Origin of the sequence: Archangium sp. Cb G35, assembly GCF_001896145.1 — a bacterium.
Lineage (GTDB): Bacteria > Myxococcota > Myxococcia > Myxococcales > Myxococcaceae > Archangium > Archangium violaceum.
In genome coordinates, this window is the sequence record NZ_MPOI01000003.1 from 403322 (window position 1) to 460992 (window position 57671).

13 protein-coding genes and 1 pseudogene (2 of these 14 running past the window's edge) are annotated in these 57671 nt (G+C 70.6%); 8 read left to right on the plus strand and 6 right to left on the minus strand.

The window, feature by feature from the left end:
- Both BO221_RS12170 and BO221_RS12175 read right to left on the minus strand, forming a co-directional pair.
- Window positions 1-689, minus strand: partial view of a WD40 repeat domain-containing protein gene (locus tag BO221_RS12170; protein WP_073560583.1) — the beginning only. It extends 910 nt beyond the left edge of the window; 689 of the gene's 1599 nt are visible here — the first part of the coding sequence; its start codon is at window positions 687-689; the stop codon falls past the left edge of the window.
- On the minus strand, window positions 686-2869 hold the full coding sequence (locus BO221_RS12175; protein ID WP_073560584.1) for a penicillin-binding protein activator: 2184 nt from the start codon (window positions 2867-2869) through the stop codon (window positions 686-688). Before BO221_RS12175 ends, BO221_RS12170 begins: the two co-directional genes overlap by 4 nt.
- Window positions 2870-3167: 298 nt before the next feature.
- Here BO221_RS12175 and BO221_RS12180 point away from each other — a divergent pair, with 298 nt between their 5' ends.
- The 5 genes from BO221_RS12180 to BO221_RS12200 all read left to right on the plus strand — a co-directional run bounded on the left by BO221_RS12180 (window position 3168) and on the right by BO221_RS12200 (window position 11922).
- A complete protein-coding gene (locus tag BO221_RS12180) occupies window positions 3168-3374 on the plus strand; it encodes a hypothetical protein (RefSeq protein ID WP_073560585.1) in 207 nt (68 codons plus the stop codon).
- A 13-nt stretch (window positions 3375-3387) separates the two neighbouring features.
- On the plus strand, window positions 3388-4014 hold the full coding sequence (locus tag BO221_RS12185; protein WP_143195406.1) for a hypothetical protein: 627 nt from the start codon (window positions 3388-3390) through the stop codon (window positions 4012-4014).
- A gap of 75 nt (window positions 4015-4089) precedes the next feature.
- A complete protein-coding gene (locus tag BO221_RS12190) occupies window positions 4090-7593 on the plus strand; it encodes a condensation domain-containing protein (RefSeq protein WP_073560587.1) in 3504 nt (1167 codons plus the stop codon).
- 40 nt (window positions 7594-7633) lie between these two features.
- Window positions 7634-8686 (plus strand): TauD/TfdA family dioxygenase, encoded by a 1053-nt coding sequence (locus BO221_RS12195; RefSeq protein ID WP_073560588.1) that lies wholly within the window; start codon window positions 7634-7636, stop codon window positions 8684-8686.
- 11 nt (window positions 8687-8697) lie between these two features.
- Window positions 8698-11922 carry a non-ribosomal peptide synthetase gene (locus BO221_RS12200; protein ID WP_073560589.1) on the plus strand — a complete coding sequence of 1075 codons (3225 nt, stop codon included), beginning with the start codon at window positions 8698-8700 and terminating at the stop codon, window positions 11920-11922.
- A gap of 168 nt (window positions 11923-12090) precedes the next feature.
- On the opposite strand, the gene BO221_RS12205 is transcribed toward BO221_RS12200, so the two are convergent.
- The 4 genes from BO221_RS12205 to BO221_RS12220 form a co-directional block, all read right to left on the minus strand.
- On the minus strand, window positions 12091-15249 hold the full coding sequence (locus tag BO221_RS12205) for a protein kinase (RefSeq protein ID WP_073560590.1): 3159 nt from the start codon (window positions 15247-15249) through the stop codon (window positions 12091-12093).
- A gap of 269 nt (window positions 15250-15518) precedes the next feature.
- A complete protein-coding gene (locus tag BO221_RS12210; RefSeq protein ID WP_073560591.1) occupies window positions 15519-16079 on the minus strand; it encodes a hypothetical protein in 561 nt (186 codons plus the stop codon).
- A complete protein-coding gene (locus tag BO221_RS12215) occupies window positions 16076-17095 on the minus strand; it encodes a M28 family peptidase (protein WP_143195407.1) in 1020 nt (339 codons plus the stop codon). The genes BO221_RS12210 and BO221_RS12215 overlap by 4 nt, the downstream gene beginning before the upstream one ends.
- Window positions 17092-17670, minus strand: coding sequence for a hypothetical protein (locus tag BO221_RS12220; RefSeq protein WP_073560593.1), 579 nt, complete (start codon window positions 17668-17670; stop codon window positions 17092-17094). Before BO221_RS12220 ends, BO221_RS12215 begins: the two co-directional genes overlap by 4 nt.
- Before the next feature lie 211 nt (window positions 17671-17881).
- Here BO221_RS12220 and BO221_RS12225 point away from each other — a divergent pair, with 211 nt between their 5' ends.
- The 3 genes and pseudogenes from BO221_RS12225 to BO221_RS12235 form a co-directional block, all read left to right on the plus strand.
- On the plus strand, window positions 17882-26434 hold the full coding sequence (locus BO221_RS12225; protein WP_143195408.1) for a non-ribosomal peptide synthetase: 8553 nt from the start codon (window positions 17882-17884) through the stop codon (window positions 26432-26434).
- On the plus strand, window positions 26427-39125 hold the full coding sequence (locus BO221_RS12230) for a hybrid non-ribosomal peptide synthetase/type I polyketide synthase (protein ID WP_073560595.1): 12699 nt from the start codon (window positions 26427-26429) through the stop codon (window positions 39123-39125). Before BO221_RS12225 ends, BO221_RS12230 begins: the two co-directional genes overlap by 8 nt.
- 1 nt (window position 39126) lies before the next feature.
- Window positions 39127-57671, plus strand: a pseudogene (locus tag BO221_RS12235) (non-ribosomal peptide synthase/polyketide synthase); its annotated part runs 7819 nt beyond the window's last position; the annotation flags it as partial.

Sequence of the window (57671 nt, forward strand, 5' to 3'; positions counted from 1 at the left end):
ACCCGCGCCTGCTCGCGCCGCAGTGCCTCCTCGCGCGCGTCGAACACCCGGATGCGCTTGTCCCAGCTCCCCGAGTACAGCGTCCCATCCTGCGCGAAGACGAGCGCGCTCACCCGGTCCGAGTGGGGCCGGGCCTCGAAGGAGAAGCCCAGGTCCGCCACGCGCAGCACCGTCATCAAACCCTGCGCGCTGCCCGCCACGAGGTAGCCACCGGCCGGGTGGAAGGCCACCGCGGTGAGCGGCTCCTCCGTCCGCAGGCTCGCCTTCAGCGCGCCCGTGGCCGCGTCATACAGACGCACCATGCCATCCCAGCCCGCGCTCGCCAGCAACGAGCCGTCCCGGGAGAAGGCCAGCGCCTCCACGTCGAACTCGGAGGGGTTGATGCCCTGGTCCACCACGCGCGCCAGCGAGGGCTTCACATTCCAGAGCGCGAGCAGGTACTCCCGAGCACCCAGGTGCGAGTAGGCCACGCGCGAGGAGTCCGGCGAGAAGGCCAGCGTCCAGACGAAGTCCCTGCGGTCGAGGACGGCGCCGTCCTCGAGACCCACCACCTCACCCGCGAGGTATCCCCCCGGCGTGGACTCCAGCCGGGAGGCGATATCCGGCGCGAGCACCGGCGCGGAGTGCCGGCACCCCGCGAGCGACAACAGACCCACGAGCCACAGCGCGCGAGGCGCCAGAACCCTCACGAGCCACCCAGCGACGCCGACTTCTCCGGAGGCACCTCCGTCACGCCCTTGTTGCTCACGGACAGCAGGAAGAGGGGCTTGCGCGCCTCGCGCTTCTCGTCGAAGGACGTCTTGCCCGTGGCACCGTCGAAGTCCTTCACGTTGGCCAGGGCCTCGCGGAACTCCCCACGGCTCTTGGGCGCCTGCTTCGAGTCCAGCAGCTGCCGCACCATGCGCGCCGAGTCATACCCGTAGGCCTCGAGCAGGCCCGGGTCTCCGCTGTTCGCCTGGCGGTAGGCCTTCACGAAGCGCTGCGTGGCCGGCTGCTGCGAGTCCACGAAGAAACCATCCACGTACACCGAGCAGGTAACGAACTTGCCACCGCGCTCGACGAGCTCCGGCATGCCGCTGGCGCCCTTGCTGCTGCTCCACGCGTTGGTGCCCAGCAACATCACCGTCTTGATCGTCTTCTTGCCCGTCGTCTTGCGGATGCGCTCCACGTCGCGCGAGTCACACGCGTTGGTGACGATGTCCTCCACCGCCAGCGCCGGGGCCACCAGGCTCACCCGCCGCCACTCGTCGGGGATGAAGATGGCCTCGAAGTCGATGATGGGCTCCACCTGGCCCTTCATCTTCTCCATGGCCTTGCGCCTGCGGAACGCGTCCTGGCCCGTCGTCTCCTTCTGCACCTCGCGCACGCCCTCGATGTAGTCGAGCCGGTCCTCCAGGTAGTAGCGGCCCACCAGCTTCTTGGCCTCGGAGGTGAACGTCGTCTGGTCGTGGGCGTACGTCTCGGCGCCGCGCACCTGGCCGCCGTTCTCCACCACGTGGTCCCAGAAGTCGTTGGCCAGCTCCACCCCGTACGGCAGGTTGGGGTAGAGCATCGCGAAGCTCTTGAAGCCCTTCTGCTTCATCGCGAAGTCGGCGATGGCCCGCGCCTGCGCCGAGTTCGTCAGCATGTTGCGGAAGATGAAGGGCCCGATGTTGGTGATGTCCTCCTGGCGCGTGAGCGTCAGCAGCGGCACCTGGAGCTCCTCGGCCACCAGCGCGGCGCGGCGGGACTCGTCCGTGGTGATGGGGCCCAGCACGGCGATGGCGCCCTCGTCGAAGGCCAGCTGCTCCATGCCCTGGGCGGCGAGGTTCACATCCCCCTGCGTGTCCTTCACCACGAGCTCGATGTCGCTGCCGGCCAGGGCCAGCTTCACCCCGCGCAGCACCGCCTCGCCCACGGCCTTGTACTTGCCCGTCATGGGCAGCAGCAGGCCCACCGTCTTCGTCTGCACGTCCACGCGGCGCGTGGCGCGCGCGAGCAGCTCGCGGGCCTGCGGGGCGAACGTGTGGTTGGGCGCCTCCGCCAGGAAGCGGTTGAGCGTCTCCTCCAGCCGCGTCCAGTCCCGCAGGTGGTAGTAGATGCGGGCCAGCTTGAAGGTCAGCACCGGCCAGGCGGGATTGGAGGGGGACAGCTCCTCCATGATCTGCGCCACGTCCATGAAGCCGGCGCGGCCCTCCACCAACTGCTGCACCCGGGCCACCGCGGCCTGCTGCGCCTCGGGCGTCTGGGCGTTGCCGGCCAGGTCCACGGAGATGCGCAGCGCCTGTCCGAAGAGGCCTGCCTTCTCCGCGGCCTTCACGGAGTCCTCGAGCAACTGGATGCGCTCGGCGCCCTCGGCGCGCTCGGCGAGGCTGTAGAGCGTCTGGTAGGCGTCACGGTAGGCACCCACCTCCAGCGCGGACCGGCCCAGCCGGCGCTTGGCCTCGGTGGCCTGCGGGTGGAGCGGGTTCTCGAAGAGCAGCTCGTTGAAGCTCTTGCGCGCGTTGACGTAGTCCTGCGAGTCGTAGAAGAGCACGCCCGCCCGGTAGAGGGCCTCCTGGCCCGCCGTCGTCTGCGGGTAGGCCTTGCGCACCGCGAGGAAGCTCTCGGCCGCCTGCTTGCGCGGGGCCGTCTCGGCCTGCTGGATGGCCTGGGCGAGCGCTTGGTCCGCCTGCGCGTCCTGGCGCGCCTCGACGGAGGGCTTCGACGGGAAGGGGTCTCCCTGGGGGACGTCTTCCCCGCGGCCCTGTGACGAGGAGCCGGACGAGGAGCCAGGGGAAGTGCCACCGCCCGTGGCGGAGGGCGTCTTGCAAGCGGACATCAGCAGCGCCAGCGCGAGCAGCAGCGCGCGGCGGGGGGAGGGGCGAACATCCATGGTGTGGGGGTGCATAGCAGTGGGGCGCGCCTCCGTCGACAGTCGAGCGGGGGGGACATTCCCCACGCCGTCCCCCAGGTTTTGCACCGGACGTGCCGCCCCCGTGCCCCCGGGTGGAGGCCTCGGGAGCCGGGCCCCTGTGGGCCCCGGGCCACGGGCATGTGGGCCCGGGTACTCGCCTGCCCCGCGAGCAATGGAGAGAGCGCCCCCCGGGATTGGACCTGGGCCGGGCTCTCCCAGGGAGAAAGGCGTTGCGGCCCCCGCTCCCCATCCCAAGCGTTAGGGCTTGGACGTTCCAACCCAGGAGGTGACCATGGCAGGCAAGCAACCGTTGCGGGAGGGCTACGGAAGCACGAGCGAGCAGCGGCAGCGCAACCTGGAAGGCGACGGCTTCGAGGAGCGGGCGCCCCACACTCCGGAAGAGGCCGCGGCCACCCGCGCGCCGCCACCGGAGGAGGGAGGCCACGTGGTGCACGTGAATGCCCTGCCCGAGCCACTCGACAAGGACGACCCGGACTAGAGGAGAGCCACTCATGTCTCAACGCAAGATTCGTGCGGGAATGGTGGTGCGCTGCCACGACGGCTCGCCGCTCGGGCGCGTCCTCTCCGTGGATGGCGAGGGCTTCGTGTTCGAGCGCCGGGTGGTCGTCACGCGCGAGCACCGGGTGCGCCATGACGAGGTGCGGTCCCTGGACGAGCACGGCATCGTGCTCACCCCGGAGCATGGCCACCCGCGCGCGCGCCTGGAGGCCACGGACCTCGTGGAGGTCTTCTGGTCCTCGCGGCGCGCACGGGACGAGCAGCGGCCCCTGGAGGAACGGGAAGCACCGGAGACGCTCTCCTCGCACCACATGGTGGCCGCGACGGAGCACGCCGAGGCCTACCCCGTCCAGGTGGAGCGCGGCACCGTCCCCCATCCCCGCTACGTGCCCATGTCCGAGGAGGAGCCCCGCAGGAGCGCCCCCGCCCAGGAAGACGCCGGCCCCGTCCGCGCTTCGCCGGCCGATCCACCCCGCTGGCGTTGGATGCGCGGGCCCTGGGGCCACGGGGTGAAGCTGCCCAGTGGACGGATGGTGCGGCACTACGCGACGCACCCGCTCGAGGCGGCGAGCTCGCTGCTGGAGCTGCTCCGCGGAGAGACCTCCGCCCTCCGCTACTGAGCGGACGGAGACACCGGATTCCCGGGAGTTGCGGGGTGGGCATTCTTGTGCCCGCGTGCTAGAAACCCCGGGGCTTTGGCACCGTCCTCTTCGTTCGACTCCTCCTCGCTCCTCGAGCTGTCGCGCCGCCGTGCCGAATCCCAGCCAGAGGAGCTCGCCTACACCTTCCTGGCCGATGGCGAGACGGAAGAAGCACGTCTCACCTACGCCGGGCTGGATGCACGGGCACGCGCCATCGGTGGACTCCTGCAGGAGCGGGGAGCCCGGGGCGAGCGGGTGCTGCTGCTCTACCCGCCCGGGCTCGACTACGTGACGGCCTTCGTGGGCTGCATCTACGCCGGAGCCATCGCCGTGCCGGCCTACCCGCCGGACCCGATGCGCCTGGGACGGACGCTCCCGCGGCTCGAGGCGCTCATCTCCGACGCGCGCGCCCGCTTCGCGCTCACCAACGGGTTCATCCGCTCCATGGCGGACGGGCTGGCCGAGCAGTTCCCCGGACTGGCCGGGCTGACGTGGGTGGCCACCGACGAGGTGCCCGCGGACGCGGCCAGCGCCTGGAAGGACCCGGGCCTCACGCGCGAGTCGCTCGCGTTCCTCCAGTACACCTCGGGCTCCACGGGCACACCGCGCGGGGTGATGCTCAGCCACGGCAACCTGCTGCACAACTCGACGGCCATCCAGCGCGGCTTCGAGCCCTCGCCCGGGAGCGTCGGCGTCATCTGGCTGCCGCCCTACCACGACATGGGCCTCATCGGCGGCGTGCTCCAGCCGCTGTTCGCCGGCATCCCCGTCGTGCTGATGTCACCGCTGGACTTCCTCAAGTGGCCCGTGCGCTGGCTCGAGGCCATCTCCCGCCACCGGGGTACGCACAGCGGTGGGCCGAACTTCGCCTACGACCTGTGCGTGCGGAAGACCACGCCCGAGCAGCGCGCCGCGTTGGATTTGAGCACCTGGCGGCTGGCCTTCAACGGCGCAGAGCCCGTGCGCGCCGCCACGATGGACCGCTTCGCCGAGGCCTTCGCCGTCTCCGGCTTCCGCCGCGAGGCATTCTTCCCGTGCTACGGCCTGGCCGAGGGCACGCTGCTCGTCACCGGTGGGCGCATGGGCACACAGCCCGTGGTGCGCGACTGGAAGCAGGAGGGCTCCGAGCGCGTGAGCCAGCTCGTGGGCTGTGGCACGAGCGTGCTGGACCAGGAGCTGCTCATCGCCCACCCCGAGACGCTCGTTCCCGTGCCCGAGGGGCAGGTGGGTGAAATCTGGGTGCGCGGAGGCAGTGTGGCCCAGGGCTACTGGGGCCGGCCCGAGCAGAGCGAGCAGACCTTCCGCGCCCGCCGGAGCGACACCGGCGACGGGCCCTGGCTGCGCACGGGAGACCTCGGGTTCCTCGTGGGTAACGAGCTGTTCGTCGCCGGCCGCATCAAGGACCTCATCATCCTGCGCGGGCGCAACCTGTACCCGCAGGACCTGGAGCAGACCGCCGAGGCCAGCCACCCCGCGCTGCGCCCGGGCTGCTCCGCCGCCTTCAGCCTGGACGTGGAGGGACAGGAGCAACTGGTGCTCGTGCACGAGGTGGACCGCGCGAAGCTGCCGGAGCCCGCCGAGGCCGTGGAGGCCATCCGCCGCGCCATCGCCGAGCAGCACGAGGTGGCACCGGGCCGCGTGGTGCTCGTCCCCGCGGGCCACATTCCCAAGACGTCCAGCGGCAAGATTCAGCGTGGCACCTGCCGCGCCATGTACCTCGCGGGCGAGCTGGAGCTCGTCACCGAGAGCGCCGTGCACCAGGCCGCGCCCACCGCGCCGGCCGAGCCTCCCGCGCTCACCCGCGAGGCCCTGTTGGGTGCCCCGGAAACGGAGCGGCCCCGGCTGCTCGTCGAGCACCTGCGGCACCGCCTCGCGCGTGCGCTGGCCGTGGCTCCCACCCTGCTGGATGAGGCGCGGCCCCTCACCGCGTTCGGCCTGGACTCCATCCACGCCATCGAGCTCAAGGGCGCGCTGGAGGAGGAGCTGGGCATCCACCTGCCCGTGGCACTGCTGCTGGATGGCGTCAGCCTGGGCACCCTCACCACCCGCGCACTGGAGGCCCTGCACCCCGCGCCCTCCGCGCCTCCACCGCTCGAGCCCGCCAACCACGGGCCCCACCCTCCCCTCTCCTACGGCCAGGAGCGGCTGCTCTTCCTGGAGCAACTCGCCACGGGCCACTCGGCGTACACCGTCGCCACGGCGGTGAAGCTGGAGGGACGGCTCGACGTGGAGGCCCTGGGGCGTAGCCTCGCGGCACTTCTGCGCCGGCAGGACTCGCTGCGTGCGTGCTTCCCCTTCGTGGACGGCAAGCGCGTGCAGGTGCTGCTCCCCACCGGGCAGGTGCCGGACCTGGGCCCGCTCGCCGGGGAGGGCGCGCTCGTGGACCTGTCCGGCCTGCCCGGCTCCGAGCGCGAGACCGAGGCCACCCGGCTCACCACCCTGGAGGCCCGCCAGCGCTTCGACCTGGAGCGCGGCCCGCTGCTGCGCGCGAAGCTGCTGAAGCTCGCCCCGGAGCGGCACCGGCTGGTGCTCTCGGTGCATCACATCGTCTCCGACGGTTGGACCATGGGCGTGCTCGTCCGCGAGCTGGGCGCCCTCTACCCCGCCTTCGCCGAGGGCCGCCCCTCGCCCCTGCCCGCGCCGCGCCTCCAGTACATGGACTACGCCGCGTGGCAGCGGCACTGGTTGGAAGGGGGCACGCTGGCCGCCGAGCAGTCCTGGTGGAAGGAGCGCCTCACCGGCATGCCTCCGCTGCTGGAGCTGCCCACGGACCGGCCGCGCCCCGAGACCCCGTCCTTCGAGGGCGCTCGCCACCCGCTCCAGCTCTCCGCGCCCCTCACGGTGGGCCTCGAGCAGCTCGGACAGACGGAGGGCGCCACGCCCTTCATGGTGCTGCTCGCCGGTTTCCTCGTGACGCTCCACCAGCGCACCGGCCGCACCGACCTCGTGGTGGGCACGGACATCGCCAACCGGGAGCATCCGCGCACGCAACAGCTGGTGGGCCTCTTCGTCAATCAGCTCGTCCTGCGCGTGGACCTCTCGGGCAACCCCACGTTCCGGCAGGTGCTCGCCCGCGTGCGGCAGGTGGCGCTCGGTGCGTACGCGCACCCGCACGTCCCCTTCGACAAGCTCGTCGAGACACTCCGCCCTCCGCGAGACCCCCGCTACAACCCGCTGTTCCAGGTGATGTTCGTCCTGGAGAACGCTCCGCTGCCCGCGCTGGAGCTGCCCGGCCTGCGCCTGGAGCTGCTCGAGCTCGATGACGGTGGCTCGCCCTTCGACCTGTCGGTGCTGCTGTCGAAGCACGGGGGCCAGATGGGCGGCGTGCTGCGCTACAGCACCGCGCTGTTCGACGGTGCCACCATCGCCCGGCTCGGCGAGGGCTACCAGACGGTGCTCTCGGCCGCCGTGCAGCGCCCGGACGCCACCGTGGAGGACTTGCGCGACGTCCTCACCGAACACGAGCGGCAGCGCGAGCGCGCCCGGGCCGAGGAGCTGAAGTCCAAGCGGCAGGAGCTGTTCCGCAATGTCCGGCGCAAGACCGACAGTCCCACGTGATGACCCTCACCCCCCGCCCGCTCCCAGCGGGAGAGGGAGCATGCACACCATGAAGAAGGCACTGCCCCAGGTGAAGCGCCGCGAAATCGCGGAGTCCGGCGAGGATTGGGTCCGCTTCGAGCCCCTCCTGCCCGGGCTCTCCCTGCCCGTGCTCGCCCGGCCCACGCTCCCGGGCGTGGACCTCGCCGACTGGGCCAGCAAGCACCGCGCTCGCGTGGACGAGCACCTGCACCGCCACGGCGCCGTGCTCTTCCGTGGCTTCGACATCGCCTCCGCCGAGGCCCTGGAGCGCTGCATCCGCGCCGTGGCCGGCGAGTCCCTTCCTTATGAGGAACGCTCCTCGCCACGCTCGCAGGTGAGCGGCAACGTCTACACCTCCACGGACCACCCGCCCGCCGAGCACATCTTCCCGCACAACGAGCAGTCCTATAACCAGGCCTTCCCCCTGCGCCTGTTCTTCTGCTGCGTGACGCCCGCCCAGGAGGGAGGCCGCACCCCGCTGGTGGACTCGCGCCGCGTGTTCCAGCGCCTCCCGCCCTCGCTGCGCGCCCGCTTCCTGGAGCAGGGCTACACGTACGTGCGCAACTTCGGCGGCCAGTTCGGCCTGAGCTGGCGGACGGCCTTCCAGGCGGAGTCTCCCGCCGAGGTCGAGGCGTACTGCCGCCGCAACCACATCCAGTTCGAGTGGCGCGAGGGCCAGCGGCTGAGGACGCGCCAGGTGCGCCGAGCCGCCGGGCTCCACCCCGTCACGGGCGAACCGGTGTGGTTCAACCACGCCACGTTCTTCCACGTCTCCACGCTGCCTCCCGCCGTGGCCTCGGCGCTGCTCGCGGAGTTCGGCGAGGAGGACCTGCCCAACAACACCTGGTACGGCGACGGCTCGCCCATCGAGCCCGAGGTGCTGGAAACGCTGCGTGCCGCCTACCACGCCGAAACGGTCTCCTTCCCCTGGGAGCGGGGAGACCTGCTCGTCGTCGACAACATGCTCGCCGCGCACGCGCGCACGCCCTTCTCCGGCCCGCGCGAGGTGCTCGTCGGCATGGCCCGCCTCTTCCCCTGGGACGACGTGCGCCCCGTCCCCGCCCCCTCCTAGGAGACTCCGCCTTGTCCTCCTCCAACGGCTTCCGTCTGTCTCCGCAGCAGGCCCACCTCTGGGCGCAGCTCGTCCCGAGCCCGGACACGCCCTACCGCGCGCAGTGCGTGGTGGAGCTCCGGGGCCCACTGGACAAGCCGCGCCTCGAGCGCGCCGTGCGGGAGGTCGTCTCCCGGAACGAAATCCTCCGCACCACCTACCGCCAGCTCCCGGGCACGGAGACCGCCGTCCAGGTGCCCGGGGACGTGCCCGCCACCGTGCTGCGGGAGCTCGACTGGACGGGCCACCGTGCGCAGTGGTGGATCAACCTGCTGGAGGATCTGTTGCTCGGCCCCTCCGAGGACCCGTGGAGCTACACCCCCGAGGAGCGCGCACCGGAGGAGCCGGGCGGCCTGTGGCTGGCCACCCTCGGTCCCGAGCGGCACCTGCTCGTAGTGGACCTCCCAGCGCTCTCGGCGGACCGGCAGGGACTGGCCTGTCTCGTGCGCGAGCTGGCCGGAGCGTGGGCCGCGCAGGGAGGCGGAGAGCCCCTGCCCGAGCCCGCCATGCAGTACGCGGACGTGTCGGAGGTGTTCCAGCAGCTCCTGGAGTCCGAGGACGCTCGCGAGGGCCAGCGCCACTGGGAAGGCCTCGCGATCCCCGACCCGGACACCCGCGCACCCGAGCGGACCTTCAGCCCCAGCTCATGGCGGCCGAGGGAACTCCCCCCCGGCTTCACCGCCTCCGTGAAGGCCGCGGCCAGCCGCATCGGCGTGCCGGTGACGGCCTTCGTACTAGCCTGCTGGCAGCTCCTGCTGGCCCGCCGCTCCGAGCGCCTCGAATGGTCCGTGGCGGTGCGCTTCAATGGCCGCACCTACGAGGGACTGGACGAGGCGATCGGCCTCTTCGAGCGCTACCTCCCGCTGCGGTGCGAGGTGCGTGCCCGCGCCCGCTTCGCGGATTTCGCCCTCGAGGTGGCCCGGGCCACGCAGGACACCGGGGCATGGCAGGAATACTTCGACGTGGCGAAGGCGCCCCCCTTCCCCTTCGCCTTCGAGGACGTCACCTGGCCCGAGGAGCGCCACCACGACGGCCTCACCTTCACGACCCTGCGGCTGAGTGCCTGCACCAGCCGCTTCGAGCTCAAGCTGAGCTGCGGGCAGCGCCAGGGGATGCTCGACCTCGAAATCCAGGCGGACACGGCACGCCACTCCGGTGAACTGATGGGGGAGCGGCTGCTGACGCTGCTGGAGACGGCGGCCGCGAATCCGGAGCGCACGCTGGAGTCGCTGCCGGTGATGCACCGGAACGAGCTGCAATGGCTGGAGTCCCTCAATCGCACCGAGCGCCCCCATGACACCGCGGGCAGCTTCCCCGAGCGTTTCGCCGCCGTGGTCCGGAGCACCCCGGACGCGCTCGCCGTGGCCTTCGAGGACGAGCGGCTCACATTCGCCGAGCTGGCCTCCCGCGCCCACCGGCTCGCGTGGCACCTGCGCTCGCTGGGCGTGGGGCCCGAGACGCGCGTGGGCCTCTTCCTGGAACGCTCGGTGGAGCAGCTCGTCGCCCTGCTCGCCATCCTCCAGGCCGGCGGCGCTTTCGTGCCGCTCGATCCGCTCTACCCCCGCGAGCGCCTCGGCGCCATGCTCCAGCAGGCCGAGGCCCGGCTCGTCGTCACCCGCTCCCACCTCCAGTCCCTGCTCCCCGAGGGCGTGGCCAGCCCCATCCTCCTGGACGCCGACGCCGAGCGCATCGCCAGCGCGCCGGACACCGCTCCAGAGGTCCCCGTCGCGCCCGAGCAGCTCGCCTACGTGCTCTTCACCTCGGGCTCCACGGGCAGGCCCAAGGGGGTGATGATCCAGCACCGCTCGCTGCTCAACCTCGCGGCCACCCTGCGCGACACCGTCTACGAGGGCCGTGCCCCAGGACTGCGCATCAGCGTCAACGGGCCGCTCGTCTTCGACACCTCGGTCAAACAGTGGGTGCAGTGGCTCAACGGCCACTCGCTGCACCTCGTCCCCGAGGAGGCCCGCCTGGATGCCTCGCGGATGCGTGGTTTCGTGCAGCGGCAGGCGCTCGATGTGCTGGACACCACACCCTCGCTGCTGGCGCCCCTGTTGGAGCAGGGCCTGGGCCGTGAGCCGGACTTCTCCCCCGCGCTCGTCCTGGTGGGCGGAGAAGCCATCACTCCAAGCACCTGGACGGAGCTGCGCGCACGCCCGCGCACGCGCTTCGTGAACATGTACGGCCCCACCGAGTGCACGGTGAACGCCACCACCTGTCCCGTGGCCGATTCTCCCAAGCCCACCATCGGCGGGCCGCTCGGCAACGTGCGCGTGCACCTGCTGGACTCGTACCTGCGCCCGGTGCCCCCCGGTCACCCGGGCGAGCTCTATATCGGTGGCGCGGGCGTGGGCCGGGGCTACATCGGCCGTCCCGAGCTCACCGCCGAGCGCTTCATCCCCGATCCATCCGGCGCGCCGGGCTCACGCCTCTACCGTACGGGGGACATGGGCCGCTGGCGCGAGGATGGCCGCATCGAGTTCCTCGGCCGCGCCGACCATCAGGTGAAGCTGCGGGGCCTGCGCATCGAGCTGGGCGAAATCGAAGCCGTGATGCGCACGCACCCCGAGGTGGGCGAGGTCATCGTGGTGCTGCGCGAGACGCAGCCGGGAGAGCAGCACCTCGTGGGCTACTTCGTCCCGCGCCGGGGCCTGCCTCCGGGAGCCGAGTCGGAAGGACGCGAGCTGGCCCACCAGCTCCGGAGCCTGATGCGGCAGACGCTGCCCGAGTTCATGGTGCCATGGGCCCTGATGCCGCTCGCGCGCCTGCCGCTCACGCGCAACGGCAAGGTGGACCGCGCCGCGCTGCCCGACCCGCGCACCGCCACGCGCGAATCCAACATCCCCTACGAGGCCCCCACCAATCAGCTCGAGCAGACCATCGCGGCCATCTGGCGGGAGGCGCTCAAGGTCGACAAGGTGGGCCTGCACAGCAACTTCTTCGACCTGGGCGGACACTCGCTCCTGATGGTCCAGGTGCACGAGAAGCTCGCCGCGGCCTTTGGCCGTCGCTTCTCCATGGTGGAGCTCTTCCAGCACCCCACTGTCGCCGCGCTCGCCCGGCACATCGGACAGGCCCAGGATGGAGCGGCGGCCCCCGCCCAGAGCCAGCAGCGGCTCGAGGACCGGGCCCAGAAACAGCGTCAGGCCCTGCAACAGCAGGCCCTTCTCATCAAGGCGGGCAGAGGGAAGAAGTGAGCCCCCATTGACGGAGCCGCCCCTCCGGACCCGATGACGAGCAACGGGTCCAACAATCGGACCAGTTGGCGGCGCTCGCGGCCGGAGGGTCCGCCGGGCGCGGTCTTCCGCAACTTGTCCAACTGTTGGACAAGTTCGTGAAGAGCGCGCCCGGGAGGCCGCCTGGGTTCAGGCACTCACCAAGGCGGAGGCCGGGGTCATCGGCGCCGTCACGGGAGCCGGAACCGGAGCCACCGATACCCGGCGAGGCTGCAACGCGCGCCGCAGCTTGGCCACCAGCACCTCCGGGTTGACGGGGTACGTGAGGACGTCGTCCGCACCGGCATCCAGGCCGGCCTCCACCAGTCCCGGGTCCTCCGGGGGTGCCAGCACGAAGATGGGCAGCGCGGACGTCTCCGACGTGGAGCGCAGCGAGCGCGTGAGCTCGGCACCATCCCCGTCCGGGAGCCGCGAGGCCACCACCAGGGCCTGGCTGCCCTCGGACAGCAGTACACGGGCCCGGGCGGCGGAGTCGGCGAGCACCACCCTCACCCCATCCGCGAGGAAACGGGCCTGGAGCGCCGAGGCCCGTGCCGCGTTGGGCTCGGCGAGCACCACCGTGTGCGTGGCCTTCTCGCCCAGCACCAACTCCATCACCTCCGCGGAGAGCGCCTCCAGGGCCGCCGCGGGCAGCTTCGCCTCGGCGCGCAGCTTGACGAGCGACTGCGACGCGGCCGAGGCCCCCAGCATGGCCGTGCCCGCCACCTCCAGCAGCGACACCGCCGCGGCCAGCGCCTGGGTGGCCTTGTCCGCCTTCTCCGTCAGCGGAGCCGCGTCCCGGGTGCATGCCCCGATGAGCCCGGCCAGCTCGCCCGCGTCCCGGCCGAGGATGGCGCGCATCGCCTCGCACGACGGCCGGGTGAACCGCTCGCCTCCGCCCATCTCCTGGAAGGCCGCGAGTGCCAGCGCATAGGCCACGGCGGAAGCCCGCTCGGCCTCCGCACGCCCCGCGCCGAGCCGCCGGGCCACGCGCCGGGCCAGCTTGGCCAATGCCGCGCCCTGCACGCCTACCCCACCGAGCGCCGCGAGCGCCGCGTCCACCACGCGCGCATGCAACCGCGCCGCGCGGCTCAACGGACCGGCCTCGCCTCCGAGCGCCTCGGCCAGCGAGGGCAGCACACGCACCTCCATGGAGGGCGCCACCGTCATCAATCGCGCCACCACCGAGGGCGCGTCCGGCACCGTGTCCGCGGCCACCAGCGCCACCTCGGTACCGCCCAGCGCCACGGCCTTCTCCACGTCCGCGGCGCTGCTACCCGAGGCCGCCACACCCTGGCGCGTCAGCAACCGCACCGCCGCGTCGCGCAGCTCCTGGTCGTCCGACACCACCAGCATGGTGCGCGCCAGCGAGGCGGGCGCCGCACGCAGCACCGGCGGCGGCGCGGGCGTGGGCTCGAGCACCGGCGGCGGGGCCGCGGGCGGCGGCGTGGGCGCCGAGGAGATCTCCTCGAAGGCGGACTCGTCCAGCAGACGCTCGCGCGTGCGGGTGTGCTTGTCGGAGTAGGGGGTGACGCCCTTGTCCGACTCCGAGCCCGCCAGCGGCATGATGTTGGACCAGTCGCCCATCTGTTCCGGGTCGTAACCCCGGTAGAAGCGTCCGATGGCGCTGCGGATGGCGCCCTCGGTGGCGTAGATGCCGCGCACGGAGCAGCCGGTGATGAACTTCAGCTCGTCCAGGCGGGCCAGGTCGCGCGGCTCGCGCATGGCGCACACCAGCTCCTTGGACTGCTGGGCCACCGGCACCGCCTCGAGCCGCTCGGCCTTCTCCACCGGCAGCAGCGACAACAGCGCCTTGGGCACCGGCATGGTGCGCAGCACCTTGTCCGAGACGAAGGAGATGCCGCCCTGCTCGCCGAGGGCGCGGACCACGTCCTCCTCGGTGACGAGCCCTTCGGCCACGAGCAGCTCGCCGATGCGGCCGCCGGTGCGCTTCTGCCGCTCCAGCGCGCCCTTGAGCTGCGTCTCCGACAGCCGGCCCGAGGCCACCAGCATCTCCCCCAGCTTGCGGCGCGCCGGCCGCATCACGCGCGTCTGCGTCGGCAGGGAGAGGGAGGTGTTGAGGCCGGGCTGAGCCCCCGTGCGCACACCGGCGGGAGGGCCCACCTGCATGGTGAGGGAGGTGTTCCGCGCGGCGGGCTGCGGAGGCACCTGCATGGTGACGGAGGGGCCCGCGCGCGCCTCGAGCGGCGGAGGTGGCGGCGTCAACCGGGCCGGGTCCGTCACCGCGCGCATCGAGGGAAGCGACGAGGTGCCCGGACGCGGCCCTCCCGGGAAGGGCGGGCGCGAGCGCACCGAGGTGAGCGTCTGCGGGCGCTGCAGCCCCGCGTCCGAGCCGAGGCGGATCTCCTCGCCCCGGACCTCGGTGGCCCCGTCCAGCGGCGAGCGGCGGCCGGGGAAGCAGCGCGAGAAGAGCGCCGCCACGTCCTGCGGCCCCACGCGCAGCCGGTGATCGAAGAGGAAGTTCTGCAGCGCGTCCGAGATGTCCCGTGCCCGCTGGAAGCGCGCGGACGGCTCCGGCGCCAGCGCCCGGGTGACGATGCTCCAGAGCGCCGGAGGCACTCCGGGCACCGGCGCCAGGCTCTTCACGTCGAACTGGGCGATGTTGCGCAGCGTCAGGAAGTAGTCCGGGCCGCTGAAGAGCTGCCTGCCCGCGAGCAGCTCGTACAGCATCAGGCCGATGAGGAAGAGGTCCGCGCGCTGATCCACCTCCGCGCCCTTCACCTGCTCCGGCGCGAGGTAGCCCGCCTTGCCCTTCACCACGCCCGCCTGGGTGCCGCTCTGCGCGTTGGCCGCCTTGGCGATGCCGAAGTCCGCCAGCTTCACCTCGCCGCTGCTGGCCACCATCACGTTGGACGGGTTGACGTCGCGGTGGATGATGTTGAGCGGCCGGCCCATCGCGTCCACGCGTCCGTGCGCGTACGCCAGACCCTCCGTCACCTGCTGGACGATGAAGCACACCTCGCGCAGACCCAGTGGCACCTGGTTGCCCGCGGCCCCGCGCTGCACCGCGCGCAGGTTCTCCCCGTCCACGAACTCCATCACCATGTAGTACTGGCCGGTGATGGAGCCCAGGTCGAACACCTGCACCACGTTGGCGTGCTGCAGGCACACCGTCAGCTTGGCCTCGCGCAGGAACAGCTCCACGAACTCCCGGTCCTGCGCCAGCGACGGAAGGATGCGCTTGACCGCTACCGGCTTCTCGAAGCCCTCGGCCCCGACCACCTTGGCCAGGAACACCTCCGCCATGCCGCCTGCCGCGAGCTTGCGGATGAGTCGGTATGTGGCCATGCCGGCACCTCCCCCATCTCCCTTGGTTCCGTGCTCGGTATGCGCACGGGAGAGGGGGTTGGTGAGTGCTCTTCGCCTCGGGACGTGATGAACGTCCACCCGGCGGCACTCGGTTGACGCACCGCGCACCCGGGGCGTTCACAGGTGGTCAACCCGATGGGCCCCCGGTCCCGGTGGGCCCCTCTACGGCACGGGGGCAGGTGGCGGCACATGTGCCTCCACTCCGCCAGGCCCGTATCCGGTTGGATCAGAAAATTCGGAGCGGACCGCTAGAACGAGACGCCCACGTCAATGAGATTGAGCTGGTAGGCCACGCCCAACCCGGGGAACTCCGGGCTGACGCCCACGCCGAACTCGAGGATGGACAACTGGGCGCCCTCCAAGGTGAAGCGCGCCGGTGCCAGCAGCACGCCCGCGGCAATGGGCGGGACGCGGTTGACGGAGGGGTGCTCGGCGTCGAGGAACGTCACCCGCTCGCCCAGGAAGCCGGTGAGCGTCACCAGGGCGGCCGGGGTGTAGAAGCCCAGGCGGTGCTGCATGCCGGCCGCCACCTGCACGGGCACCACGTTGCCGAAGTTCATCAGGTAGCCCACATCCGCCTGGAGGATGAAGCGATCCTGGATGATGTCACGCACCCCGAACGAGCCGCCGAACATCCCCGTGGAGCGGGTGGGCGAGAGGTACGCCTGGACGCCGCCGCGGCTGTAGACGGAGAACCGATGGACGGGCGCGGCATCGGCGGCGGGCTGCTCGTCGGCGGCGCGGGACGTGGCCGGGACCAGCCCCAGCGCCACGAGGGCCGGCAACACCGCGGTGAGGGCGCGCTTCATGGCCGGACTCCCGCCCAATAGGCGATGGCCGCGGCGGAGAGCTGCACCGCCTTGCGGAACATGGGGGGATTGAGCAGGTCCATGGTGTCCTTCTCGTTGTGGTAGCCGGGGTTGCGGAAATAGGCCGTGTCGCTGATGAAGACGGCCTGGTGGCCGCGCAGCCAGAAGGGGCCGTGATCGCTGCGCAGCAGCGGGGCGTTGCCGGGGTTGTTGCCCCAGCCACTGGCCACCACGCCAAACGTGCGGATCGTCTTGAACGACTCGTTGAGCGCCATGAACTCGTTGACGCGATCCAGGGAGTTGTCGTTGCCGATCACCGCCAGGAAGTTGGCCTCGGAGGGAGCGGGCAGCCCGAGGGAGGTGTTCTGCGTGCCCGGCTCATCCTTGTAGTAGCCCAGGCTGTCGAAGTTCACCGTCAGCACCACCTCCTTGCTGTTGCCGAGCGACTCCACGTAGCGGTGGCTGCCCAGATAGCCCAGCTCCTCGAGGTCGAAGCCGACGAAGCGCAGCGTGCGGTCGAACTTGTACTGCGACAGGACGCGCGCCAGCTCCACCATCGCGGCCACGCCCGTGCTGTTGTCATCCGCCGCCGCGTAGTAGACGTCGTAGTGGGCGGCGATGATGACGACCTCCTCCGGGTGCGTCACGCCCTTGTGCTCGGCGATGACGTTGGAGACGGTCAGCAGATCCTTGGCGAACACCTCGCGGCGCACCGGCAGATCCAACTGCTCGAGCCGCCTGTGCAGGTACTCCCCCGCCTTCACGTGGGTGAGGTTGCACAGCTCCGGGTAGACGGAGGCGTTGTCGCCCAGCAGATTGCAGTCCAGCGGCTCCTCGGACTTGTGCTCCGCCACCAGATCACCCACGGTGGCCATCATCCGGTCCTGATCGATCTGCCCGGAGATCTCCTCGAGAATGGGAAGCTTGGACGTGTCCAGCGGGGTGACGGGCGAGCAGGCGGCGGCACCCAGCAGGGCCGCCGCGAGCAACATCGGACGGGTGGAAGAGCGGTTCACAGCGAGACTCCCAGGCGAAGCAAGGTGACGCGGATGGCGGAAGCGGAGCCCAGGGGCAGTCCCGTCGCCGCGAAGTTGAATTCCAGGCCACTGAGCAGCACGGGGCCCAGGTGGAAGCGGAGCGGCGCCGCGCCGAAGCCGAAGTACATCGGGCCCACCAGCCTGTCCTCCAGGTGGCCTCCGTCGTTGTCCCCCAGCAGCGGGTAGAGGGTGGACATGCCGCCCACCCCCACCTCGGGCCCCGCCGCCCCCTCCCAGATGCCGAGGCGGGCCGTGAGCCGGGCCTGGACATAGACCTCCAAGGGCACGGTTACCAGCCTGTCGGGCAGGCCGCCGCGCACGCCGCCTCCGATCCGGACCCGGCTCCAGAAGCCCTCGGCCGCCAGGGCCCGGTTGTACGCCACCTCGGCCGCGTAGATGGTCGGGGAGAGGCTGTAGAAAGAGCCGTGGAACACGCTGGTCACGCCGGCCGACAGCTCCTGCGCCGGAGCCTTCTTCGCTGGGGACTCCGCCAGCGCGGGCGGGGCCAGCAGCGCCAGACCGGCGGCCATCCACTTCATCCAGTTCTGCTTCATGTCGGGGGCTTGCTCCTGAGCACGTTCCGGGCGCGGGGGGACCTGCCGCCACTGCCTCTCAGCCGCCTCGCCACCACACCCCTGGAAACTTGCGTCAGTATTCGACGGCAGAATACCTTCTGTCCAGTAGCGAAACAGGAACGTCACGACAGGTAGCACTACCTGTTGGGATGTTTTGCCCACGCCGGACGAGCCCGGCGGAGACATCGCGATGCGCCCCCCCCAGAGTGAGCCTGCGACCCTCGTGGATTTGGTGGAGGCGCGCGCCTCCGTAGCGCCGGATCAGCGGCTGTACACCTTCCTGGAGGACTCCGAGGGCGACGAGTCCACGATGACGTACGCGCAACTGGATTACCGTGCGCGGCTCATCGCGGCGGAGCTCCAGAAGGTGGCGAAGCCGGGGGACCGGGTGATGATGCTCTACCCGCCCGGGCTCGAGTACATCGCCGGGTTCTTCGGGTGCCTCTACGCGGGCATGGTGGCGGTGCCGGCCTACCCGCCGGATCCGATGCGGCTGGAGCGGACGCTGCCCCGGCTGCGCGCGATCATCCAGGACGCGCAGGCCTCGGTGGTGCTCACCGTGGCCTTCATCCACGGCATGGGCGAGTTCCTCTTCGAGCAGGCGCCGGATCTGCGCGCCCTGCACTGGATGGCCACGGACGACCTGCCCACGGAGGGACAGCCGGCGTGGAAGCGGCCGGACCCGCTGCTGCGCGAGTCGCTGGCCTTCCTCCAGTACACCTCGGGCTCCACGGGCACGCCCAAGGGGGTCATGCTCAGCCATGGCAACCTGTTGCATAACCTCGAGTGCATCAGCCGCGCCTTCGGGACGACCCAGGACTCGGTGGGCGTCATCTGGCTGCCGCCGTACCACGACATGGGGCTGATCGGCGGCATCCTCCAGCCGCTGTACCGGGGCTTCCCGGTGGCGCTGTTGTCGCCGTTGACGTTCCTCAAGCAGCCGCGCCGCTGGCTGCAGGCCGTCTCGCGCTTCGGCGCCACGGTGAGCGGTGGGCCCAACTTCGCCTACGACCTGGCCGTGCGGAAGATGACGCCGCAGGAGCGCGCGGAGCTGGACCTGAGCCGCTGGAAGGTGGCCTTCAGTGGCGCCGAGCCGGTGCGCACCGAGACGCTGGAGCGCTTCATGGAAGCCTTCGGGCCCCAGGGATTCAAGCGCGAGGCCATCTACCCCTGCTACGGCCTGGCCGAGGGCACGCTCATCGCCTCGGGTGGAGACGCCGCGAAGCCGCCGCTGGTGATGTCGCTGCGGGGCTCGGCGCTGGCGCGCAACGAGGTGGTGACGGCGGACTCGGCGGACTCGGACGCGCGGCTGATGGTGGGCTGCGGCCAGACGATGCCGGACCAGGAGCTGCTCATCGCTGACCTGGAGAACTCGCGGCGGTGCCCGCCGGGCCGGGTGGGTGAAATCTGGGTGCGCGGCCCGAGCGTCGCGCTGGGCTACTGGCAGCGGGACGAGGAGACGCGGCACACCTTCCACGGCCAGTTGAGCGACAGCGGCGAGGGCCCCTGGCTGCGCACGGGAGACCTGGGCTTCCTGCGCGAGGACGGGGAGCTGTTCGTCACCGGCCGGCTCAAGGACCTCATCATCATCCGCGGGCGCAACCACTACCCGCAGGACATCGAGATGACGGTGGAGCAGAGCCACCCGGCGCTGCGTCCGGGGTGCGGCGCGGCCTTCGCCCTGGACGTGGAGGGCGAGGAGCGGCTGGTGATGGTGCAGGAGGTGGACCCGCGCAAGCTGCCGGACCCGCCCGAGTCCCTGGTGGGCATCATCCGCCAGCGCGTGGCGGAGCTGCACGAGCTGCAACTGCACTCGGTGGTGCTCATCGAGCCGGGCTCCATTCCGAAGACGTCCAGCGGGAAGATCCAGCGCCGCGCCTGCCGCGCGAGCCTGCTCGGGGGCGAGCTGCGTCCGGTGCTGTCGTGGGAGGAGTCGGCGCAGGAGTCCGTGACGGCCCAGGCCGCGGCGGTGCCCGTGGTGGCGGACTCGGGCCCGGTGGCGGACGAGAACGTGGAGGCCTGGCTGCTGGAGCGGCTGCCCGCGCTGCTGCGGGTGCGCCGTGAGGAGGTGGACGCCTCGGTGCCCCTCACCCGCATGGGCCTGGACTCGATGGCCTCGGTGGAGATGACGGGGGAGATCGAGCGGGTGTTCGGCGTGAGCCTGCCCATGGAGGCCCTGCTCCAGGGCCCGAGCACGGCCGAGCTGGCGCGCCTCATCGTCGCCCGGCGCAAGGAGTCCTCCGCGCCGCGCATCACCATTGCCCGCCGGGCCTCGGGTGTGGAGCTGCCGCTGTCGTTCGCCCAGCAGCGGCTGTGGTTCCTGGACCAGCTCGAACCGGGCAACGCCTTCTACAACATCCCCACGGCGCTGCGGCTCGAGGGCACGCTGGACGTGGGGGCCCTGGAGCGGAGCTTCGCCACGCTCCTGAAGCGCCACGAGTCGCTGCGGACCACGGTGAGCACCGTTGATGGCCGGGCCTCCCAGGCCGTCGCCCCGGAGGCGAGCCTGCCCCTGCCGGTGGTGGACCTGTCCGGGCTGCCGGAGTCCGCTCGCCGAGAGGAGGCGCGCCGGCTCATCACCGAGGAGGCGCACAAGCCGTTCGACCTGGCGCGCGGGCCGCTGCTGCGCGTGACGCTGCTGAAGCTGGGCGAGCGCGAGCACCTGCTGCTGGCGACGATGCACCACATCCTCTCGGATGGCTGGTCCATGGGCGTGCTCGTGCGCGAGCTGGCCCAGGTGTACGAGGCCCTCCAGGCGGGCAGGGCCCCGGCGCTGCCGGAGCTGCCCATCCAGTACGCCGACTACGCGCTGTGGCTGCGCGGGTGGATGCAGGGTGAGGTGCTCGAGTCGCAGCTGTCCTGGTGGAGGAAGTACCTCGCGGGGGCGCCGCCGGTGCTGGAGCTGCCCACGGACAGGCCGCGCCCGGCGGTGCAGACGTACCGGGGCGCGAAGCTGCCGGTGCACCTGCCGCGCGAGCTGGCCGAGGGCCTCGAGGCACTGAGCCTGCACGAGGGCGTGACGCCCTTCATGGCCCTGCTGGCGGCCTTCAAGGTCCTGCTGCACCGCTGCTCGGGACAGAGCGACCTGACGGTGGGCACGCCCATCGCGGGCCGCGAGCGCCCGGAGACGCACGGGCTCATCGGCCTGTTCGTCAACACGCTGGTGCTGCGCACGAACCTGGAGGCCGAGCCCACCTTCCGCGAGCTGCTCCAGCGCGTGCGCGAGGGAGCGTTGGGGGCCTATGCCCACCAGGACGTCCCGTTCGAGAAGCTCGTGGACGAGCTCCAGCCGGTGCGCGACCTGAGCCGCACGCCGCTGTTCCAGGTGATGTTCGTGCTGCAGAACGCCCAGGGCGCGCTCCCGGCGATGCCCGGCTTGCGCCTGAGCACCGAGGACACGCACACGGGCACGGCGATGTTCGACCTGCACCTGTCCCTGTCCCGTGAGGAGCAGGGGCTGGCCGGCGCGTTCGAGTACAACACCGACCTCTTCGACGCCTCCACCATCACCCGGCTCGGGGTGTACCTGACGAACCTGGTGAAGGGCATCGTCGCCGACCCCGGCCAGCGCATCTCCCGGCTGCCGATGCTGCCCGAGGAAGAGCGCAAGCGCGTCCTGGTGGACTGGAACCAGACGGCGCTCCCGCGTCCCGCCGAGGCCCGCCTGCACCTGATGGTCGAGCAGCAGGTGGACCGCACGCCCGACGCGGTGGCCGTCACCTACGAGGGCCAGAGCCTCACCTACCGTCAGCTCGATCAGCGCGCCAACCAGCTCGCCCACCACCTGCTCTCGCTGGGCGTGGGGCCGGAGATTCCCGTCGGCGTCTGCACCGACCGCTCCATCGAGATGGTCGTGGCCCTGCTCGGCATCCTCAAGGCCGGTAGCGCGTACGTGCCCATCGATCCGAGCTATCCCCAGGATCGCCTCGCGTACATGCTCCAGGACTCCAACGTGCGCGTGCTGCTCACCCAGCAGCACCTCGTGGAGCGCCTGCCCGCCTCTTCGGCGGCGCGCGTGTGCCTGGATTCCCAGTGGAGCCAGATCGCGGCGCACGGCAACGCGCGGCCCCAGGTCCCGGTCCATGCCCAGGGCCTCGCGTACATCATCTACACCTCGGGCTCCACCGGCCGCCCCAAGGGCGCCATGAACTTCCACCAGGCCATCTGCAACCGCCTGCTCTGGATGCAGGAGGCCTATGGCCTCGGTGCCCAGGACTCCGTCCTGCAGAAGACCCCCTTCAGCTTCGACGTGTCCGTCTGGGAGTTCTTCTGGACGCTCATGACGGGTGCGCGCCTCGTCGTCGCGAAGCCCGGTGGCCACCAGGATGCCGCCTACCTCGTGGACCTCATCCAGCGCGAGCGCATCACCACGCTGCACTTCGTGCCCTCCATGCTCCAGGTGTTCCTGGAGCAGCCGGGCGTGGAGCAGTGCCGTGGCCTGAAGCGCGTCATCTGCAGTGGTGAGGCCCTCGCCGTGGAGCACGTGGAGCGCTTCCACTCCAAGCTGAAGGCCGGGCTGCACAACCTCTACGGCCCCACCGAGGCGGCCGTCGACGTGACGTTCTGGGAGTGCAAGCCGGGCGACAAGCGCCGCTCCATCCCCATCGGCCGCCCCGTCTCCAACACGCAGATGTACGTGCTGGATGGCCAGATGAACCCGGTGCCGGTGGGCGTGGCCGGTGAGCTGTACATCGGCGGCGTGCAGCCGGCCCGTGGCTACTGGAACCGGCCCGAGCTGACCGCCGAGAAGTTCGTCCCCGACCCGTACACCTCCGAGCCCGGCGCGCGCCTGTACCGCACCGGAGACCTCGCCCGGTTCCTGGCCGGCGGCGAAATCGAGTACCTCGGCCGCATCGACAACCAGGTGAAGGTGCGCGGCTTCCGCATCGAGCTGGGGGAGATCGAGTCCGCCCTGCTCCAGCACCCGGCCCTCAAGGAGGCCGTGGTAGTGGCCCGCGAGGACTCCCCGGGCGACAAGCGCCTCGTGGCGTACTTCGTGGCGGCCGGCCAGGAGCCCACGCGCGACGAGCTGCGTGCGCACCTCGGGAAACTGCTCCCCGAGTACATGGTGCCGATGGCCTTCGTGCCCCTGGCGGCCATGCCCCTGTCTCCCAACGGCAAGCTCGACCGCAAGCTGCTCCCCGCGCCGCAGTTCGCCCGGCCGGAGCGCGCCTACGTCACGCCGGAGACGCCCGAGGAGAAGGTACTCGCCACCCTCTTCGCCCAGGTGCTCGGCCTGGAGCAGGTGGGCGCCGAGGACAACTTCTTCGAGCTGGGCGGTGACTCCATCCGCAGCATCCCCGTCGTCGCCCGCGCCGGTCAGCAGGGGCTGCGCTTCAGCGTGGCGCAGCTCTTCCAGAACCCCACGCCGCGGGCACTGGCTCGCGCGCTGGGCCAGGAGACCGCGCGTCACGAGCAGACCCCGCGCACCTCGCCCTTCAGCCTCGTGTCCGAGCAGGACCGGCGCTTGCTGCCCGAGGGCCTCGAGGACGCCTTCCCCATGAGCTCGCTCCAGCTCGGCATGGTGTTCCACGCCGAGCTGAACCCGGAGAAGGCCGTCTACCTCAACGTCAACTACGTCCGGCTCAAGGGCCGCTTCGAGCGCGGAGCCATGGAGCAGGCGCTGGCGGACATCACCGCCCGGCACGCCATCCTCCGCACCAGCTACGCGCTGACCGGCTACTCCGAACCGTTCCAGCTCATCCACCGCGCCGCCCAGCTCCCGCTCACCGTGAAGGATCTGCGCGGCCAGGGCGCGGAGCAGCAGGAGTCCGTGCTCTCGGCCCACTACGCCGCCGAGCACCAGCAGCGCTTCGACCTGACGCGGCCTCCGCTGCTGCGCTGCACGGCGCACCTGCTCTCCGAGGACACCTTCGAGCTCGGGTGGACCGAGCACCACGTCATCGGCGACGGCTGGAGCATCAACTCCCTCATCGCCGAGCTGTTCGAGCACTACCTGGCGCACCTGGAGGGCAAGCCGCCCGCCGTGGCGCCTCTGCCGGAGCAATCCTTCCGCGACTTCATCGTCATGGAGCGCGAGGCCACGCGCGGCGAGGCCACCCGGGCCTTCTGGGCCGGCCAGGTGAAGGGGCTCGTCCCCGGCGCGCTCACGCGCTGGCCGCACCCCGCCGAGAACCGTCCCGCCTCGGCCTTCCACCAGCAGCGCGTCCGCATCTCCTCCGAGCTCTCCGAGTCGCTCAAGCAGGTGGCCCGCCGCGCGGGTGTCCCCATCAAGACGGTGCTGCTCGCCGCGCACCTCCGGGTGATGGGCCAGCTCGCCGCCCAGCGGGATGTCGTCACCGGCCTCGTGTGCAACGGGCGCCCGGAGACGGCGGACGGAGATCAGGTGAAGGGCCTGTTCCTCAACACCCTGCCCTTCCGGATGCAGTTGGCGCCGGGCCGCAGTTGGATGGAGCTCGTCCAGGAGACCTTCCGCCACGAGCGCGACCTGCTCCCGCACCGCCGCTTCCCGCTCAGCGAGGTGCAGCGCGCCGCGCCCGGCGTGCAGCTCTTCGAGACGATGTTCGACTTCACCCACTTCCACATGTACCGCAAGGTCATGGACCGGGGCGGGCTGGAGCTGCTCGGCTCGAGTGAGTTCGCCCGCACCAACTTCGCCCTCGCGGTGGAGGCGGGCCTCGACTTCGTCACCTCGGACGTGCGGGTGCAGCTCTACTACGACCCGAGCGACCTGCCGGATGCGCAGATGGAGGCGCTCGCGGGCCACTACGCCGCGGCGCTCGAGCAGCTCGCCCGCGACCCCTCGGCCCGCCACGACGCCCAGCCGCTCCTGCCGGAGGCCGAGCGCAAGCGCGTGCTGGTGGAGTGGAACCAGACGGCCCTGCCTCGTCCCTCCGAGGCCCGCCTGCACCTGATGGTGGAGCAGCAGGTGGACCGCACGCCGGATGCCCTCGCCGTCACGTACGAGGGCCAGAGCCTCACCTACCGGGAGCTCGACCAGCGCGCCAACCAGCTCGCCCACCACCTGCTCTCGCTGGGTGTGGGTCCCGAGGTCCCCGTCGGCGTCTGTACCGACCGCTCCATCGAGATGGTCGTGGCCCTGCTCGGCATCCTCAAGGCCGGTGGCGCCTACGTCCCGCTCGACCCGGGCTACCCGCAGGACCGCCTCGCGTACATGCTCCAGGACTCGAGCGTGCGCGTGCTGCTCACCCAGCAGCACCTCGTGGAGCGCCTGCCCGCCTCCGCCGCCACGCGCGTGTGCCTCGACTCTCAGTGGAGCCAGATCGCAGCCCACGGCGGTACCCGGCCCCAGGTCCCGGTCCACGCGCAGGGGCTCGCGTACATCATCTACACCTCGGGCTCCACGGGCCGTCCCAAGGGCGCGATGAACTTCCATCAGGCCATCTGCAACCGCCTGCTCTGGATGCAGGAGGCCTACGGCCTGGGGACGCAGGACTCGGTCCTGCAGAAGACGCCGTTCAGCTTCGACGTGTCCGTCTGGGAGTTCTTCTGGACCCTGATGACCGGCGCCCGCCTCGTCGTGGCGAAGCCCGGTGGGCATCAGGACCCGGGCTATCTCGTCGACCTCATCCAGCGTGAGCGCATCACCACGCTGCACTTCGTGCCCTCCATGCTCCAGGTCTTCATGGAGCAGCCGGGCGTGGAGCAGTGCCGTGGCCTGAAGCGCGTCATCTGCAGCGGCGAGGCGCTCGGAGCCGAGCTGGTGGAGCGCTTCCACGGCAAGCTGGGCGCGGAGCTGCACAACCTCTACGGCCCCACCGAGGCCGCCGTGGACGTGACGTACTTCCAGTGCAAGCCGGGCGACAAGCGCCGCTCCATCCCCATCGGCCGGCCCGTCTCCAACACGCAGATGTACGTGCTGGACGGCAACCTGCATCCGGTGCCCGTGGGTGTCGCGGGCGAGCTGTTCATCGGCGGCGTGCAGCCGGCCCGTGGCTACTGGAACCGGCCCGAGCTGACGGCCGAGAAGTTCATCCCCGACCCGTATACCTCCGAGCCCGGCGCGCGCCTGTACCGCACGGGTGACCTCGCCCGGTTCCTGCCGGACGGGGAGATCGAATACCTGGGCCGCATCGACAACCAGGTGAAGATCCGCGGCTTCCGCATCGAGCTGGGAGAGATCGAATCGGCCCTGCTGCAATACCCGGCTCTCCAGGAGGCCGTGGTCGTCGCCCGGGAGGATGTCCCGGGTGACAAGCGGCTGGTCGCCTACTACGTGGCAGCCGGGCAGGCACCCTCGCTGGAGGAGCTGCGCGCACACCTGGGCCAGCGGCTTCCCGAGCACATGGTGCCGTCGGCCTTCGTGCCCTTGGAGGTCATGCCGCTGTCCCCCAACGGCAAGCTGGACCGCAAGGCGCTGCCTGCACCGGAGGGACTGCGCCTCCAGTCCGATACGCCCTTCGTGGAGCCCCGGACCGAACTGGAGCGCAACCTCGCACGTCTATGGCAGGAGGTGCTGGGCGTGGAGAAGGTCGGTGTCAACGACAGATTCTTCGACGTCGGTGGCAACTCGCTCCTGCTCGTTCGGGCGCATGGCCGGCTGCGAGCCGAGCTGGGCCTTGAAATCACCCTGACCGAACTCTTCAAATACCCGTCCATCAGCGCGCTCGCGGCGTATCTCGCCGGACGCACGACCGAGCCAGACTTGCGACAGGGGAGTCAGGAGCGCGCTGATAATCGCAGGACGCTGCTCGAGCAGAGACGGCGAGTACGTAGAGCAGGCCGCGCCGAGCAGGCTACCGAGGAAACGCCGGATGAGTGATGACGCCGTGTCCGAGCAGTTCGAGACTATTGCCATCGTTGGCATGACGGGCCGCTTCCCCGGGGCCCGCGACCTGGAGACCTTCTGGCGCAATCTCTGTGAGGGCGTGGAGGCCCGCGCCTCCTTCTCCGACGAGGAGCTGGAGGCCGCTGGAGTGGACCCGGCCCTGCGTGCCCGGCCCGGCTACGTGCGAGCGGGCTTCCCGCTCGAGAGCCCCGAGCTCTTCGACGCGGGCTTCTTCGGCTTCAACCCGCGCGAGGCCGAGCTGCTCGACCCGCAGCACCGCCTCTTCCTGGAGTGCGCGTGGGAGGCGCTGGAGCGCGCCGGCTATGACGCCGAGCGCCACCGCGGCTCCATCGCCGTCTTCGCCAGCTCCAGCATCAGCAGCTACCTGCTCTACAACCTGATGTCGCAGCCGGACGTGGTGCGCTCCGCCGGGCCGTATGCCCTGCTGCTCGCCAACGACAAGGACTTCCTGGCCACGCGCGTCTCGCACAAGCTCAACCTGCGCGGGCCCAGCATCAGCGTGCAGACGGCCTGCTCCAGCTCCCTGGTGGCCGTCCACCTGGCCTGCCAGAGCCTGCTGTCCGGCGAGTCGGACATGGCCATGGCCGGGGGTGTCTCCATCGGCTTCCCCCAGCGCGCCGGCTACATGTTCCAGGAGGGCTCCATCCTCTCGCCCGACGGGCACTGCCGCGCCTTCGACGCCCAGGGCCAGGGCACCGTGGCGGGCTCGGGCGTGGGCATCGTCGTCCTCAAGCGCATGTCCGACGCGCTCAAGGACGGAGACTTCATCCACGCCGTCATCCGTGGCTCGGCCCTCAACAACGACGGCTCGGGCAAGGTGGGCTACACCGCGCCCAGCGTGGACGGACAGGCCGCCGCCATCTCCGAGGCGCTCGCCGTCGCCAACGTGAGCGCCAGCAGCATCCAGTACGTCGAGGCCCACGGCACCGGCACCCGCCTGGGTGACCCCATCGAGATCGCCGGCCTCACCCAGGCCTTCAAGGATCAGGACGCCGGCCCGGCCTCCTGCGCCATCGGCTCGGTGAAGACGAACATCGGCCACCTGGACGCGGCGGCCGGCGTCACGGGCCTCATCAAGGCAGCGCTCGCCCTGCAGCACCGGCAGATGCCGCCCAGCCTCCACTTCCGCGAGCCCAACCCCGGGCTCGGCCTGGAGCGCTCGCCCTTCTACGTCAACACCGCCCTGCGCGAGTGGCCCGCCAGCGAAGAGCCCCGGCGCGCCGGTGTGAGCTCCTTCGGCATCGGCGGCACCAACGCCCACGCCATCCTCGAGGAGGCGCCCCAGGTGGCGCGCACCCCGAGCGCCCGGCCCTGGCAGTTGCTGGTGCTCTCGGCCCGCTCGGCCAACGCGCTGGAGCAGGCCACCGGCCGGCTCGCGGAGCACCTGTCGCGCCACCCGGAGCTGGAGCTGGCCGATGTGGCCTTCACCCTCCAGGCGGGACGCCAGCGCTTCACCCACCGCCGCGCCGTGGTGTGCCGTGGCCTCGAGGACGCGCGGGCCGTGCTCTCCGGCCAGCACCCCCAGCGCCTGCTCACCCAGGTGCAGGAGGCCACCGAGCGCCCCGTCACCTTCCTCTTCCCGGGCCAGGGCTCGCAGCACGTGGGCATGGCGCGTGGCCTGTACGCCACCGAGTCCGTGTTCCGCCAGAACCTGGACGCCTGCTGCAAGAAGCTCCAGCCCCTGCTCGGCATGGATCTGCTGGAGCTCCTCCACGCGCCCGAGGAGCGCGCCGCCGAGGCCACCGAGCGGTTGCAGCAGACCGCGTACGCCCAGCCCGCCCTCTTCGCCATCGAGTACTCGCTGGCCCGGCAGTGGATGGCCCTCGGCGTCAAGCCGCAGGCCCTCATCGGCCACAGCCTCGGCGAGTACGTCGCGGCCTGCATTGCGGGTGTGCTGTCGCTGGATGATGCGCTCGCGCTGGTGGCGGCGCGCGGCAAGCTCATGCAGGCGTTGCCCGGCGGCACCATGCTGTCCGTGGCCCTGCCCGAGCAGCAGGTGCTGCCGCTGCTCGGCGAGCGCCTGTCTCTGGCCGCCGTCAACGCGCCCTCGCTGTGCGTCGTCTCCGGCCCCACGGACGCCATCGAGGCTCTGGAGGCCCGCCTCGCGCCCATGGGCGTGGAGCACCGCCGGCTGCGCACCTCGCATGCCTTCCACTCGGCGATGATGGACCCCATCCTCGCCACCTTCACCGATCGCGTGAAGCAGGTGCGGCTGTCCGCGCCGAAGATTCCCTTCATCTCCAACCTCACCGGCACGTGGATTACGGCCGAGCAGGCGACGGATCCGCGCTACTGGACCGAGCACCTGCGCCGGGCGGTGCGCTTCGGCGAGGGCGTCACCACGCTGCTGGCCTCGAAGGAGGCGCTGCTGCTCGAGGTGGGGCCCGGACAGGCGCTGGGCATGCTGGTGCGCCAGGCCGGACCGGCCGCGGTGGGCCGCACGGTGCTCTCCACGCTGCCGCGCGCGAAGGATGAGCAGACGGACAACGCCGCCTTCCTGGAGACGCTGGGCCGCCTGTGGCTCGCGGGTGTCCAGGTGGACTGGGCGAAGCTCCACGCGTCCGAGCGCCGGCAGCGGTTGCCGCTGCCCACCTACCCCTTCCAGCGCCAGCGCTACTTCATCGAGCAGCGCCGGATGCAGGGCGGCACCTGGACCGAGCCCACGCACGAGCGGGGCCAGGAGGACGCGCAGGTACAGCCGGCCGCGCCCGTGGCGAAGGCGTCCAACCGCCACCAGCGGCCGGACCTGGCCAACGCCTTCGAGGCGCCGCGCGGTGACACCGAGCGGGCCGTGGCCACGCTGTGGGAGGAGATGCTCGGCATCGAGGGCATCGGCATCCACGACAACTTCTTCGAGCTGGGTGGCCACTCGCTGCTGGCCACGCAGATCGCCTCGCGCCTGCGCACCCTCTTCCAGGCGGAAGTGCCGCTGCGCGAGCTGCTCGAGCACCCCACCGTCGCGGGGCTGGCCGCCAAGGTCGACGCCGCCCGTGGCACGGGCCAGGCTCGCCCGGCCGATGTCATGGCGCGCATCTCGCGCGAGGGCGAGCTGCCCGTCTCGTTCGCCCAGCAGCGGCTGTGGTTCCTCGATCAGCTCGAGCCCGGCAGCCCGCTCTACAACATCCCCTCGGCCATGCAGCTCGAGGGCGCGCTGGACGTGGCCGCGCTCGGGCGCGCCATGGCCGAGCTGGTGCGCCGTCACGAGTCTCTGCGCACCACCTTCGTGTCGCGCAACGGTGAGCCGGGCGCGGCCATCGTCCCCTCGCTGGAGCTGCCGCTCGAGCAGGTGGACCTGAGCGCGCTGCCCGAGGCGGAGCGTGGGGCGGAGACGCGCCGCCAGATTCAGCAGGAGGCGCTGCGGCCCTTCGACCTGTCCAGGGGCCCGCTGCTGCGCGCGAAGCTTCTGCGGCTGGCGGAGCGGGAGCACGTGCTCGTGCTCGTCATGCACCACATCGTCTCGGACGGTTGGTCCCTGGGTGTGCTGGTGCAGGAAGTGGCCGCGCTCTATGAGGCCTTCTCCCAGGGCAAGCCCTCGCCGCTGCCGGAGCTGGCGGTGCAGTACCTGGACTTCGCGGCCTGGCAGCGCGAGCACCTCCAGGGCCCGGCGCTCGAGCAGCAGCTGGCGTGGTGGTGCCAGCAGCTCGAGGGCGTGCCGCACATCCTGGAGCTGCCCACGGACAAGCCTCGGCCTCCGGCGCAGAGCTACCGGGGCTCCCACGTCACGCACCTGATGCCGCGTGAGCTGGCCGAGGCCGTCCGGACGCTCGGGCAGAAGGAGGGCGCCACGACCTTCATGGTGCTGCTGGCCGCCTTCCAGGCGCTGCTGCACCGCTACTCGGGACAGGAGGACTTCGCCGTGGGCTCGCCCATCGCGGGCCGCACCCGTCCCGAGAGCGAGGGCCTCATCGGCCTGTTCGTCAACACGCTGGTGCTGCGCGCGAAGCCGGCGGCCCACCTGAGCTTCCGCGAGCTGCTGGCCCAGGTGCGCGAGTCCACCCTGGGGGCCTTCGCCCACCAGGACCTGCCCTCCGACAAGCTGGTGGAGGCGCTGCGCCCCGAGCGTGACCTGAGCCGTCCCCCGCTCTTCCAGGTGCTGTTCGCCGTGCAGAACACGCCCATGCCCGAGCTGCACACGCCGGGCCTGGTGCTGCGCAACCTGGAGGTGGCGAACCAGACGTGCCAGTTCGACCTGCACCTGGAGGTCTACGAGACGTCCCAGGGCCTGAGCCTGCTGCTCATGTACAACACCGACCTGTACGAGCAGGAGACGGTGAAGCGGCTGCTGGGACACCTGCACACGCTCATGGTGGGGGCCATCGCCCGGCCCGAGCAGAGCATCGCCGAGCTGCCCCTGCTCACCACGCCGGAGCGCCAGCAGCTCCTGGGGGAGTGGAACGACAACCGCATTCCCTTCGCCTCCCGCGAGGCGACGCTCCCCGAGCTCTTCCGCGCCCAGGTGGAGCGCAGCCCGGACACCGAGGCCCTGTACTTCGAGGGCCACTCGGTCACCTACCGTGAGCTGGGACGTCGTACCCGTGCGCTCGCCCACCAACTGCGCCGCCTCGGCGTGGGGCCGGAGCAGCGCGTGGGCATCTGCATGGAGCGCTCGCTGGAGATGCCGCTGGCGCTCATGGCCATCCTGGAGGCGGGCGGCGCCTACGTCCCGTTGGATCCGCGCCTGCCCCCCGAGCGCCTCGCCTTCATCGTGGAGAACTCGGGCGTGTGCGCGGTGGTGGTGCAGCCGCACCTGACGCCCAACTGGACGAGCGTGCCCGTCGTCTCGCTGCCCGCGGGATGGACGCCGCCGAACGAGACGCTCGAGCCGCTGCCGCTCACCATCACCCCGGCCTCGCTGGCCTACGTCATCTACACCTCCGGCTCCACGGGCCAGCCCAAGGGCGTGCTCATGACGCACCGGGGTGTGACGAACTACCTGGCGTGGATGGAGCACAACCACGGCATTGGCGTGGGTGACGCCGTCCTCCAGTTCACCTCGTTCGCCTTCGACGTGTCCGTGTGGGAGTTCTTCGGTGCGCTCAGCGCTGGCGCGCGGCTGGTCATCCCCGCGCCCGGCGAGCACCAGGACGCGCGGCGGCTGGCGCAGATCATGCGCGAGCAGCGCATCACCCACCTCGAGACGGTGCCCACCATGCTCGAGGCGCTGCTGGAGCAGCCGGACTTCCTCGCGAGCACGCACCTGAAGCACGTCTTCTCCGGCGGCGAGGTCCTGCCGTGGCAGACGGCGGCCCGCTTCTACGCGCGGATGAACGGCACCACGCTGCACAACTGCTACGGGCCCACCGAGACCACGGTGGACACGCTGCACTGGCAGTGCCTGAAGGACGCACCGGAGCGGGCGCTGCCCATTGGCCGGCCGTTGAACAACCAGAGGGCGTACGTACTGGACCGGCTGTGGCAGCCGGTGCCGGTGGGCGTGCCCGGCGAGCTATTCATCGCCGGTGTGGCCCTGGCGCGCGGCTACCTGGGACAGCCGGCGCTGAGCGCGGAGCGGTTCCTCCCAGATGCCTTCCAGCCCGACGTGCCCGGCGCGCGCATGTACGCCACGGGTGACCGGGTGCGCTGGCGTCCCGAGGGCGTGCTCGAGTTCATCGACCGCCTGGACACGCAGGTGAAGCTGCGCGGCCTGCGCATCGAGCTGGGAGAGATCGAGTCCGTGCTGCGGCAGCAGCCCGGCGTACGCGAGGCGGCGGTGGTGGTGCGCGAGGACGCGCCCGGCCACAAGCGGCTGGTGGCGTACCTGGTGCCCGCGACGGGTGTGGCGGCTCCCTCGGTGGAGACGCTGCGCGAGGCGCTCTCGGGGCGGCTGCCCGAGTACATGGTGCCCTCGGCCTTCGTCGCGCTGGAGGCCCTGCCGCTCAACGCCAACGGCAAGGTGGACCGCAAGGCCCTGCCGGCCCCGGAGCCGCTCGCGGACGAGCGCGAGCACGTGGCGTCCCGCACGCCGGTGGAGGAGAAGCTGGCCGCCATCTGGTCCGAGGTGCTGCACGTGGAGCCCGTGGGCATCCACGACGACTTCTTCGAGCTGGGTGGGCACTCGCTGCTGGCCACGCAGGTCAGCTCGCGCATCGCCGCGCAGTTCGGCGTGGAGCTGCCGCTGCGCGAGCTGTTCCTCGCCCCCACGCTGGCGGACCTGGCCGAGCGGCTGGAGCTGGCCCTGCGCTCCGGACGCCGGGCCCTGCCTCCGCCCCTGCGCGCCCTGCCGCGCGGCGAGGAGCCACCGCTCTCCTTCGCCCAGCAGCGCCTGTGGTTCCTGGATCAGCTGGAGCCGGGCAGCCCGCTCTACAACATCGCCATGGCCGTGCGCATGGAGGGCACGGTCGACGTGCCCACGCTCGAGCGGAGCCTGGTGGAGCTGCTGCGCCGTCACGAGGCGCTGCGCACCGTCTTCCCCGCGAAGGGTGGCCAGCCGATGCAGGTCATCACCGGCGCGCCGGCCATGCCGCTGCGCCGCGTGGACCTGAAGCACCTGCCGGAAGCCGGACGCATGGACGAGGCGCGGCGGCAAGCGCTGGAAGAGGCCCAGCGGCCGTTCGACCTGGGCCAGGGGCCCCTGCTGCGCGCCACGCTGCTGGCCCTGGGCGAGCGCGAGCACGTGCTGCTGCTGACCATGCACCACATCGTCTCGGACGACTGGTCCATGGCGGTGCTCATCCAGGAAGCGGCGGTCATCTACGAGGCCTTCCTCGCGGGCCGGCCCTCGCCGCTGCCCGAGCCGGCGGTGCAGTACGTGGACTTCGCGGCCTGGCAGCGCGGCTGGCTCCAGGGCGACGTGCTCGAGCAGCAACTGGCCTGGTGGCGCGAGCAGCTCCAGGGCGCACCGCGCTCGTTGGAGCTGCCCACGGACAGGCCGCGGCCCGCCGTGCAGACCTCGCGCGGCGCGCACCAGACGGTGGTGATGCCCCGTGCGCTGATGGAGGCCGTCCAGGCGCTGAGCCAGCGCGAGGGCGCCACGCCGTACATGGTGCTGCTCTCGGCGTACCAGACGCTGCTGCACCGGCTGTCCGGTCAGTTGGACCTGAGCGTGGGAAGCCCCATCGCCGGCCGCAACCACGCCGAGGTGGAGCGGCTGGTGGGCTGCTTCGTCAACACGCTGGTGCTGCGCACCCGCCTGAAGCCGGAGCAGACGTTCCGCGAGCTGCTGGGACAGGTGCGTGAGGTGGTGCTGGAGGGCCTGGCCCACCAGGACGTGCCCTTCGAGCGGCTCGTGGAAGAGCTGCGTCCGGAGCGCGATCCGAGCCGCTCCCCGCTGTTCCAGGTGATGTTCGTGCTGCAGAACGTCCCCATGGCGGAGCTGGCGCTGCCGGGTCTGGCGATGAGCCCGCTGGAGGGCACGTTCGCCCCCACGGCCAAGTTCGACCTGACGCTCACCTTCACCGAGACGCCGCAGGGCCTGCACACCCTGCTCGAGTACAACACCGACCTGTTCGACCACGGCACCGCCACGCGGATCCTCCAGCAGATGCGCACGCTGCTCGAGGGAATCGTGGCCCACCCGGAGCAGCAGCTGCGTCACCTGCCGCTGCTCACCGAGGCCGATCGCCGCCAGCTCCTCGTGGACTGGAACGCCACCCGCGTGGACTACCCGCGCGATGCCAGCATTCCCGCCCTCTTCGAGGCCCAGGCCGAACGCACCCCGGACTCCATTGCCATCGAGTACCAGGGCCAGACGCTCACCTACCGGGAGCTGAACAAGCGCGCCAACCAGCTCGCCCACCACCTGCGTGCCTTTGGCGTCGGTCCCGAGTCTCGCGTCGGCCTGTGCCTGGAGCGCTCGCTCGAGCTCGTCGTCGGCATCCTCGGCATCCTCAAGGCCGGTGGCGCCTACGTCCCGCTCGACCCGTCCTATCCCGCCGATCGCTTGTCCTTCATGCTCCAGGACACGGGCGTGATGGTCATCGTCACCCAGGAAAAGCTGGCCGATGAGCTGCCCGCCCAGGGCGCGCTGTTCGTCTGCCTGGATGCCGATTGGGACCAGGTCTCCGTGCAGCCCGAGGACAACGTCGCCTCCGGTATCACCGCGGAGAACGTGGCCTACGTCATGTACACCTCCGGCTCCACCGGCCGGCCCAAGGGTGTCTGCGTGCCCCACCGCGCCGTGGTGCGCCTGGTGAAGGGCAGCTCCTTCATCGACCTGGGCCCCCAGGAGGTCTTCCTCCAGTTGGCGCCCATTTCCTTCGACGCCTCCACCCTGGAGCTGTGGGGCTCGCTGCTGCACGGCGCGAAGCTGGTGGTCTACCCCGCTGGCACGCCCTCGCTCGATGAGCTGGGCACCACGTTGGCGAGCTCCGGCATCAGCACGCTGTGGCTGACGGCGGCCCTCTTCGAGCAGATGCAGGCCACCCAGGCCCAATCGCTGCGCAGCGTGCGTCAGCTCCTCGCGGGCGGCGACGTGCTGCCCGTGGTGCGCGTGAAGGAGCGGCTCGCCCAGGGTGGGATCGTGGTCAACGGCTACGGCCCCACGGAGAACACCACCTTCACCTGCTGCTACCCCATGCGGGAGATCTCGCAGGTCGGCCACTCCGTCTCCATCGGCAAGCCCATCGCCAACACGCAGGTGTACCTGCTGGATGCGACGATGCAGCCGGTGCCCGTGGGCGTCATGGGCGAGCTGTACACGGGTGGCGACGGCCTCGCCGTCGGCTACCTCAACCAGCCCGAGCTGACGGCCGAGAAGTTCGTTCCGCATCCGTTCAGCACCGAGCCCGGTGCCCGCCTGTACCGCACGGGCGACCTCGCCCGTTACCTGCCGGACGGCCGCATCGAGTTCTTCGGCCGTCGCGATGCACAAGTGAAGGTGCGCGGCTTCCGCATCGAGCTGGGTGAAATCGAGACCGTGCTCACCCAACACGCCCAGGTGCGTGAGGCCGTGGTGGTGGTGCGCGAGGACGTGCCGGGCGACAAGCGCCTGGTGGCCTACGTCACCGCCAAGGACGACGCTCCGGACACCACGGCCCTGCGTGCCTGGATGAAGGAGCGGCTGCCCGAGTACATGGTGCCTCCGGCCTATGTCGTGCTGGAGACCCTCCCGCTCTCCCCCAACGGCAAGGTGGACCGCAAGGCCCTGCCCGCTCCGGATGGTGCTCGCTCGGATGAGGCCACCTTCGAGCCGCCGCGCACCGACACCGAGGTGAAGCTGGCCGAAATCTGGCGCTCGTTGCTGGGCCTGGAGCGCGTGGGCCTCAACGACGACTTCTTCGAGCTGGGTGGCCACTCGCTGCTCGCCACCCAGGTGGTGGTGCGCACCCGCGAGGCCTTCCAGACGGAGCTGGCCCTGCGCGAGCTGTTCGACTCGCCCACGCTGGCCGGACTGGCCACGCGCATCGACGCGTCGCGCGGGACGAGCCCCATGTCCCAGACCCCAGCGCTGCAGCGGGTCTCGCGCGAGGGGCAACTGCCTCTCTCGTTCGCCCAGCAGCGCATGTGGTTCCTCGAGCAGCTCCAGCCGGGCAGCGCCTTCTACAACATCCCCGTGATGGTGCGGATGGAGGGACAGCTCGACGTCGCGGCGCTGGAGCGGAGCTTCGAGGAGCTGGTCCAGCGCCACGAGTCCCTGCGCACCGTCTTCCGTGACGAGCAGGGCCAGCCCGTGCAGGTGATTACCCCCGAGGCCCGGCTGCCGCTGGCGGTGGTGGACTTGAGGGAGCTGCCCGCCTCCGAGCGCGAGGCCGAGGTCCGCCGGCAGGTGGAAGCCGAGGTCCGCCGCCCGTTCGACCTGATGCGTGGCCCGCTGCTACGGACCCTGCTGCTGCGCCAGGACGAGCAGCTCCACGTGCTGCTGCTGACCATGCACCACGTCGTCTCGGACGGTTGGTCCATGGGCGTGCTGGTGCGCGAGATGGCGGCGCTCTACGAGGCCCATGTCCAGGGCAAGCCCTCGTCCCTGCCGGAGCTGCCCGTGCAGTACGCGGACTACGCGGCCTGGCAGCGCGGCTGGCTCCAGGGCGAGGTCCTCACCCAGCAGCTCGACTACTGGCGCCAGCAGCTCACCGGGGCTCCGCAGGCCCTGACGCTGCCCACCGACAAGCTCCGCCCCACCCTGATGGCCTCCAACGGCGCCAGCCTGACGGCGCAGCTGCCCTTCGAGCTCTCCAAGGCCCTCGAGGCCCTGGGACACGAGGCGGGGGCCACGCCCTTCATGGTGCTGCTGGCGGCCTTCCAGGTGCTGCTCTCGCGCTACTCCGGGCAGGACGACATCAGCGTCGGCTCGCCCATCGCCGGCCGCGGCCGGCACGAGGTGGAGGGCCTCATCGGCTTCTTCGTCAACACCCTGGTGCTGCGCTCCAAGCTCTCGCCCACCCAGAGCTTCCGCGAGCTGCTCGCCCAGGTGAAGGAGACGACGCTGGGCGCCTATGCCCACCAGGACGTGCCCTTCGAGAAGCTCGTCGAGGAGCTGAAGCCCGAACGGGACCAGAGCCGCACGCCGCTCTTCCAGGTGATGTTCGCCCTGCAGAACGCGCCCCTGCCGGAGCTGAAGCTCCCCGGACTGAAGCTGCAGGCCGTCGAGCCCGAGAGCCAGACCTCGAAGTTCGACCTCACGCTGTCCGCCGGTGAGACGCCCGCGGGGTTCTCGCTGTGGCTGGAGTACAACACCAGCCTGTACGAGGCCTCCACGGCCCGGCGCATGCTCGAGCACCTGCGGGTGCTGCTGGAGGGCATCGTCGCCGCTCCCGGGCGGAAGCTCCAGGACCTGCCCCTGCTCGGCGAGGTGGAGCGCCAGCGGGTGCTGGTGGACTGGAACCAGACCCACACAGGCTACCCGCGCCAGCGGAGCATCCCCCAGCTCTTCGAGGAGCACGTCCGCCTCCGTCCCGAGGCGATTGCCCTGGAGTTCGGCGACACGCAGCTGACCTACGCCCAGCTCGACACCCGCACCAACCAGCTCGCCCACTTCCTGGCCTCCCAGGGCGTGCGCTCCGGCGACCTCGTGGGCATCTGCGCCGAGCGCTCCGCGGACCTCGTCATCGGCCTGCTCGGCATCCTCAAGGCCGGCGGCGCCTACGTTCCGCTCGACCCCTCGTACCCCCAGCAGCGTCTGGCCTTCATGCTGGAGGACACCCGGGCCCGTGTCGTGGTGACCCAGCGCCACCTCGTGCCGTCCCTGCCCCTGGGTGAGCGCGCCGTGGTCCGCCTCGATGAGGATCTGCACCTCATCCGTCAGCAGCCCACCTCACCGCTCTCCGTGTCCATCGACGCCGCACAGCCCTCGCACGTCATCTACACCTCGGGCTCCACGGGAAGGCCCAAGGGCGTGTGCATCTCCCACCAGGCCATCGTCAGGACGATGTGCAACACCAGCTACATCGAGGTGAAGGAGACCGACCGGGTGGGACAGGCGTCCAACGTCTCCTTCGACGCGGCCACCTTCGAGTTCTGGAGCGCGCTGCTCAATGGTGCCCGGCTGGTGGGCATCCCCCGGGACGTGGTCCTCGATGCCAGGGCGCTGGGCGAGCACCTGGAGCGCACCCGCATCAACGTGCTGCTCATCACCACGGCCCTCTTCAACCAGGTGGCCCGCGAGCGGCCCGAGTCCTTCTCCGGCCTGAAGCAGCTGCACTTCGGTGGCGAGGCCTCGGACCCCAAGTGGGTGCGAGAAGTGTTGAACAAGGGCGCCCCAGGCAGGCTGATGCACATGTACGGCCCCAGCGAGAGCACCACCTACGCCACCTGGTATCACGTGGAGCAGGTGGCGGAAGGCGCCACGGCCGTCCCCATCGGTGGGGCGCTGTCCAATACGACGCTCTATGTGCTCGACCGTCAGGGCAACCCGGTGCCCGTGGGTGTTCCCGGCGAGCTCTACATTGGCGGCGAGGGCCTGGCCCTGGGCTACCTGCACCGTCCCGAGCTGACGGCCGAGAAGTTCGTCCCCAACCCCTTCTCCCACCAGCCTGGAGAGCGGCTCTACCGCACGGGTGACGTCGTGCGGTGGCTGCCCGAGGGGTACCTGGAGTTCGTGGGCCGCGTGGACGCACAGGTGAAGATGCGCGGCTTCCGCATCGAGCTGGGCGAAGTCGAGTCCGCGCTCGCGGGCCATCCCGGTGTGGCCAATGCCGTGGTGCTGGTGCGCGAGGACTCCCCCGGCGACAAGCGCCTGGCGGGCTACGTGGTGGCGCGCGAGGGCCAGGGCCTCGAGGTGGGCGAGCTCAAGAGCTACCTCAAGGACAAGCTGCCGGACTACATGGTCCCGGCCGCGCTGGTGAAGCTCGACAAGCTGCCGCTCACCCCCAACGGCAAGGTGGACCGCAAGGCCCTGCCCGTACCGGACCAGGCGGAGACGCACCGGGAATACGTGGCCCCACGCAACGACACCGAGCGGCAGCTCGCGGAGCTCTGGGCCCAGGTGCTCGGGGTGGCCCGCGTGGGCATCCACGACAGCTTCTTCGACCTGGGCGGCCACTCGCTGCTGGCCACCCAGGCCCTCTCCCGCATCCGCTCCACCTTCCAGGTGGAGCTGCCCCTGCGGGACTTCTTCGGGGAGCCCACCGTCGCGAACATCGCGGTGAAGATCCTCAACGAGCAGGCTTCGCAGGTGGACACCGCGGAGCTGGAACGCATGATGGCCGAGCTCGAACAACTTTCTGGGGAAGAGGCGGAAGCACTCCTCTCGACCACCCAGCCCGACGATTCAACCAAGAAGGTCTCCTGAAATGAGTGACGTCTACGACCGCCTCGCATCGCTCCCCCCCGAGAAGCGGGAGCTGCTGCTGCGTCAACTTCGTCAGAAGCAGGCCCAGGCCCCCAACAACGTCGTCCGGGCGGTCATCCCCCGCCGGCCACGCGACACGGATCTGCACCCGATGTCCTTCGCCCAGCAGCGCCTGTGGCTGCTGGACCAGTTGGATCCGAACAACGCCTTCTACAACGTCCCGGTGGCCATCCAGCTCACGGGGGCGCTGGACGTGACGACGCTGCGGCGGTGCTTCAACGAGCTGATCCGCCGTCACGAGTCGCTGCGCACCACGCTGCGCACGGAGCAGGGCCAGCCGGTGCAGGTCATCGCGCCCCAGGCGGAGTTCGACCTGGAGACGGTGGACCTGCGGGAGGTGCCCACCGCGCGGCACGAGGCCGAGGTGCGGCGGCTGGCCATCGAGGAGGCGCGCAAGCCGTTCGAGCTCCAGCGGGGCCCGCTGCTGCGCGCCCGCATGCTGCGGCTGGCCGAGCAGGACTTCGTGCTGCTGCTGACCATGCACCACGTCGTCTCGGACGGCTGGTCCATGGGCGTGCTCGTGCGCGAGATGGGCGCGCTCTACGCGACCTTCGTGCAGGGCAAGCCGTCGCCGCTGATGGAGCTGGCGGTGCAGTACGTGGACTACGCCTCCTGGCAGCGCGAGTGGCTGCGGGGCGACGTGCTGACGAAGCAGCTCGACTACTGGCGCAAGCAGCTCGAGGGCGCTCCGCAGGTGCTGGAGCTGCCCACGGACAAGCCGCGTCCGCCCCGGCCCTCCTTCAAGGGCGCCGGGTTCACGCGGATGCTGCCCAAGGGGCTCTCCGAGTCCATCAAGGCGCTGGCCCAGAAGGAGGGCGCCACGCCCTTCATGGTGCTGCTGTCCGCCTTCCAGGTGTTGATGTACCGCTACTCGGGGCAGAACGACTTCCTGCTGGGCTCGCCCATCGCCGGCCGCCACCGCGGGGATGTCGAGGGCCTCATCGGCTTCTTCGTCAACACGCTGGTGCTGCGCGCCCGCGTGTCGCCGCAGCAGAGCTTCCGCGAGCTGCTCGCCCAGGTGAAGGAGATGACCCTGGGGGCCTATGCCCACCAGGACGTGCCCTTCGAGCAGGTCGTCGAGGAGCTGAAGCCGGAGCGTGACCAGAGCCGCATGCCGCTCTTCCAGGTGCTGTTCGCCGTGCAGAACGCGCCGGTGCCGGAGCTGGCCCTGCCGGGGCTGAAGCTGAGCCCGCTGACGGTCGAGGGCGACACGTCCAAGTTCGACCTGACGGTCACCTTCACGGAGCGCGAGGCGGGCTTCTTCGGGGAGGTGGAGTACAGCACCGACCTGTACGAGGCGGCCACGGCCCAGCGCATGTTCGAGCAGCTGCAGATGCTGCTCGAGGCCATCGTCGCCGAGCCCACCCACAAGGTCCGTGACCTGCCGATCCAGAGCGCGGCGGAGCGGCAGCAGGTGCTGGTGGACTGGAATGCCACGCGCGTGGACTACCCGCGCGACGCCAGCATCCCCTCCCTCTTCGAGGCCCAGGCCGAGCGTACCCCGGACTCCATCGCCGTCGACTACCAGGGCCAGACGCTCACCTACCGCGAGCTCAACAAGCGGGCCAACCAGCTCGCCCACCACCTGCGCGCCTTCGGTGTCGGTCCCGAGTCTCGCGTCGGCCTGTGCCTGGAGCGCTCGCTCGAGCTCGTCGTCGGCATCCTCGGCATCCTCAAGGCCGGCGCCGCCTACGTCCCGCTCGACCCGTCCTATCCCGCCGACCGCCTGTCCTTCATGCTCCAGGACACGGGCGTCATGGTCATCGTCACCCAGGAGAGCCTGGCCGACGAGTTGCCCGCCCAGGGCGCTCTCTTCGTCTGCCTGGATGCCGACTGGGACCAGGTCTCCGTGCAGCCCGAGGACAACCTCGTGTCTGGCGTGACGGCCGAGAACGTGGCGTACGTCATGTACACCTCCGGCTCCACCGGCCGGCCCAAGGGCGTGTGCGTACCGCACAGGGGCGTGGTGCGCCTGGTGCAGGGCAGCTCCTTCATCGACATGGGCCCCCAGGAGGTCTTCCTCCAGCTGGCTCCCATCTCCTTCGACGCCTCCACGCTCGAGCTGTGGGGTGCGCTGCTTCACGGTGCGAAGCTGGTGGTCTACCCCGCTGGCACGCCCTCGCTGGATGAGTTGGGCGCCTCGCTGGTGCGCAATGGCATCACCACCCTGTGGCTGACAGCAGCGCTCTTCGAGCAGATGCAGGCCACCCAGCCCCAGGCCCTGCGCAGCGTGCGCCAGCTCCTGGCCGGTGGTGACGTGCTCCCTGTCGGCCGCGTCAAGGAGCGGCTCGCCCAGGGTGGAATCGTGGTCAATGGCTACGGCCCCACGGAAAACACCACCTTCACCTGCTGCTACCCCATGAGCGAGCTGGCTCAGGTGGGCCACTCCGTCTCCATCGGCAAGCCCATTGCCAGCACCCAGGTGTACCTCCTGGATGCTTCCATGCAGCCCGTCCCCGTGGGGATTGCCGGCGAGCTGTACACCGGTGGTGACGGCCTGGCCGTCGGCTACCTCAACCGTCCGGAGCTCACGGCAGAGAAGTTCGTCCCCAACCCCTTCAGCACCGAGCCGGGCGCCCGCCTGTACCGCACGGGTGACCTCGCCCGCTACCTGCCGGACGGCCGCATCGAGTTCTTCGGCCGCCGCGACGCGCAGGTGAAGGTCCGTGGCTTCCGCATCGAGCTGGGTGAAATCGAGTCCGTGCTCGCGCAGCACTCGCAGGTCCGCGAGACGGTGGTGGTGGTGCGTGAGGACGTCCCGGGCGACAAACGCCTGGTCGCGTACCTCGTCGCCAAGGACACCGCGCCCGATATCAGCGCGCTGCGCGCGTGGATGAAGGAGCGGCTGCCCGAGTACATGGTGCCTCCGGTCTACGTCGTGCTGGAGTCCCTGCCGCTCTCTCCCAACGGCAAGGTGGACCGCAAGGCCCTGCCCGCCCCGGACGGCGTCCGCTCGGACGAGGCGGTCTTCGAGGCCCCGCGCACCGAGACCGAGGTGAAGCTGGCGGAGATCTGGCGCTCGTTGCTGGGCCTGGAGCGCGTGGGTCTGCACGACGACTTCTTCGAGCTGGGCGGCCACTCGCTGCTGGCCACCCAGGTGGTGGTACGCGTCCGCGAGGCCTTCCAGGCCGACGTGCCCCTGCGCGACCTGTTCGACTCGCCCACGCTGATCCTGCTGGCCGAGCGCATCGACGCGTCCAAGGGAACCGGGCAGGAAGACCAGCCCCCCGCCATCACGCGCGTCTCGCGCGAGGGCGCCCTCCCGCTGTCCTTCGCCCAGCAGCGCCTGTGGTTCCTGGATCAGCTCCAGCCCGGCAGCTCCTTCTACAACGTGCCCATGGCCGTGAAGCTGGAGGGCTCGCTGGATGCCGCGGCCCTCGGGCACAGCCTCAACGCGCTGGTGCAGCGCCACGAGTCGCTGCGCACCACCTTCGCCACCCAGCAGGATCAGCCCGTGCAGTTCATCGCCCCGCACGGCTCGCTGCCGCTACAGGTGGTGGACCTGAGCGCCCTGCCCTCCGCCGAACGCGAGGCCGAGCTGCGCCGGCTCACCTCGCAGGACGCGCTGAAGCCCTTCGACCTCGGCCAGGGGCCCCTGCTGCGCGCCCTGCTGCTGCGGCTGGAGGCGGAGCAGCATGTGCTCCTGCTCACCGTGCACCACATCGTCTCGGACGGTTGGTCCATGGGCGTGATGGTGCGCGAGGTGGCCGCGTTCTACGAGGCCTTCACCCAAGGCCAGCCCTCGCCCCTGCCCGAGCTGCCCGTGCAGTACGCCGACTACGCGTCCTGGCAGCGCGGCTGGCTCCAGGGCGACGTGCTCGAGCAGCAGCTCGGCTGGTGGCGCCAGCAACTGGCGGATGCGCCGCGCGCGCTGGAACTGCCCACCGACAAGCCCCGGCCCGCGGTGCAGACGTACCGCGGCGCCATCTGCCGTACGCGGTTCCCGCTCGCCCTGTCGCAGTCCATCAAGGCGCTGGCCCAGGAGGAGGGCGCCACGCCCTTCATGGTGCTGCTGGCCGCCTTCCAGGTGCTGCTCTCGCGCTACTCGGGACAGGACGACATCAGCGTCGGCTCGCCCATCGCCGGCCGCAACCGCGGTGAGGTGGAGGGCCTCATCGGCTTCTTCGTCAACACCCTCGTCCTGCGCTCGCGCATCCCGTCCCAGAGCAGCTTCCGCGAGCTGCTCGCCCAGGTGAAGGAGATGACCCTGGGGGCATATGCCCACCAGGAAGTGCCCTTCGAGAAGCTCGTCGAGGAGCTCCAGCCCGAGCGCGACCTCAGCCGCCCGCCGCTCTTCCAGGTGCTGTTCGCCCTGCTGAACGCGCCCATGGCGGAGCTGGCCTCCCATGGGCTGAAGATGAGCCCGCTGGCGCTCGATGGCGACACGGCCAAGTACGATCTCTCGCTCGGCCTTCAGGAGACCGCCGAGGGCTTCGAGGGAGATCTCGAGTACAACACCGACCTGTTCGAGGCCTCCACGGCCCGGCGCATGCTCGAGCAGCTGCAAGTGCTGATGGAGGGCATCGTCTCCAACCCGGATCGCAAGCTCCGCGAGCTGCCCCTGCAGAGCGAGGCCGAGCGCCGCCAGCTGCTGGTGGACTGGAACGCCACCCGCGTGGACTACCCGCGCGACGCCAGCATCCCCTCCCTCTTCGAGGCCCAGGCCGAGCGCACCCCGGACTCCATCGCCATCGAGTACCAGGGCCAGACGCTCACCTACCGCGAGCTCAACAAGCGCTCCAACCAGCTCGCCCACCACCTGCGCGCCTTCGGCGTCGGTCCCGAGTCTCGCGTCGGCCTGTGCCTGGAGCGCTCGCTCGAGCTCGTCGTCGGCATCCTCGGCATCCTCAAGGCCGGTGGCGCCTACGTTCCGCTCGACCCCTCCTACCCCGCCGATCGCCTGTCCTTCATGCTCCAGGACACGGGCGTCAGGCTCATCGTCACCCAGAAGCACCTGAGCCATCAGCTGCCCGCCCAGGACTCGCGCTTCGTCTGCCTGGACACCGATTGGGGCCAGGTGCAGGTACGGCCGGAGAGCAATCCCTCCTCTGGCGTCAGCGCGGAGAATGTGGCGTACGTCATGTACACCTCCGGCTCCACCGGCCGGCCCAAGGGCGTGTGCGTGCCCCACCGGGGCGTGGTGCGCCTGGTGAAGGGCAGCTCCTTCATCGACATGGGCCCCCAGGAGGTCTTCCTCCAGCTGGCTCCCATCTCCTTCGACGCTTCCACCCTGGAGCTGTGGGGCGCCCTGCTGCACGGCGCCAGGCTCGTGGTGTACCCGGCTGGCACGCCCTCGCTGGATGAGCTGGGCGCCTCGCTGGTGCGCAACGGCATCACCACCCTGTGGCTGACCGCGGCCCTCTTCGAGCAGATGCAGGCCACCCAGCCCCAGGCCCTGCGCAGCGTGCGTCAGCTCCTGGCCGGTGGTGACGTGCTCCCTGTCGGCCGCGTCAAGGAGCACCTCTCCCAGGGTGGCCTGCTCGTCAACGGCTACGGTCCCACCGAGAACACCACCTTCACCTGCTGCTACCCCATGCGGGAGCCTTCGCAGGCCGGTTACTCCGTCTCCATCGGCAAGCCCATCGCCAGCACCCAGGTGTACCTCCTGGATGCTTCCATGCAGCCCGTCCCCGTGGGGATTGCCGGAGAGCTGTACACCGGTGGTGACGGCCTCGCCGTCGGCTACCTCAACCGTCCGGAGCTCACGGCAGAGAAGTTCGTGCCGCATCCGTTCAGCACCGAGCCCGGCGCCCGCCTGTACCGCACGGGTGACCTCGCCCGCTACCTGCCGGATGGCCGCATCGAATTCCTCGGCCGCCGCGACGCGCAGGTGAAGGTGCGTGGCTTCCGCATCGAGCTGGGCGAGATCGAGTCCGTGCTCGCGCAGCACTCGCAGGTCCGCGAGACGGTGGTGGTGGTGCGCGAGGACGTCCCGGGCGACAAGCGCCTGGTGGCCTACGTCACCGCCAAGGACTCCGCTCCCGACGCCACCGCCCTGCGTGCCTGGGTGAAGGAGCGGCTGCCCGAGTACATGGTTCCCGCCGCCTATGTGGCGCTGGAGACCCTGCCGCTCTCGCCCAACGGCAAGGTGGACCGCAAGGCCCTGCCCGTGCCGGATCAGGCACAGGCGAGCCAGGAGTACGTGGCGCCCCGCACCGAGACCGAGCAGCTCCTCGCCCAGCTCTGGGCCGAGGTGCTCCACGCTCCTCGCGTCGGCCTGCACGACAACTTCTTCGAGCTGGGCGGCCACTCGCTGCTGGCCACGCAGGTGCTCTCGCGCATCCGCGCCGCATTCCAGGTCGAGCTGCCCCTGCGTGCGCTCTTCGAGGCCAGTACCCTCGCCTCGCTGGCGCTGAAGGTCGACGAGGCCGTCCGGGCCGGCCAGGGCGTCCAGGCTCCCGCCCTCACCCGCGTCTCGCGTGAGGCGCACCTGCCCCTGTCCTTCGCCCAGCAGCGCCTGTGGTTCCTGGATCAGCTCCAGCCGGGCGGCTCCTTCTACAACGTGCCCACGGCCGTGAAGCTCGAAGGCGCGTTGGATGTCACGGCCCTCGAGCGCGCCCTCGACGAGCTGGTGCGGCGCCACGAGGCCCTGCGCACCACCTTCGCTACCCAGCAAGGCCAGCCCGCGCAGGTCATCGCCCCGCACGGCTCGCTGCCCCTGCAGGTGGTCGACCTGGGCTCGATGCCTTCCGCCGAGCGCGAGGCCGAGGTGCACCGGCTCACCACCGAGCACGCCATGCGGCCCTTCGACCTCGGCCAGGGCCCTCTCGTGCGCGCTCTGTTGCTGCGTCTGGAACAGCAGCAGCACGTGCTCATGCTCACGCTGCACCACATCATCTCCGATGGCTGGTCCATGGGTGTGCTGGTGCGTGAGGTGGGCGCGCTCTACGAGGCCTTCTCTCAGGGCCGGCCTTCGCCCCTGCCCGAGCTGCCCGTGCAGTACGCCGACTACTCCGCCTGGCAGCGCGGTTGGCTCCAGGGCGACGTCCTCGAGCAGCAGCTCGGCTGGTGGCGTCAGCAGCTGGCCGATGCGCCGCGTGTGCTGGAGCTGCCCACCGACAAGCCTCGTCCGCCCGTGCAGACCCACAGCGGCGCCACCTGCCTCACGCAGTTGCCGCTCTCCTTGTCCCAGGGCATCAAGACGCTCGCCCAGCGCGAAGGTGTCACGCCGTTCATGGTGATCCTGGCGGCCTTCCAGGTGCTGCTCTCGCGCAGCTCGGGCCAGCAGGACATCTCCGTGGGCTCACCCATCGCCGGCCGCAACCGCGGCGAGGTGGAGGGCCTCATCGGCTTCTTCGTCAACACCCTCGTCCTGCGCTCCACGCTCTCTCCCCAGCTCAGCTTCCGCGAGCTGCTCGCCCAGGTGCGTGAGACCACCCTGGGGGCCTACGCCCACCAGGAGGTCCCCTTCGAGAAGCTCGTCGAGGAGCTCCAGCCCGAGCGCGACCTCAGCCGCTCTCCTCTCTTCCAGGTCTCCTTCACCTACGAAAGCGCGCCCCAGTCGGAACTGGCACTGCCCGGCCTGACGCTGCGTCCGCTGCTGCTCGACAACACCACCTCCAAGTTCGACCTGTCCCTGGGTTTCCGTGAGACGGCCGAGGGCTTCACCAGTGAGTTGGCGTACAACACGGACCTGTTCGAGGACTCCACGGCCCAGCGCATGCTCGCCCAGCTGCAGGTGCTGCTCGAGGGCGCCGTGGCCCACCCGGAGCACCAGCTGCGCCATCTGCCGCTGATGAACACGGCGGAGCGGCAGCAGGTGCTGGTGGATTGGAACGCAACCCGCGTGGACTACCCGCGCGACGCCAGCATTCCCTCCCTCTTCGAGGCCCAGGCCGAGCGCACCCCGGACTCCATCGCCGTCGACTACCAGGGCCAGACGCTCACCTACCGGGAGCTGAACAAGCGGGCCAACCAGCTCGCCCGCCACCTGCGTGCCTTCGGTGTCGGTCCCGAGTCTCGCGTCGGCCTGTGCCTGGAACGCTCGCTGGAGCTCGTCGTCGGCATCCTCGGCATCCTCAAGGCCGGCGCCGCCTACGTCCCGCTCGACCCCTCCTACCCCGCCGATCGCCTGTCCTTCATGCTCCAGGACACGGGCGTCATGGTCATCGTCACCCAGGAGAGCCTGGCCGACGAGCTGCCCGCCCAGGGCGCGCTCTTCGTCTGCCTGGATGCCGATTGGGACCAGGTCTCCGTGCAGCCCGAGGACAACGTCTCCTCCGGTGTCACCGCCGAGAACGTGGCGTACGTCATGTACACCTCCGGCTCCACCGGCCGGCCCAAGGGTGTCTGCGTGCCGCACAGGGGCGTGGTGCGCCTGGTGAAGGGCAGTACCTTCATCGACATGGGCCCCCAGGAGGTCTTCCTCCAGCTGGCTCCCATCTCCTTCGACGCTTCCACCCTGGAGCTGTGGGGCGCCCTGCTGCACGGCGCCAGGCTCGTGGTGTACCCCGCTGGCACGCCCTCGCTGGATGAGTTGGGCGCCTCGCTGGTGCGCAATGGCATCACCACCCTGTGGCTGACCGCCGCCCTCTTCGAGCAGATGCAGGCCACCCAGCCCCAGGCCCTGCGCAACGTGCGTCAGCTCCTGGCCGGTGGTGACGTTCTCCCTGTCGGTCGCGTCAAGGAGCGGCTCGCTCAGGGTGGAATCGTGGTCAACGGCTACGGCCCCACCGAGAACACCACCTTCACCTGCTGCTACCCCATGAGCGAGCTGGCGCAGGTGGGCCACTCCGTCTCCATCGGCAAGCCCATTGCCAGCACCCAGGTGTACCTCCTGGATGCGTCCATGCAGCCCGTCCCCGTGGGCGTCATGGGGGAGCTGTACACGGGCGGTGACGGCCTCGCCGTCGGCTACCTCAACCGTCCGGAGCTCACGGCCGAGAAGTTCGTCCCCAACCCCTTCAGCACCGAGCCCGGTGCCCGCCTGTACCGCACGGGTGACCTCGCTCGCTACCTGCCGGATGGCCGCATCGAGTTCTTCGGCCGCCGCGACGCCCAGGTGAAGGTGCGTGGCTTCCGCATCGAGCTGGGTGAAATCGAGTCCGTGCTCGCGCAGCACTCCCAGGTGCGTGAGGCCGTGGTGGTGGTGCGTGAGGACGTCCCGGGCGACAAGCGCCTGGTGGCCTACGTCACCGCCAAGGACTCCGCTCCCGATGCCACCGCCCTGCGCGCGTGGATGAAGGAGCGGCTGCCCGAGTACATGGTGCCTCCGGCCTACGTGGTGCTGGAGTCCCTGCCCCTCTCTCCCAACGGCAAGGTGGACCGCAAGGCCCTGCCCACCCCGGACGCCGCTCGCTCGGACGACACCTCCTTCGAGGCCCCTCGCACCGACACCGAGGTGAAGCTGGCCGAAATCTGGCGCTCGTTGCTGGGCCTGGAGCGCGTGGGCCTCAACGACGACTTCTTCGAGCTGGGCGGACACTCGCTGCTCGCCACCCAGGTGGTGGTGCGCGTCCGCGAGGCCCTCCAGGTCGACCTGCCCCTGCGTGAGCTGTTCGACTCGCCCACTCTCACCGGCCTCTCCTCGCGTATCGACGCGTCCAAGGGGACCGCACAGCAAACGCAGGCCCCCGCCATCACGCGCGTTTCGCGCGAAGGCGCCCTCCCGCTGTCCTTCGCTCAGCAGCGCCTGTGGCTCCTGGATCAGCTCCAGCCCGGCAGTTCCTTCTACAATGTGCCCTTCCTGGTGCGGCTGGACGGGCAGCTCGACGTCGCCGCCCTGCGGAACAGCTTCGAGGCGCTGGTGCAGCGCCATGAGTCGCTGCGCACCACCTTCGCCACCCAGCAGGGCCAGCCGGTGCAGGTCATCGCCCCCTCGGGCAGCCCGCTCTTACAGGTGGTGGATCTGCTGTCCCTGCCGGCCTCGGAGCGTGAGGCCGAAATGCAGCGGCTGGCGATGGCCGAATCGCTGAAGCCCTTCGACCTCGGCCAGGGGCCTCTGCTGCGCGTCCTGCTGCTGCGGCAGGAGGAGCAGTCGCACGTGCTGCTGCTGACCATGCACCACATCGTCTCGGACGGTTGGTCCATGGGCGTGCTGGTGCGCGAGATGGCCGCGCTCTACGAGGCCTTCTCCCAGGGCCAGCCCTCGCCCCTGCCCGAGCTGCCCGTGCAGTACGCCGACTACGCGTCCTGGCAGCGCTGCTGGCTCCAGGGCGACGTGCTCGAGCAGCAGCTCGGCTGGTGGCGCCAGCAACTGGCGGATGCGCCGCGCGTGCTGGAACTGCCCACCGACAAGCCCCGTCCGGCCGTACAGACGTACCGCGGTGCCACCTGCCTCATGCAGCTGCCGCGGCCCCTGTCCCAGGCCCTCAAGGCCCTCGGACAGGAGGAGGGCGCCACGCCCTTCATGGTGCTGCTGGCCGCCTTCCAGGTGCTGCTCTCGCGCTACTCGGGACAGGACGACATCAGCGTCGGCTCGCCCATCGCCGGCCGCAACCGCGGCGAGGTGGAAGGCCTCATCGGCTTCTTCGTCAACACCCTCGTCCTGCGCTCGCGCATCCCGTCCCAGCTCAGCTTCCGCGAGCTGCTCGCCCAGGTGAAGGAGACGACGCTGGGGGCGTATGCCCACCAGGAAGTGCCCTTCGAGAAGCTCGTCGAGGAGCTCCAACCCGAGCGCGACCAGAGCCGCTCGCCGCTCTTCCAGGTGATGTTCTCCGTGCTCAACGCACCCATGCCGGAGCAGTCCCTGCCCGGCCTGACGCTGCGTCCGCTGCCGCTCGATGGCGACACGGCCAAGTTCGACCTCTCGCTCGGCCTCCAGGAGAACGCCGAGGGCTTCGCGGGAGCGCTGGAGTACAACACCGACCTGTTCGAGGCCTCCACGGCCCGGCGCATGCTCGAGCAGTTGCAGATGCTGCTGGAGGGCATCGTCTCCGCCCCGGATCGCCGGCTCCGGGAGCTGTCGCTGCTCGGCGCCACGGAGCGTCAGCAGGTGCTGGTGGATTGGAACCAAACCCGCACGGACTTCCCGCGCCAGCGGAGCATCCACCAGCTCTTCGAGGAGCGGGTCCTCCGCCATCCCGAGGCGGTTGCCCTCGAGTTCGGCGACACCCTGCTCAGCTACCGCGAGCTCGACACGCGCGCCAACCAGCTGGCCCACGTGCTGGCGGCCAGGGGTGTGCGCCCGGGTGACCTCGTGGGCATCTGCGTCGAGCGCTCCGCGGACCTCGTCGTCGGTCTGCTCGGCATCCTCAAGGCCGGTGGCGCCTACGTCCCGCTCGACCCCTCGTATCCGCAACAACGGCTGGCCTTCATGCTGGAGGATACGCAGGCTCGTGCCGTCGTGGCCCAGCGCCACCTCGTGGCGTCCCTGCCGCTCGGCGACCGCGCCGTGGTGTGCCTCGATGCGGAGTCGCACCTCATCGGTCAGCAGCCCACGCAGCCGCTCTCGCGGTCCGTCGACTCGATGCTGGCCGCGTACGTCATCTACACCTCCGGCTCCACGGGCCGGCCCAAGGGCGTGTGCGTCCCGCATCAGGCCGTCGTGCGCCTGGTGCGTGACACCAACTTCATCGAGCTGAAGGAGACCGACCGGGTGGGGCAGGCGTCCAACGCCTCCTTCGACGCGGCCACCTTCGAGCTGTGGGGCGCGCTGCTCAACGGCGCCCGGGTGGTGGGCGTCCCCAAGGACATCGCCCTCGAGGCCCGCGCCCTGGGCGAGCACCTGGAGCGCACCCGCATCAACGTGCTGTTCGTCACCACCGCGCTCTTCAACCAGGTGGCCCGCGAGCGGCCCGAGTCCTTCTCGGGCCTGCGGCAGCTGCACTTCGGGGGTGAGGCCTCCGACCCCAAGTGGGTGCGCGAGGTCCTTCAGAAGGGCGCGCCGGGCAAGCTGCTGCACGTGTACGGCCCCACCGAGAGCACCACCTTCGCCACCTGGTACCACGTGGAGCAGGTGGGACCGAACGTGACGACCGTGCCCATTGGTGGCGCGCTGTCCAACACCACGCTCTACGTGCTCGACCGCAACGGGCTGCCGGCGCCCGTGGGCGTGCCGGGTGAGCTGTACATCGGCGGCGAGGGCCTCGCCTGGGGCTACCTGCACCGCCCCGAGCTGACGGCCGAGAAGTTCGTCCCCCACCCCTTCAGCACCGAGCTGGGCGCCCGCCTGTACCGCACCGGCGACGTGGTGCGCTGGCTGCCCGGCGGCAACCTCGAGTTCGTGGGCCGCGTGGACGCGCAGGTGAAGGTGCGTGGCTTCCGCATCGAGCTGGGCGAAGTCGAGTCCGCGCTCGTGGGCTACCCCGGCGTGGGCGAGGCCGTGGTGATGGTGCGCGAGGACTCCCCGGGCGACAAACGCCTGGTGGGCTACGTGGTGGCGCGCGAGGGCCAGGGCCTCGAGGTGGGCGAGCTCAAGAGCTACCTCAAGGACAAGCTGCCGGACTACATGGTCCCGGCCGCGCTGGTGAAGCTCGACAAGCTGCCGCTCAATCCCAACGGCAAGGTGGACCGCAAGGCCCTGCCCGTGCCGGATCAGGCACAGGCGAGCCAGGAGTACGTGGCGCCTCGCACCGAGACCGAGCGGCTCCTCGCCCAGCTCTGGGCCGAGGTGCTCCACGTTTCTCGCGTGGGCATTCACGACAACTTCTTCGACATGGGTGGCCACTCGCTGCTGGCCACGCAGGTGCTCTCGCGCATCCGCGCCGCCTTCCAGGTCGAGCTGCCCCTGCGTGCGCTCTTCGAGGCCAGCACCCTCGCCTCACTGGCGCTGAAGGTCGACGAGGCCGTCCGGGCCGGCCAGGGCGTCCAGGCTCCCGCCCTCACCCGCGTCTCGCGTGAGGCGCACCTGCCCCTGTCCTTCGCCCAGCAGCGTCTGTGGTTCCTGGATCAGCTCCAGCCGGGCGGCTCCTTCTACAACGTGCCCATGGCCGTGAAGCTCGAAGGCACGCTGGATGCCACGGCCCTCGAGCGCGCCCTCGACGAGCTGGTACGGCGCCACGAGGCCCTGCGCACCACCTTCGCCACCCAGCAAGGCCAGCCCGCGCAGGTCATCGCCCCACACGGCTCGCTGCCCCTGCAACAGGTCGATCTGCGGACCCTGCCCTCCGCCGAGCGTGAGGCCGAGGTGCGCCGGCTCACCACCGAGCACGCCATGCGGCCCTTCGACCTCGGCCAGGGCCCCCTCGTGCGCGCTCTGTTGCTGCGTCTGGAGCAGCAGCAGCACGTGCTCATGCTCACGCTGCACCACATCATCTCCGATGGCTGGTCCATGGGCGTGCTGGTGCGTGAAGTGGGCGCGCTCTACGAGGCCTTCTCCCAGGGGCGGCCCTCTCCCCTGCCCGAGCTGCCCGTGCAGTACGCCGACTACTCCGCCTGGCAGCGCGGCTGGCTCCAGGGCGACGTCCTCGAGCAGCAGCTCGGCTGGTGGCGTCAACAGCTGGCCGATGCGCCGCGTGTGCTGGAGCTGCCCACCGACAAGCCTCGTCCGCCCGTGCAGACGTATCGCGGCGCCACCTGCCTCACGCAGTTGCCGCTGCCCCTGTCCCAGAGCATCAAGGCGTTCGCCCAGAAGGAGGGCGCCACGCCGTTCATGGTGATCCTGGCGGCCTTCCAGGTGCTGCTCTCGCGCAGCTCGGGCCAGCAGGACATCTCCGTCGGCTCGCCCATCGCCGGCCGCAACCGCGGCGAGGTGGAGGGCCTCATCGGCTTCTTCGTCAACACGCTGGTGCTGCGCGCCCGCGTGTCGCCGCAGCAGAGCTTCCGCGAGCTGCTCGCCCAGGTGCGTGAGACCACCCTGGGGGCCTACGCCCACCAGGAGGTCCCCTTCGAGAAGCTCGTCGAGGAGCTCCAGCCCGAGCGCGACCTCAGCCGCTCTCCCCTCTTCCAGGTCTCATTCACCTTCGAGAACACGCCCCAGTCGGAACTGGCGCTGCCTGGCCTGACGCTGCGTTCGCTGCTGCTCGACAACACCACGTCCAAGTTCGACCTGTCGCTGGGCTTCCAGGAGACGGCCGAGGGCTTCGCGGGTGAGTTGGCGTACAACATCGACCTGTACGAGGCCTCCACGGCCCAGCGCATGCTCGCCCAGCTACAGGTGCTGCTCGAGGGCGCCGTGGCCCACCCGGAGCACCAGCTGCGTCATCTGCCGCTGATGAGCACGGCGGAGCGGCGGCAGCTGCTGGTGGATTGGAATGCCACGCGCGTGGACTACCCGCGCGATGCCAGCATCCCCTCCCTCTTCGAGGCCCAGGCCGAGCGCACCCCGGACTCCATCGCCATCGAGTACCAGGGCCAGACGCTTACCTACCGGGAGCTGAACAAGCGGGCCAACCAGCTCGCCCACCACCTGCGCGCCTTCGGCGTCGGTCCCGAGTCTCGCGTCGGCCTGTGCCTGGAGCGCTCGCTCGAGCTCATCGTCGGCATCCTCGGCATCCTCAAGGCCGGCGCCGCCTACGTCCCGCTCGACCCCTCCTACCCCGCCGACCGCCTGTCCTTCATGCTCCAGGACACCGGCGTCATGGTCATCGTCACCCAGGAGAGCCTGGCCGATGAGCTGCCTGCCCAGGGCGCTCTCTTCGTCTGCCTGGATGCCGATTGGGACCAGGTCTCCGTGCAGCCCGAGGACAACGTCGCCTCCGGTGTCACCGCCGAGAACGTGGCGTACGTCATGTACACCTCCGGCTCCACCGGCCGGCCCAAGGGCGTGTGCGTGCCCCACCGGGGCGTGGTGCGCCTGGTGAAGGGCAGTTCCTTCATCGACATGGGCCCCCAGGAGGTCTTCCTCCAGCTGGCCCCCATCTCCTTCGACGCCTCCACGCTCGAGCTGTGGGGTGCCCTGCTTCACGGTGCGAAGCTCGTGGTGTACCCGGCTGGCACGCCCTCGCTGGATGAGCTGGGCACCTCGCTGGTGCGCAACGGCATCACCACCCTGTGGCTGACCGCGGCCCTCTTCGAGCAGATGCAGGCCACCCAGCCCCAGGCCCTGCGCAGCGTGCGCCAACTCCTGGCCGGTGGTGACGTGCTCCCTGTCGGCCGCGTCAAGGAGCGGCTCGCTCAGGGCGGAATCGTGGTCAATGGCTACGGCCCCACCGAGAACACCACCTTCACCTGCTGCTACCCCATGCGGGAGGCTTCGCAGGTCGGTTACTCCGTCTCCATCGGCAAGCCCATCGCCAGCACCCAGGTGTACCTCCTGGATGCTTCCATGCAGCCCGTCCCCGTGGGGATTGCCGGCGAGCTGTACACCGGTGGTGACGGCCTGGCCGTCGGCTACCTCAACCGTCCGGAGCTCACGGCCGAGAAGTTCGTCCCCAACCCCTTCAGCACCGAGCCCGGCGCCCGCCTGTACCGCACGGGTGACCTCGCTCGCTACCTGCCGGACGGCCGCATCGAGTTCTTCGGCCGCCGCGACGCCCAGGTGAAGGTGCGTGGCTTCCGCATCGAGCTGGGTGAAATCGAGACCGTGCTCACCCAGCACTCCCAGGTGCGTGAGGCCGTGGTGGTGGTGCGCGAGGACGTCCCGGGCGACAAGCGCCTGGTGGCCTACGTCACCGCCAAGGACGCCTCTCCCGACGCCACCGCCCTGCGCGCGTGGATGAAGGAGCGGCTGCCCGAGTACATGGTGCCTCCGGCCTACGTCGTGCTGGAGTCCCTGCCGCTCTCGCCCAACGGCAAGGTGGACCGCAAGGCCCTGCCCACCCCGGACGCCGCTCGCTCGGACGACACCTCCTTCGAGGCCCCTCGCACCGACACCGAGGTGAAGCTGGCCGAAATCTGGCGCTCGCTGCTGGGCCTGGAGCGCGTGGGCCTCAACGACGACTTCTTCGAGCTGGGTGGCCACTCGCTGCTCGCCACCCAGGTGGTGGTGCGCATCCGAGAGGCCCTCCAGGTGGACCTGCCCCTGCGTGAGCTGTTCGACTCGCCCACGCTCACCGGCCTCTCCTCGCGCATCGACTCCCTGCGCGGGACGAGCCCCGTGTCCGAGGCGCCAGCGCTGACGCGGGTGTCACGCGAGGGAGCCCTCCCGCTGTCCTTCGCTCAGCAGCGCCTGTGGTTCCTGGATCAGCTCCAGCCCGGCAGCTCCTTCTACAACATCCCCCTCCTGGTGCGGCTGGACGGGCAGCTCGACGTCACCGCCCTGCGGCGCAGCTTCGAGGAGCTGGTGCAGCGTCACGAGTCGCTGCGCACCGTGTTCCGCGAGGACCAGGGCCAGCCGGTGCAGCTCATCTCCCCCAAGGGCACCCTGCCCCTGGAGGTGGTGGATCTGCTGTCCCTGCCAGTCTCGGAGCGTGAGGCCGAGATGCGCCGGCGGGTGATGGCCGAGTCGATGAAGCCCTTCGACCTCGGCCAGGGGCCCCTGCTGCGCGTGCTCCTGCTTCGGCAGGAGGAGCAGTCGCACGTGCTGCTGCTCAACATGCACCACATCGTCTCGGACGGCTGGTCCATGGGCGTGCTCGTGCGCGAGATGGCCGCGCTCTACGAGGCCTTCTCCCAGGGCCAGCCCTCGCCTCTGCCGGAGCTGCCAGTGCAGTACGCCGACTACGCGGCGTGGCAGCGCGGCTGGCTCCAGGGCGACGTCCTCGAGCAGCAGCTCGGCTGGTGGCGCCAGCAGCTGGCGGATGCGCCGCGCGTGCTGGACCTGCCCACCGACAAGCCCCGTCCGGCCGTGCAGACCTTCCGTGGCGCCGTCAGCTTCGTACAGCTGCCGCGGCCCCTGTCCCAGGCCCTCAAGGCCCTCGGGCAGGAGGAGAGCGCCACGCCCTTCATGGTGCTGCTGGCCGCCTTCCAGGTGCTGCTCTCGCGCTACTCGGGCCAGTACGACATCTCCGTGGGCTCGGCCATCGCGGGCCGTCACCGGGGGGGCGTGGATGGCCTCATCGGCTTCTTCGTCAACACCCTGGTCATGCGCACCCGCCTCTCGTCCCGGCTCAGCTTCCGCGAGCTGCTGGCGCGCGTGAGGGAGACGACGCTGGGCGCCTATGCCCACCAGGACGTGCCCTTCGAGAAGCTCGTCGAGGAACTCCAGCCCGAGCGCGACCTCAGCCGCTCTCCTCTCTTCCAGGTCTCCTTCGCCGTGCTGAACACTCCGATGCCGGAGCTGTCCACGCAGGGGCTGAGGATGAGCCCGCTGACGCTCGAGGGTGAAACGGCCACGGCCAAGTACGACCTCACCCTGGGCCTCCAGGACACCGCCGAGGGCTTCGCCGGAGCGCTGGAGTACAACACCGATCTGTTCGAGGCCTCCACCATCCAGCGCATGCTGGGACACCTGCAGGTGTTGATGGAGGGCATCGCCGCCGCACCGGACCGCCAGCTCCAGGAGCTGTCGCTGCTCAGCGCGGCGGAGCGCCAGCGGGTGCTGGTGGAGTGGAACCAGACGCGCACGGAGTTCCCGCGCCAGCACAGCGTTCCCCAGCTCTTCGCGGAGCGGGTCCTCCTCCACCCCGAGACGGTCGCCTTGGAGTTCGGCGAGACGCGGCTCACCTACCGCGAGCTCGACGCACGCTCCAACCAGCTCGCCCGCTTCCTGGCCTCCCAGGGCGTGCGCTCCGGCGACCTCGTCTGCATCAGCGTCGAGCGCTCCGCGGACCTCGTCGCCGGTCTGCTCGGCATCCTCAAGGCCGGCGCCGCCTACGTCCCGCTCGATCCCGCCTACCCCCAGCAGCGCCTGGCCTTCATGCTCGAGGACACCCGGGCCCGCGTCGTGGTGACGCAGCGACACCTCGTGGCGTCGCTGCCCCTGGGCGAGCGCGCCGTGGTGTGCCTGGACGAGGACTGGGGTGTCATCGGCCAGCAGCCTTCCGGGCCGCTCTCCCTGTCCATCGACTCGATGCAGGCCGCGTACGTCATCTACACCTCCGGCTCCACGGGCCGGCCCAAGGGCGTGTGCGTCCCGCACCAGGCCATCGTGCGCCTGGTGCGCAACACCAACTACACCCAGATCGAGGCGAGCGACCGGGTGGGGCAGACCATCAATGCCTCGTTCGACCCGGCCACCCTGGAGGTGTGGGGTTCGCTGCTCAATGGTGCCCGGCTGATCGGTGTGCCGCGGGAAGTCATCCTGCAGCCCCGGGTCATGGGCGAGTACCTGGAGCGCCAGCGCATCAACGTGCTGGTCACCACCACGGCCATCTTCAACCAGATGGCCCTGGAGCGGCCCGAGTCCTTCTCGGGCCTGCGGTTCGTCTCCGTGGGCGGCGAGGCCATGGACCCGCAGTGGGCGCGCGAGGTGCTGCGCAAGGGGGCACCGGGTGTGCTGCTCAATGCGTATGGCCCCACCGAGAGCACCACCATCGCCAGCGCGTACCGGGTGGGCCAGCTCCCCCCGGGCATGACGAACGTGCCCATTGGTGGAGCGCTGTCCAACACGACGCTGTACGTGCTCGACCGCGACGGGCAGCCGGTGCCCGCGGGCGTGCCGGGTGAGCTGTACATCGGTGGCGAGGGCCTGGCGTGGGGCTACCTGCACCGCCCGGACCTGACGGCGGAGCGGTTCGTCCCGCACCCGTTCAGCACCGGGCCCGGAGAGCGGCTCTACCGCACGGG

What these genes read in the sequence shown, in the direction of transcription:
- BO221_RS12175 (WP_073560584.1), bottom strand. Translation starts at nt 2,869, where the DNA reads ATGCACCCCCACACCATGGATGTTCGCCCCTCCCCCCGCCGCGCGCTG.
- BO221_RS12180 (WP_073560585.1), top strand. Translation starts at nt 3,168, where the DNA reads ATGGCAGGCAAGCAACCGTTGCGGGAGGGCTACGGAAGCACGAGCGAG.
- BO221_RS12185 (WP_143195406.1), top strand. Translation starts at nt 3,388, where the DNA reads ATGTCTCAACGCAAGATTCGTGCGGGAATGGTGGTGCGCTGCCACGAC.
- BO221_RS12195 (WP_073560588.1), top strand. Translation starts at nt 7,634, where the DNA reads ATGCACACCATGAAGAAGGCACTGCCCCAGGTGAAGCGCCGCGAAATC.
- BO221_RS12205 (WP_073560590.1), bottom strand. Translation starts at nt 15,249, where the DNA reads ATGGCCACATACCGACTCATCCGCAAGCTCGCGGCAGGCGGCATGGCG.
- BO221_RS12210 (WP_073560591.1), bottom strand. Translation starts at nt 16,079, where the DNA reads ATGAAGCGCGCCCTCACCGCGGTGTTGCCGGCCCTCGTGGCGCTGGGG.
- BO221_RS12220 (WP_073560593.1), bottom strand. Translation starts at nt 17,670, where the DNA reads ATGAAGCAGAACTGGATGAAGTGGATGGCCGCCGGTCTGGCGCTGCTG.
- BO221_RS12225 (WP_143195408.1), top strand. Translation starts at nt 17,882, where the DNA reads ATGCGCCCCCCCCAGAGTGAGCCTGCGACCCTCGTGGATTTGGTGGAG.
- BO221_RS12230 (WP_073560595.1), top strand. Translation starts at nt 26,427, where the DNA reads ATGAGTGATGACGCCGTGTCCGAGCAGTTCGAGACTATTGCCATCGTT.